The sequence below is a fragment of the Sulfurimonas autotrophica DSM 16294 genome, from assembly GCF_000147355.1.
In the GTDB taxonomy this organism is placed as follows: Bacteria; Campylobacterota; Campylobacteria; order Campylobacterales; family Sulfurimonadaceae; genus Sulfurimonas; species Sulfurimonas autotrophica.
Genome location: NC_014506.1, coordinates 2,073,096 through 2,130,766, shown reverse-complemented (window position 1 = coordinate 2,130,766; position 57,671 = coordinate 2,073,096). Strand labels below are relative to the sequence as shown.

60 protein-coding genes, 1 tRNA gene and 3 rRNA genes (2 of these 64 cut by a window edge) are annotated in these 57,671 nt (G+C 37.0%); 36 read left to right on the top strand and 28 right to left on the bottom strand.

Annotated elements, in window-relative coordinates; all coding sequences use genetic code 11:
• On the bottom strand, positions 1-587 hold the beginning of the coding sequence (locus SAUT_RS10855; protein ID WP_013327937.1) for a CTP synthase. It extends 1,033 nt beyond the left edge of the window; the window shows 587 of its 1,620 coding nt (coding positions 1-587); it begins with the start codon at positions 585-587; its stop codon lies off the left edge, out of view.
• Positions 588-663: 76 nt separating this feature from the next.
• Between SAUT_RS10855 and SAUT_RS10850 the strand changes: the two genes are divergently transcribed.
• A complete protein-coding gene (locus tag SAUT_RS10850) occupies positions 664-2,286 on the top strand; it encodes a cation:proton antiporter (protein ID WP_041675572.1) in 1,623 nt (540 codons plus the stop codon).
• Positions 2,287-2,296: 10 nt separating this feature from the next.
• Here SAUT_RS10850 and pyrE read toward each other — a convergent pair whose 3' ends face one another.
• From pyrE to secG, 3 genes are read right to left on the bottom strand one after another with little or no spacing between them, the layout of a single operon-like run.
• Entirely contained in the window at positions 2,297-2,905 is a 609-nt protein-coding gene (gene pyrE / locus SAUT_RS10845) for an orotate phosphoribosyltransferase (RefSeq protein ID WP_013327935.1), read from the bottom strand.
• Between the two features lie 4 nt (positions 2,906-2,909).
• The gene (gene frr, locus SAUT_RS10840; RefSeq protein ID WP_013327934.1) at positions 2,910-3,467 is read right to left on the bottom strand and encodes a ribosome recycling factor; all 558 of its coding nucleotides are present in this window, start codon (positions 3,465-3,467) and stop codon (positions 2,910-2,912) included.
• Between the two features lie 21 nt (positions 3,468-3,488).
• A complete protein-coding gene (gene secG / locus SAUT_RS10835; protein ID WP_013327933.1) occupies positions 3,489-3,818 on the bottom strand; it encodes a preprotein translocase subunit SecG in 330 nt (109 codons plus the stop codon).
• Positions 3,819-3,931: 113 nt separating this feature from the next.
• Between secG and SAUT_RS10830 the strand changes: the two genes are divergently transcribed.
• The 4 genes from SAUT_RS10830 to SAUT_RS10815 are packed head-to-tail and all read left to right on the top strand — an operon-like array spanning position 3,932 to position 7,125.
• Positions 3,932-4,867 carry a metal ABC transporter substrate-binding protein gene (locus SAUT_RS10830; protein WP_013327932.1) on the top strand — a complete coding sequence of 312 codons (936 nt, stop codon included), beginning with the start codon at positions 3,932-3,934 and terminating at the stop codon, positions 4,865-4,867.
• Entirely contained in the window at positions 4,864-5,634 is a 771-nt protein-coding gene (locus SAUT_RS10825; protein ID WP_013327931.1) for a metal ABC transporter ATP-binding protein, read from the top strand. Before SAUT_RS10830 ends, SAUT_RS10825 begins: the two co-directional genes overlap by 4 nt.
• Positions 5,635-5,636: 2 nt before the next feature.
• Positions 5,637-6,434, top strand: a complete 798-nt coding sequence (locus SAUT_RS10820) for a metal ABC transporter permease (RefSeq protein WP_013327930.1) — start codon at positions 5,637-5,639, stop codon at positions 6,432-6,434.
• A gap of 10 nt (positions 6,435-6,444) precedes the next feature.
• A complete protein-coding gene (locus tag SAUT_RS10815) occupies positions 6,445-7,125 on the top strand; it encodes a methyltransferase domain-containing protein (protein WP_013327929.1) in 681 nt (226 codons plus the stop codon).
• Here the strand turns inward: SAUT_RS10815 and SAUT_RS10810 are convergent.
• A complete protein-coding gene (locus SAUT_RS10810; protein WP_013327928.1) occupies positions 7,115-7,522 on the bottom strand; it encodes a hypothetical protein in 408 nt (135 codons plus the stop codon). The genes SAUT_RS10815 and SAUT_RS10810 overlap by 11 nt on opposite strands.
• On the bottom strand, positions 7,512-8,210 hold the full coding sequence (locus tag SAUT_RS10805) for a Bax inhibitor-1/YccA family protein (RefSeq protein WP_013327927.1): 699 nt from the start codon (positions 8,208-8,210) through the stop codon (positions 7,512-7,514). The genes SAUT_RS10810 and SAUT_RS10805 overlap by 11 nt, the downstream gene beginning before the upstream one ends.
• Before the next feature lie 559 nt (positions 8,211-8,769).
• On the opposite strand from SAUT_RS10805, the gene SAUT_RS10800 reads away from it, so the two are divergent.
• From SAUT_RS10800 to SAUT_RS10770, 7 genes are all read left to right on the top strand, one after another.
• Positions 8,770-10,288 (top strand): 16S ribosomal RNA (locus SAUT_RS10800).
• 287 nt (positions 10,289-10,575) lie between these two features.
• Positions 10,576-10,652 (top strand) — tRNA-Ile (locus SAUT_RS10795).
• Positions 10,653-10,938: 286 nt separating this feature from the next.
• Positions 10,939-13,827, top strand: a 23S ribosomal RNA gene (locus SAUT_RS10790).
• Positions 13,828-14,060: 233 nt separating this feature from the next.
• A 5S ribosomal RNA gene (gene rrf / locus SAUT_RS10785) occupies positions 14,061-14,176 on the top strand.
• The 16S, 23S and 5S rRNA genes sit together here with 1 tRNA gene alongside, the layout of an rRNA operon.
• Positions 14,177-14,596: 420 nt before the next feature.
• Positions 14,597-15,817, top strand: a complete 1,221-nt coding sequence (locus SAUT_RS10780) for an OmpP1/FadL family transporter (protein ID WP_013327926.1) — start codon at positions 14,597-14,599, stop codon at positions 15,815-15,817.
• Between the two features lie 191 nt (positions 15,818-16,008).
• Complete coding sequence (locus tag SAUT_RS10775; protein WP_013327925.1) at positions 16,009-17,001, top strand: hypothetical protein; 993 nt, start codon at positions 16,009-16,011, stop codon at positions 16,999-17,001.
• Positions 16,998-17,852, top strand: a complete 855-nt coding sequence (locus SAUT_RS10770; RefSeq protein ID WP_013327924.1) for a hypothetical protein — start codon at positions 16,998-17,000, stop codon at positions 17,850-17,852. The genes SAUT_RS10775 and SAUT_RS10770 overlap by 4 nt, the downstream gene beginning before the upstream one ends.
• Positions 17,853-17,945: 93 nt before the next feature.
• On the opposite strand, the gene purM is transcribed toward SAUT_RS10770, so the two are convergent.
• Positions 17,946-18,941: a phosphoribosylformylglycinamidine cyclo-ligase gene (purM, locus tag SAUT_RS10765; protein WP_013327923.1), complete on the bottom strand. Its 996-nt coding sequence runs from the start codon at positions 18,939-18,941 to the stop codon at positions 17,946-17,948.
• The gene (locus tag SAUT_RS10760) at positions 18,941-19,141 is read right to left on the bottom strand and encodes a YgaP family membrane protein (RefSeq protein WP_013327922.1); all 201 of its coding nucleotides are present in this window, start codon (positions 19,139-19,141) and stop codon (positions 18,941-18,943) included. The genes purM and SAUT_RS10760 overlap by 1 nt, the downstream gene beginning before the upstream one ends.
• A 106-nt stretch (positions 19,142-19,247) precedes the next feature.
• Between SAUT_RS10760 and SAUT_RS10755 the strand changes: the two genes are divergently transcribed.
• From SAUT_RS10755 to dapF, 3 genes are read left to right on the top strand one after another with little or no spacing between them, the layout of a single operon-like run.
• A complete protein-coding gene (locus tag SAUT_RS10755) occupies positions 19,248-19,799 on the top strand; it encodes a spermine/spermidine synthase domain-containing protein (RefSeq protein ID WP_013327921.1) in 552 nt (183 codons plus the stop codon).
• Positions 19,799-20,395 (top strand): dephospho-CoA kinase, encoded by a 597-nt coding sequence (gene coaE, locus SAUT_RS10750; RefSeq protein WP_013327920.1) that lies wholly within the window; start codon positions 19,799-19,801, stop codon positions 20,393-20,395. The genes SAUT_RS10755 and coaE overlap by 1 nt, the downstream gene beginning before the upstream one ends.
• Positions 20,392-21,150, top strand: coding sequence for a diaminopimelate epimerase (dapF, locus tag SAUT_RS10745; protein WP_013327919.1), 759 nt, complete (start codon positions 20,392-20,394; stop codon positions 21,148-21,150). The genes coaE and dapF overlap by 4 nt, the downstream gene beginning before the upstream one ends.
• Positions 21,151-21,293: 143 nt before the next feature.
• Here the strand turns inward: dapF and prfA are convergent, their stop codons facing one another.
• Together prfA and rpsT are read right to left on the bottom strand one after the other, a co-directional pair.
• A complete protein-coding gene (gene prfA / locus SAUT_RS10740) occupies positions 21,294-22,361 on the bottom strand; it encodes a peptide chain release factor 1 (RefSeq protein ID WP_013327918.1) in 1,068 nt (355 codons plus the stop codon).
• Between the two features lie 12 nt (positions 22,362-22,373).
• Complete coding sequence (gene rpsT / locus SAUT_RS10735; RefSeq protein WP_013327917.1) at positions 22,374-22,634, bottom strand: 30S ribosomal protein S20; 261 nt, start codon at positions 22,632-22,634, stop codon at positions 22,374-22,376.
• Between the two features lie 221 nt (positions 22,635-22,855).
• On the opposite strand from rpsT, the gene glmM reads away from it, so the two are divergent.
• From glmM to SAUT_RS10690, 10 genes are all read left to right on the top strand, one after another.
• On the top strand, positions 22,856-24,196 hold the full coding sequence (gene glmM, locus SAUT_RS10730) for a phosphoglucosamine mutase (RefSeq protein ID WP_013327916.1): 1,341 nt from the start codon (positions 22,856-22,858) through the stop codon (positions 24,194-24,196).
• A 7-nt stretch (positions 24,197-24,203) separates the two neighbouring features.
• Positions 24,204-24,647: a signal peptidase II gene (gene lspA, locus SAUT_RS10725; protein ID WP_041675570.1), complete on the top strand. Its 444-nt coding sequence runs from the start codon at positions 24,204-24,206 to the stop codon at positions 24,645-24,647.
• 83 nt (positions 24,648-24,730) lie between these two features.
• Positions 24,731-26,029 carry a trigger factor gene (gene tig / locus SAUT_RS10720; RefSeq protein ID WP_013327914.1) on the top strand — a complete coding sequence of 433 codons (1,299 nt, stop codon included), beginning with the start codon at positions 24,731-24,733 and terminating at the stop codon, positions 26,027-26,029.
• A gap of 3 nt (positions 26,030-26,032) precedes the next feature.
• Positions 26,033-26,623, top strand: a complete 591-nt coding sequence (clpP, locus tag SAUT_RS10715) for an ATP-dependent Clp endopeptidase proteolytic subunit ClpP (RefSeq protein WP_013327913.1) — start codon at positions 26,033-26,035, stop codon at positions 26,621-26,623.
• Positions 26,624-26,632: 9 nt separating this feature from the next.
• Entirely contained in the window at positions 26,633-27,679 is a 1,047-nt protein-coding gene (locus tag SAUT_RS10710) for a GGDEF domain-containing protein (protein WP_013327912.1), read from the top strand.
• 22 nt (positions 27,680-27,701) lie between these two features.
• Entirely contained in the window at positions 27,702-28,226 is a 525-nt protein-coding gene (def, locus tag SAUT_RS10705) for a peptide deformylase (protein WP_013327911.1), read from the top strand.
• 77 nt (positions 28,227-28,303) lie between these two features.
• Positions 28,304-29,812, top strand: coding sequence for a YifB family Mg chelatase-like AAA ATPase (locus tag SAUT_RS10700; protein WP_013327910.1), 1,509 nt, complete (start codon positions 28,304-28,306; stop codon positions 29,810-29,812).
• A gap of 123 nt (positions 29,813-29,935) precedes the next feature.
• A complete protein-coding gene (locus tag SAUT_RS11410; protein ID WP_013327909.1) occupies positions 29,936-30,085 on the top strand; it encodes a hypothetical protein in 150 nt (49 codons plus the stop codon).
• Positions 30,086-30,120: 35 nt separating this feature from the next.
• Positions 30,121-30,777 carry a glucosaminidase domain-containing protein gene (locus tag SAUT_RS10695; RefSeq protein WP_013327908.1) on the top strand — a complete coding sequence of 219 codons (657 nt, stop codon included), beginning with the start codon at positions 30,121-30,123 and terminating at the stop codon, positions 30,775-30,777.
• 56 nt (positions 30,778-30,833) lie between these two features.
• Positions 30,834-31,520: a superoxide dismutase gene (locus SAUT_RS10690; protein WP_013327907.1), complete on the top strand. Its 687-nt coding sequence runs from the start codon at positions 30,834-30,836 to the stop codon at positions 31,518-31,520.
• A gap of 21 nt (positions 31,521-31,541) precedes the next feature.
• Here the strand turns inward: SAUT_RS10690 and metH are convergent, their stop codons facing one another.
• Positions 31,542-35,030 (bottom strand): methionine synthase, encoded by a 3,489-nt coding sequence (gene metH / locus SAUT_RS10685; protein ID WP_013327906.1) that lies wholly within the window; start codon positions 35,028-35,030, stop codon positions 31,542-31,544.
• Positions 35,031-35,232: 202 nt separating this feature from the next.
• Here metH and SAUT_RS10680 point away from each other — a divergent pair, with 202 nt between their 5' ends.
• The 9 genes from SAUT_RS10680 to SAUT_RS10640 all read left to right on the top strand — a co-directional run bounded on the left by SAUT_RS10680 (position 35,233) and on the right by SAUT_RS10640 (position 43,138).
• The gene (locus SAUT_RS10680; RefSeq protein ID WP_013327905.1) at positions 35,233-35,868 is read left to right on the top strand and encodes a recombinase family protein; all 636 of its coding nucleotides are present in this window, start codon (positions 35,233-35,235) and stop codon (positions 35,866-35,868) included.
• Between the two features lie 18 nt (positions 35,869-35,886).
• Positions 35,887-37,344 (top strand): cytochrome c oxidase accessory protein CcoG, encoded by a 1,458-nt coding sequence (ccoG, locus tag SAUT_RS10675; protein ID WP_013327904.1) that lies wholly within the window; start codon positions 35,887-35,889, stop codon positions 37,342-37,344.
• Between the two features lie 137 nt (positions 37,345-37,481).
• Positions 37,482-38,546, top strand: a complete 1,065-nt coding sequence (locus SAUT_RS10670; protein WP_013327903.1) for a YeiH family protein — start codon at positions 37,482-37,484, stop codon at positions 38,544-38,546.
• Positions 38,547-38,638: 92 nt separating this feature from the next.
• Positions 38,639-39,106: a hypothetical protein gene (locus SAUT_RS10665; RefSeq protein WP_013327902.1), complete on the top strand. Its 468-nt coding sequence runs from the start codon at positions 38,639-38,641 to the stop codon at positions 39,104-39,106.
• On the top strand, positions 39,106-40,152 hold the full coding sequence (locus SAUT_RS10660) for a tetratricopeptide repeat protein (RefSeq protein WP_013327901.1): 1,047 nt from the start codon (positions 39,106-39,108) through the stop codon (positions 40,150-40,152). Before SAUT_RS10665 ends, SAUT_RS10660 begins: the two co-directional genes overlap by 1 nt.
• On the top strand, positions 40,127-40,567 hold the full coding sequence (rnhA, locus tag SAUT_RS10655) for a ribonuclease HI (RefSeq protein ID WP_013327900.1): 441 nt from the start codon (positions 40,127-40,129) through the stop codon (positions 40,565-40,567). Before SAUT_RS10660 ends, rnhA begins: the two co-directional genes overlap by 26 nt.
• A gap of 7 nt (positions 40,568-40,574) precedes the next feature.
• Complete coding sequence (gene rnc / locus SAUT_RS10650; RefSeq protein WP_013327899.1) at positions 40,575-41,258, top strand: ribonuclease III; 684 nt, start codon at positions 40,575-40,577, stop codon at positions 41,256-41,258.
• The gene (gene aroC, locus SAUT_RS10645) at positions 41,255-42,328 is read left to right on the top strand and encodes a chorismate synthase (RefSeq protein WP_013327898.1); all 1,074 of its coding nucleotides are present in this window, start codon (positions 41,255-41,257) and stop codon (positions 42,326-42,328) included. The genes rnc and aroC overlap by 4 nt, the downstream gene beginning before the upstream one ends.
• A gap of 69 nt (positions 42,329-42,397) precedes the next feature.
• Complete coding sequence (locus tag SAUT_RS10640; protein WP_013327897.1) at positions 42,398-43,138, top strand: DUF4395 domain-containing protein; 741 nt, start codon at positions 42,398-42,400, stop codon at positions 43,136-43,138.
• Between the two features lie 30 nt (positions 43,139-43,168).
• Here SAUT_RS10640 and SAUT_RS10635 read toward each other — a convergent pair whose 3' ends face one another.
• The 15 genes from SAUT_RS10635 to SAUT_RS10570 all read right to left on the bottom strand — a co-directional run bounded on the left by SAUT_RS10635 (position 43,169) and on the right by SAUT_RS10570 (position 53,808).
• A complete protein-coding gene (locus tag SAUT_RS10635) occupies positions 43,169-44,134 on the bottom strand; it encodes a DUF302 domain-containing protein (protein ID WP_013327896.1) in 966 nt (321 codons plus the stop codon).
• 72 nt (positions 44,135-44,206) lie between these two features.
• The gene (locus SAUT_RS10630; RefSeq protein ID WP_013327895.1) at positions 44,207-44,650 is read right to left on the bottom strand and encodes an MOSC domain-containing protein; all 444 of its coding nucleotides are present in this window, start codon (positions 44,648-44,650) and stop codon (positions 44,207-44,209) included.
• A 105-nt stretch (positions 44,651-44,755) separates the two neighbouring features.
• Positions 44,756-45,070 carry a thiosulfate oxidation carrier complex protein SoxZ gene (gene soxZ, locus SAUT_RS10625; protein ID WP_013327894.1) on the bottom strand — a complete coding sequence of 105 codons (315 nt, stop codon included), beginning with the start codon at positions 45,068-45,070 and terminating at the stop codon, positions 44,756-44,758.
• 48 nt (positions 45,071-45,118) lie between these two features.
• Positions 45,119-45,571: a thiosulfate oxidation carrier protein SoxY gene (locus SAUT_RS10620; RefSeq protein ID WP_013327893.1), complete on the bottom strand. Its 453-nt coding sequence runs from the start codon at positions 45,569-45,571 to the stop codon at positions 45,119-45,121.
• 17 nt (positions 45,572-45,588) lie between these two features.
• Entirely contained in the window at positions 45,589-46,746 is a 1,158-nt protein-coding gene (locus SAUT_RS10615) for a c-type cytochrome (protein WP_013327892.1), read from the bottom strand.
• 2 nt (positions 46,747-46,748) lie between these two features.
• Positions 46,749-48,125, bottom strand: a complete 1,377-nt coding sequence (gene soxC / locus SAUT_RS10610) for a sulfite dehydrogenase (RefSeq protein ID WP_013327891.1) — start codon at positions 48,123-48,125, stop codon at positions 46,749-46,751.
• A 272-nt stretch (positions 48,126-48,397) separates the two neighbouring features.
• Complete coding sequence (locus SAUT_RS10605) at positions 48,398-48,667, bottom strand: hypothetical protein (protein ID WP_013327890.1); 270 nt, start codon at positions 48,665-48,667, stop codon at positions 48,398-48,400.
• Complete coding sequence (locus SAUT_RS11405; RefSeq protein ID WP_013327889.1) at positions 48,667-48,804, bottom strand: hypothetical protein; 138 nt, start codon at positions 48,802-48,804, stop codon at positions 48,667-48,669. Before SAUT_RS11405 ends, SAUT_RS10605 begins: the two co-directional genes overlap by 1 nt.
• 7 nt (positions 48,805-48,811) lie before the next feature.
• Positions 48,812-49,408: a DUF2231 domain-containing protein gene (locus SAUT_RS10600; protein ID WP_013327888.1), complete on the bottom strand. Its 597-nt coding sequence runs from the start codon at positions 49,406-49,408 to the stop codon at positions 48,812-48,814.
• Between the two features lie 99 nt (positions 49,409-49,507).
• On the bottom strand, positions 49,508-50,554 hold the full coding sequence (locus SAUT_RS10595) for a DUF6781 family protein (protein WP_013327887.1): 1,047 nt from the start codon (positions 50,552-50,554) through the stop codon (positions 49,508-49,510).
• Positions 50,555-50,563: 9 nt separating this feature from the next.
• Entirely contained in the window at positions 50,564-50,839 is a 276-nt protein-coding gene (locus SAUT_RS10590; protein WP_013327886.1) for an HP0495 family protein, read from the bottom strand.
• Entirely contained in the window at positions 50,820-51,290 is a 471-nt protein-coding gene (gene moaC, locus SAUT_RS10585) for a cyclic pyranopterin monophosphate synthase MoaC (protein ID WP_013327885.1), read from the bottom strand. Before moaC ends, SAUT_RS10590 begins: the two co-directional genes overlap by 20 nt.
• 53 nt (positions 51,291-51,343) lie before the next feature.
• Positions 51,344-51,925 carry a molybdenum cofactor guanylyltransferase MobA gene (gene mobA, locus SAUT_RS10580; protein WP_013327884.1) on the bottom strand — a complete coding sequence of 194 codons (582 nt, stop codon included), beginning with the start codon at positions 51,923-51,925 and terminating at the stop codon, positions 51,344-51,346.
• Entirely contained in the window at positions 51,925-53,184 is a 1,260-nt protein-coding gene (gene leuC, locus SAUT_RS10575) for a 3-isopropylmalate dehydratase large subunit (RefSeq protein WP_013327883.1), read from the bottom strand. Before leuC ends, mobA begins: the two co-directional genes overlap by 1 nt.
• Positions 53,185-53,301: 117 nt before the next feature.
• Entirely contained in the window at positions 53,302-53,808 is a 507-nt protein-coding gene (locus SAUT_RS10570; protein ID WP_013327882.1) for a hypothetical protein, read from the bottom strand.
• Between the two features lie 180 nt (positions 53,809-53,988).
• On the opposite strand from SAUT_RS10570, the gene SAUT_RS10565 reads away from it, so the two are divergent.
• Together SAUT_RS10565 and SAUT_RS10560 are read left to right on the top strand one after the other, a co-directional pair.
• Positions 53,989-55,212, top strand: coding sequence for a NifS family cysteine desulfurase (locus SAUT_RS10565; RefSeq protein ID WP_013327881.1), 1,224 nt, complete (start codon positions 53,989-53,991; stop codon positions 55,210-55,212).
• 273 nt (positions 55,213-55,485) lie between these two features.
• Complete coding sequence (locus SAUT_RS10560; RefSeq protein ID WP_013327880.1) at positions 55,486-56,466, top strand: iron-sulfur cluster assembly scaffold protein NifU; 981 nt, start codon at positions 55,486-55,488, stop codon at positions 56,464-56,466.
• A 46-nt stretch (positions 56,467-56,512) separates the two neighbouring features.
• Here the strand turns inward: SAUT_RS10560 and SAUT_RS10555 are convergent, their stop codons facing one another.
• Both SAUT_RS10555 and SAUT_RS10550 read right to left on the bottom strand, forming a co-directional pair.
• Positions 56,513-57,655 carry a sensor histidine kinase gene (locus tag SAUT_RS10555; protein ID WP_013327879.1) on the bottom strand — a complete coding sequence of 381 codons (1,143 nt, stop codon included), beginning with the start codon at positions 57,653-57,655 and terminating at the stop codon, positions 56,513-56,515.
• Positions 57,648-57,671 carry the final stretch of a response regulator transcription factor gene (locus SAUT_RS10550; protein ID WP_013327878.1) on the bottom strand. The gene runs 630 nt beyond the window's last position, so only the last 24 of its 654 coding nucleotides appear in the window; its start codon lies beyond the right edge, outside the window — the gene reads right to left on this strand; the stop codon is at positions 57,648-57,650. Before SAUT_RS10550 ends, SAUT_RS10555 begins: the two co-directional genes overlap by 8 nt.

Below are 57,671 nucleotides of genomic sequence, written 5' to 3'. Positions count from 1 at the left end.
TCCTGAACAGAATGCTGTGTTGGCTTTGATTTCATCTCACCGGCTGCTTTGATGTAAGGAATAAGCGTTACATGTACAAAGAATGTACCGGCAACTTCTTCGTCATGTTTCATTTGACGAATGGCTTCCATAAAAGGCAGGCCTTCGATATCACCAACTGTACCGCCAAGTTCCACAACCAGAATGTCATGTCCTTCACCAGCCTCTTTTATGCGCTTGACAATTTCACCGACAATATGAGGGACAACCTGTATAGTCTGCCCAAGGTATCCACCGGCACGTTCACGTTCAATAACACTTGAATAAACCTGACCTGTTGTAAAGTTGGATGTCTTTAAGAATGATTTGTCTAAAAAGCGTTCATAGTTTCCTATGTCAAGGTCGGTTTCTGCTCCGTCTTTTGTAACAAAAACTTCACCATGCTCTAAGGGGCTCATAGTACCCGGGTCAACATTGATATATGGATCGATTTTCAGCATGCCTACATTTTTACCGGCATGTTTAAGTAAAGTACCAACACTGGCAGCTGTGATCCCTTTTCCAAGAGAGCTTAATACTCCACCGGTAACAAAAATGTATTTAGTCATCAAAAAATCTCCATATATATTAATTATAAGCGCGATTATAGTATATAATGTCTTATTAAATTATGAAAGTATGCTTATGCAAAATATTTTAGTATATATAATTATCGCACTTGGCCTCTCAATAGTCATAAATATCTTTTTGAAAAAAATAGGTATTTCACAAATTATAGGTTATATCCTAACAGGTACGATTATTGCCTACGGTTTTGATTTGCATGAAGCAAGCCACTCGCATGAATTGGAAATGGCGGGAGAGTTTGGTATCGTCTTTTTGATGTTTACCATCGGTCTGGAAATATCTTTGGCAAAAATGGGTTCTATGAAAAAAGAGATATTTGCCAACGGTTTTCTGCAGGTTGGTATTACGACAATTGTCACCTACTTGCTTACACATTATATTTTTGCATTAGAAGCAAAATCATCCATCATTATAGCGCTTGCTTTTTCACTCTCATCAACGGCAATTGTGCTGACATATTTAAAAAGTTCCAAAGAAATTTATACACCATATGGGCAGAATGCAACCGGTATATTGATATTTCAGGATATTGCAGTTATTCCTATTTTAATTCTTATTAGTTTTTTAACAAACGAAGGTGACCAGGATATTATGGTTATTTTATGGCATACACTTTTTAGTGTTGTTATTGTTATAGGTGTTTTGTTTACAGTAGGAAAAAAAGTGGTTGCCTGGTTGTTGCATTTTTCAGCCTCATCAGAAGTGGATGAGTTGTTTATGGGTTCTGTATTGTTTATAGTGATGGCATCATCACTATTTGCGTATTATATGGGTTTTACATACTCTTTAGGGGCATTTGTAGCCGGAATGATAATAGCTGAGACTAAATATCACCACAAAGTAGAATCAGATATAGCACCTTTTAAAGATATTCTTTTAGGAACGTTTTTTGTTGTAGTAGGAATGAAAATAGACGTATCATTGTTTATTCATAATATCGGATTGATTATCAGTCTCTTTTTACTGATTTTTATGATAAAGTCTCTAATTATGTTTGCACTTTTACGCTTGACTGCAACAAGTGCCACCTCTTTGAAAACTGCACTTTTTCTTTCCCAAGTCGGTGAATTTTCATTTGTAATTTTTGCACTTGCGGCATCAGGACATATTATTGATGACAAGTTAGCTTCTTTGTTGGTGCTCATTGTTATATTTTCTATGGTAGTGACACCATTTTTTGTCCCTTATATTAATGCTATAACAGCAAAATTAATAAAAGAAAAAGACATTGTTACAGATATGTCCGCTTTAAAGGGACGAGAAAACCATGTGGTTGTTTGTGGATATAGTGTTGTCGGTAAGTTTGTAACACAATACCTTGAAGAACTTGATGTACCTTATGTTGTTATAGATAACTCCAATAAACATGTAAAAGAAGCACTTAACGAAGGTAAAGAAGCTTATTTGGGGGATGTTTCAAAAACATCTATCCTGGAAGCACTCAATATTGACAAGGCAGCTGCAGTGATAGTGACACTTGATAATCTTGCAAAGAAACGTTTGATATGTGAAGCAGTACTCAACCATGCTAAGAATGTCAATGTTATCGTCAAAGTTGTCTCTTTAGAAGAAAAAGAGAAACTTGCGGATTTAGATATAACGACTATCGTAGACGGAAAAGTTGAAGTAGCTAGAGTTTTGGTGGAGAGGATGTTAACCTGCCAGCTGAAATACAGCTAGAGGTTGAAACTTAATTTCCGCGTGAACCTGGTTTAATGGCTTCACTGCCGTCTTTACAGAGCGGGCATGCATCTGGTGCATGCATTTCAAAAGTAAAATCTGCAAGCGCAAAAAATGGAATGTCCTGAGGAAGTTTACAGTTTGGCTTTGTTACAACGTCACTGCCTTGTCTGTGGCAGAATCCACGGTTTGCAAGTGCTGCAACACCGACGATTTCGCCGCCAAGTTCTTTGACAACTTCAGCTGCTTCCATCGCACTTCCACCAGTTGTAATGATGTCTTCGCACATTAGAACTTTCTCACCCGGTTTTATTTCAAAACCGCGGCGAATAGACATTTTACTATCAACTCTTTCAGCAAAAATACTTCTTACATCAAGTGCAGTTGCAAGAGCAAAACCTGCAATCAAACCACCAAGAGCCGGAGCACAAACAGTGTCAATTTCAAGACCGCTGGCTTTTATCTGCTTTGCAAGTTCATCTGCTAAAAATTTTGCAGTTTTAGGATCTTCCAAAACTTTTGCAGACTGAAGATAAAATTGTGAATGATTCCCCGAACTAAGTTTAAAATGCCCTTCTAAAAGAGCATCTGCATCCATATATATTTTTTTTACGTCCATAATATTAAACTTTCAGTATTTCAGCTTCTTTATCTTTTAAGATGCTGTCAACTTTAGTGATATATTTGTCTGTAATTTTTTGTACATTGTCTTGAGCAGATTTTGATTCATCTTGTGTAATCTCTTTATCTTTTTCAAGTTTTTTGATTTTGTCATTTGCATCACGTCTGTCATTTCTTATGGAAACTTTTGCATTTTCACCCATAGTTTTCATCTTTTTGACAGACTCTTGACGCTGTTCAACTGTCATTGGAGGAAAAAAGAGCTTAATTAAATCACCGTCATTATTTGGATTTACACCAATATTTGCGGCATTTATAGCAGATTCAATATCAGGCAAAAGATTTTTTTCCCAAGGGTTAATAACAATAGTTGTTGCATCGGCTGCTAAAACAGAACCGACCTGGTCAAGCGGTGTAGGCGTTCCATAGTAGTCAATTTTTACATTGTCCAATACAGAGGTCGTAACCTTTCCTGTTCTAAGCGTTTTGAAATCTCTTTGCATATGCTCAATGCTTCCTTGCATTTTTGTTTCACATTCATTAAATATTTCGTTCAACATTCTGTTTTCTCCCTTGAAAGATTATTTTTGTGTAGCTGCTGGTTTTGCAGTCGGCGCAGTTGGTACTACAGGAGCAGCTACGTCTGTTGTTGGAGCCATTTCATCTACCACAGAAGACTGCGCAGACTGAGAGTACATGTAACCTAATGTTATTGTGTTTACAACAAACAAAAAGCCGATAGTAAATGTAGTTTTTGCCAAGAAACTGCTTGGTCCTTTTGCACCGAAAACTGATTCATTTGAACCACTGTAAGCACCAAGGCCTATGCTTGAGCTTTTTTGTAACAGCACAGCTATAACCAAGATGATAACTAAGACGATTTGGATTATAAGTAAAAGACTGGTTGTCATATATTTTCCTAAATTAAAGTGGCGAATTATATCTAAAAAATCTTATATTATCAAACTCTTAAAAAGAGGGTATAATTGCATACAGTAAATAAAAACTATTTTGAAGGCCAAAAATGAAAAATTTAAAGATTGTCTTATTAATTCTGGTTCTGTTATCAGCTGTATTGTTTATTGTAATGCAAAATGAAAAAAAACCGCCGTCCGTTGAAAAACCAATAGTGGGTGTGACGACATTTGCTTTGTATGATATTACAAAACATATAGCAGGCAACACTTTTACTGTTATCAACATTCTGCCTTTCGGTGTTGATCCGCATAGTTTTGAGCCGACTCCAAGACTTATGACTGGTATAGAAAAAAGTTCATTGGTTTTTTACAGTGGAGCAGGACTTGAGCCTTGGATACACGGATTTAAATTCAAACATAAAGCAGTAAATATAAGCAAATATGTCAAATTACGAAAATTAACAGAGGCTGAGATTGCACAAGATCACGAACATGAACATGAAGCGCATCATCAGGGAATAGATCCTCATTATTGGCTTGATTTTGACAATATGAAAATAGCAGCAGAGGTCATTACAAAAGAGTTGATTGTCCTGCAGCCTCAAAATAAAGAGATTTATATAAAAAATAGAGACAAATATATAAAAATGTTGAATGAACTTGATGAAGGGTATACAAAAACACTCTCAAACTGTAAACAAAAGAATGTTGTTGTCAGTCATAATGCTCTTGGCTATGTAGCAAATAAATACGGCTTTCATGTAGAATCACTTACCGGATTATCTCCCGAAGCCCAGCCGAGCGCCAAAGCAATCAGACGTATTTTCCAAGATATTCACGCAAAAGGCATACAAACAATTTTTTATGAAAATTTTGTCAATGACAAGGTGACAAAAACAATAGCAAAAGATGCAAATATCACTGTGGATGTATTTCAGCCTCTTGGGAATATTACGGCAGATGAAGCAAGGGCAGGGATGACATACGAAGATATAATGAAGCAAAACCTTAAAAAACTCTCCAAGGCTCTTATGTGCAAATGAAATTCAAAGTACCCATCTTTGATGTAAAGAATCTTAACTTTATTGTTCGTGGACAAACAATTCTCTCAGATATATTATTTGAAATTTTTGAAGGGGAGTATATTGCCATCATCGGACCAAACGGTGGTGGAAAAACAACGCTTATTCGTATGCTTTTAGGACTTGAGCAGCCTACATCAGGAGAAATTAAAATTTTTGGTAAAAAATTAAAATTTTTTAAAGAGTGGTACAAAATAGGCTATGTTCCACAGCGTGCAACCCTTGTAGATGAAAATTTTCCTGCCACTGTTGAAGATATCGTAAAAATGGGTCGTATTGCAAAAAGAGGCATATTCGCCGGTATGAGCAGTGAAGACAAAGAAGTGGTGGAAGATGCCATGATAAAAATGGATATTCTTAATTTAAAAGACCGAATGGTTGGTACCCTCTCAGGAGGTCAGCGCCAGCGGGTTATGATAGCCAGGGCGCTAGCATCTTCACCAAAAATTCTGATTTTGGATGAACCAAATACCGGTGTTGACATGGTTTCGCAGCAAAGATTTTATACGCTGCTTTCAAAACTCAATAAAGAAGAGAATATTACAATTTTGTTTATCACACATGATATCGGTGTCATAGCTGATGATATCGGTCGTTTGTTTACTATCAACCAAAAGGCAACCATTTGTAATGACCCTAAAAAGATGCTGAGTTGTGAAGAGGTGAGTGAGCTTTACGGCATAGATGCTCATGCCCTTCATCATCACAAGCACGAGCATGAAGGATAAGTATGTTGGAGATGTTTGATTATGATTTTATGCAAAGAGCATTTGTAGCAGGACTTTTTATTGCTATATTAGCTTCAATAAGCGGCAACTTCGTTGTACTCCGCCGTTACTCTCTTATGAGTGAAACATTGGCACACTCAGCACTTGTCGGGGTGGCTGTAGGGCTGGTAGCAGGGTACAATCCTTTATGGGTTGCCGTTGGGGTTGCTATTGGCGCTGCCTGGCTTATTGAGTACCTTAGAAGTGCTTTTTCTCTTTACAGCGATGCTATTTTGGCGATTATACTTTCAGGTTCGCTAGCAGTTGCCGTTATTATCGTCTCCTTGGGCGGTGCTTTTAACAATTCACTCTTTTCTTATCTGTTTGGCTCAATTTTATCTGTTACTAATGAAGATGTTATAACAATAGTAATTGTGGGTAGTATCTCTTTACTCTTTTTGCTTCTTTTTTCCAAAGAGCTCTATTTTATTGCTTATGATGAAGAAGTGGCAAAAACAAGCGGCATAAAAGTAAAATTTTTAAATTTTCTACTTGTTAGTGTAGTTGCTGTTATTATTGCCTTATCTATTCGTGTGGTTGGAAGTCTACTTATCGGTGCATTGATGGTTATTCCGACGGTGGCTGCCCTGCAGTATAGAGTAGGCTTTAGAAATACAATGCTCATTTCACTCTTTTTTGCCCTTTTTAGTGTTATCTTTGGCATGAGCCTCTCTTATTATTATTCTTTGCCTTCAGGGGCTACAATAGTACTCTCTATCATAGTTATTTTCATTATTTCGCTTATTATAAATAAGAAATGATATACAGTCAATGAAAGTAAGCTCTGAATTTTCCAAGTATGCAATGCATTACGGCTCCTATAATGTTATTCAGCAAAAAGTAGCCGATAAACTACTCTCTTTTGTAGCTTCAAAACCCAAAAATATTTTAGATTTAGGATGCGGTAATGGTGCAATGGCTAAAAAAATCAGCTGGAAATATAATAAACTGATGGCAGTCGATTTTGCTCCTGGAATGCTGGAACTGCATCCAAAATCAGAAAATATTGAATGTATTTACGGAAATTTTAATGATGCAAATCTTTTTGAATTGCTCAAAGAATATAATTTTGATTATATTCTTTCTGCTTCAGCGTTGCAATGGGCAGATGATATGGAAAAAATATTTGAGCAGTTGCAAACTTTACATATTCCTGTCGCACTTGCAGTTTTTACGGCAAACACATTTGAAACACTTTACAAAACAGCAGGTTTAGAACCTTTGCTAATCAATACTGATAAACTTAATGCATTGCAAAAAAAGTATTTTAATGCCAATTTTGAAGTTGTTCACTATAAGTTAGAATTTGATAATGTAAGAGATATGTTTCGCTATATAAAAAAGAGCGGAGTAAGCGCTTCTCGTAATGTTTTAAGTTATAAAGAGATGAAAAAACTGATGCAGGAGTATCCACTGAACTATTTAGAATTTGAAGTAGCTTTTATCTATTAATTATTACTTCTTTTTCTAAATTGTATAGCTCATACCGTACAGTTTTGAAGTTCTCGCTGTATTGTATATTTTCTAATTTATACAACTCTTCTAATACCCTGGCAGATTCCTCGGCACGCTTAAAATTAGCGGTAAGTATATCTTCAAGATTGGAGCGGTTTTGTTCGCTTTTTGTCGAAGGGCGAAGTACGTCATTGACGCTGTCTCTATGTTGGAGCAGTTGTTGTGTCTCTTTTATCTGTGCTCTATGTCTGAGTGATTTTAATTTTGAGGAAAGTTCTTTGTTGTTGTCTTTATAGCGAAGTATATCTTCAACAACGCGTATACCTTCTTTGAGGCGGTTGATGTTGGCGTCAATCACCCGAAATAAGTCGGGTGAAAGAGAATTACTCTTCATTTCCAAAAATGCCGAATAGTTGTAGAAGTGCTATGAAAATATTTAGAAAATCTAAATAAAGTGCTATAGCACCGTCAATTGGAGTTTGGTATGCTCCGTTCATAATGTTTTGCGTATCATATATTACCAAGATACTAAAAAGTATTACCACTGCTCCGGCAATAATAATTTGAAACATCGGATTTCCCAAGAATATATTTAATATTGAAAAACCAATGATTACAACAAGTGCAATCATTAAAGGCTTCCCGTATCCTGTGAAATCTTTTGTACTTTTTATAGCGAAAAAGCTCATCGCTCCAAATACAACAGCAGTCATTGCAAATGCATTACCAACTACCGCTCCACCGCCGTTCATTCCGAGTGTATATGCAAGTAAAGGTGCTGTTGTAAGCCCTGTAACAAATACAAAGGCAAACATTACCAAAAGGTTTATGCCCGGTTTGTTCTTAACAAATTGTAAACCGATTAAAAGTCCAATTTCTAAAAAGAACAGCGGCCAGATTAAACCTGAAATACTTGCAGCTAAAGGCACACCTACGTAAGCACCTACAGCTCCCGCCATCATTGATGCAGCAAAAAGCTTATAAGTCTCTTTTACGAAAGAGACTATTTGAGCTTCGCTACGACTGTTTGTTTGAGAAGCATAAGAGTTTCCTCTTGCGTAATCACGATCATAAAGTCCCATGTTTTTTTCCTTTTACAATATCTTCTTTAAGATATTTTTTATTTAGTGAATTCTATAGATAAAAAGTTAATGGAAGGCAACATGAATGCAAATAATATGCTTACATTATTATATATAAGCAAAAATAGAAAAATAAAATAAGTAAAACTAATTCTAAAAGAAACAACTCAAAAAGAAATTTGAAATTCTTTTAAAATACTCTTGACATTAAAGTTGAAATCCCCTATAATTCCCATCCACAAACAGAGAGACCTTGTTTAAAAGGCCTAGAGAGACTTCGAGTTGAAGCCGATTGAAATTGTTTGAGATCATTGAAAACTAAGCAAGTAAGAGAGTTTTTACCGTAAGGTAAAGATATAAATTACTTAGAAATAACTAATATAACAACAACCGTCTATTCTATTTTGAAATCTAACTATTTATAGTTAGATTCCCTATAGTAATAGATAACTATATTCATTAAGAGCTTAAGCACTCTTGATGTCTTAATAAAGCCAATGATTTTTAAATCTTGGGCAAAGATCAGTAATGCACAGTAATGTGTTCTTTACATAATTCAATTATGGAGAGTTTGATCCTGGCTCAGAATGAACGCTGGCGGCGTGCTTAACACATGCAAGTCGAACGGTAACAGAGAGAAGCTTGCTTCTTTGCTGACGAGTGGCGCACGGGTGAGTAATATATAGATAATGTGCCTCTTAGTCTGGGATAGCCATTGGAAACGATGATTAATACTGGATACTCCTTCTTACCAAAAGGTAAGTCGGGAAAGTTTTTCGCTAAGAGATCGGTCTATATCCCATCAGCTTGTTGGTAGTGTAAGAGACTACCAAGGCAATGACGGGTAGCGGGTTTGAGAGGATGATCCGCCACACTGGTACTGAGACACGGACCAGACTCCTACGGGAGGCAGCAGTGAGGAATATTGCACAATGGGGGAAACCCTGATGCAGCAACGCCGCGTGGAGGATGACGCATTTCGGTGTGTAAACTCCTTTTATATGTCAAGAAAATGACGGTAGCATATGAATAAGCACCGGCTAACTCCGTGCCAGCAGCCGCGGTAATACGGAGGGTGCAAGCGTTATTCGGAATCACTGGGCGTAAAGGACGCGTAGGCGGGTTGGAAAGTCAGATGTGAAATCCTACAGCTTAACTGTAGAACTGCATTTGAAACTTCCAATCTAGAGTATGGGAGGGGGAGATGGAATTAGTGGTGTAGGGGTAAAATCCGTAGATATCACTAGGAATACCGAAAGCGAAGGCGATCTCCTGGAACATAACTGACGCTAAGGCGTGAAAGCGTGGGGAGCAAACAGGATTAGATACCCTGGTAGTCCACGCCCTAAACGATGAACACTAGTCGTCGGGATGCTAGTCATCTCGGTGATGCACTTAACAGATTAAGTGTTCCGCCTGGGGAGTACGGTCGCAAGATTAAAACTCAAAGGAATAGACGGGGACCCGCACAAGTGGTGGAGCATGTGGTTTAATTCGAAGATACGCGAAGAACCTTACCTAGCCTTGACATTGATTGAACACTTTAGAGATAGAGTGGTGCCCTTCGGGGAACATGAAAACAGGTGCTGCACGGCTGTCGTCAGCTCGTGTCGTGAGATGTTGGGTTAAGTCCCGCAACGAGCGCAACCCTCGTCCTTAGTTGCTAGCAGTTCGGCTGAGCACTCTAAGGAGACTGCCTTCGTAAGGAGGAGGAAGGTGAGGACGACGTCAAGTCATCATGGCCCTTATGGCTAGGGCTACACACGTGCTACAATGGGGCGTACAGAGTGTTGCGATACCGCGAGGTGGAGCTAATCACTTAAAGCGTCTCTCAGTTCGGATTGGAGTCTGCAACTCGACTCCATGAAGCTGGAATCACTAGTAATCGTAGATCAGCAATGCTACGGTGAATACGTTCCCGGGTCTTGTACTCACCGCCCGTCACACCATGGGAGTTGATTTCACCCGAAATCGGGAAGCGAACCTTCGGGGCGCTACCGCTTACGGTGGAATTAGCGACTGGGGTGAAGTCGTAACAAGGTAACCGTAGGAGAACCTGCGGTTGGATCACCTCCTTTCTAGAGTAAAGTCAATCATTCATTTGAATTGACATACAAAAAGAAAATCTCACAAGAGATCGTTTATTTAGTTACTTTCTAATCTTACTTGCTTAGTTTTCAGTGATCTATGTTCTATAACATTGATTATGTCAGAGGGAGTAACTTCTAAAACATTCACAAGATGTTTTGGAAGGGATTTTTGTTTTTATCAAGGAAAGTTCTTTGTGGAGTGCGGAGCGTACTAAATGTACGTGACAAACGGAACAAAGGTTCTGACGCCGAGAAAAGCAAAAAGCACCCCAAAAGGGCCTATAGCTCAGCTGGTTAGAGTGCACCCCTGATAAGGGTGAGGTCCCAGGTTCAAGTCCTGGTAGGCCCACCATTTTTGAGCGATTTGCACTAAAAAATGAGACTCACTTGCTATAGCAAGCTTCGCCTCTTTTTTTAGCACAACTCATCTCAAAACGAGTTTTCAGAAATTAAATTTAAGCTTTTTATTTTAAAAGTTTAAATTTGGTTTTTAAGACCAAACGATCATTAAATTACAATTGTTAAAGTCAACAACTATAATAAAGAAATTTATTATAAACTAAATAACTACAATAACAGATCATTCATCTTATTTTCTGTAGAGATACATTAAATAAGGTAGTGAACGCAACATAGAATAAAAAGATATTAAGGGCCATAGGTGGATGCCTTGGCTAGTAGAGGCGATGAAAGACGTACTAGGCTGCGAAAAGTCTCGGGGAGCTGCCAAGAAGCTTTGATCCGGGAATTTCTGAATGGGGCGACCCAGCATGGAGCGATTCATGTTACCCTACGGGGGGCGAACTCAGGGAAGTGAAACATCTCAGTACCTGAAGGAAGAGAAATCAAACGAGATTCCGAGAGTAGCGGCGAGCGAAATTGGAGTAGGGCGGTTAGCGATAGCATATTTGTTAGCAGAACACTTTGGAAAGAGTGAGCATAGAGGGTGATACTCCCGTAAGCGAAAACATTTATGTGGTACTAGGTTAACGAACGAGTAGGTCGGGACACGTGTTATCTTGACTGAATATGGGGGGACCACCCTCCAACCCTAAATACTACTACTAGACCGATAGCGAACAAGTACCGTGAGGGAAAGGTGAAAAGGACCGCGGTGAGCGGAGTGAAATAGAACCTGAAACCTATGGCTTACAATCATTCGGAGCACTATTAAATAAGTGTGACGGACTGCCTTTTGCATAATGAGCCTGCGAGTTGTGGTATCTGGCAAGGTTAATCGAACGAGAAGCCGTAGCGAAAGCGAGTCTTAATAGGGCGACATAGTCAGATGCTGCAGACCCGAAACTGAGTGATCTATCCATGAGCAGGTTGAAGCTGGTGTAAGAGCCAGTGGAGGACCGAACCGGTAGAAGTTGAAAATTCTTCGGATGACTTGTGGATAGGGGTGAAAGGCCAATCAAACTCAGTGATAGCTGGTTCTCTCCGAAATATATTTAGGTATAGCCTCGAGCATTAGCGTATAGGGGTAGAGCACTGACAGGGCTAGGGCTGCTTACCGCGGTACCAAACCCTATCAAACTCCGAATACTATACGTGTAACCTCGGGAGTCAGGCGTAGGGTGATAAAATCCTATGTCGAGAGGGGAACAACCCAGACTAACAGCTAAGGTCCCAAAGTTTTATCTAAGTGGAAAAGGATGTGGAGTTGCTGTGACAACCAGGAGGTTGGCTTAGAAGCAGCCATCCTTTAAAGAAAGCGTAACAGCTCACTGGTCTAGCGATTCTGCGCCGAAAATATAACGGGGCTAAGATAAACACCGAAGCTTTAGATTTACAGTTTACTGTAAGTGGTAGGAGAGCGTTCCATTCAGCGCTGAAGGTATACCGGTAAGGAGTACTGGAGCGGATGGAAGTGAGCATGCAGGCATGAGTAGCGAGAAAAGGAATGAGAATTTCCTTCGCCGTAAACCCAAGGTTTCCTACGCGATGCTCGTCATCGTAGGGTTAGTCGGGACCTAAGTCGAGTCCGAAAGGGGTAGACGATGGCAAATCGGTTAATATTCCGATACCGACATTACATCATTTGAGTGATGGGGGGACGCATAGAGTTAGACGAGGTCACTGATGGAATAGTGGCTCGAAGGAAGTAGGTTGAAGAGTAGGCAAATCCGCTCTTCATGCAACCGAGATCTTACAGGCAGTTCAATCTCTTCGGAGAGCGAACTGAATCGTCGATACTGTCGTGCCGAGAAAAGCCTCTAAACGAGATGTAATGTTGCCCGTACCGTAAACCGACACAGGTGGGTGAGATGAGTATTCTAAGGCGCGTGGATGAACCCTTGTTAAGGAACTCTGCAAACTAGCACCGTATCTTCGGTATAAGGTGTGCCCTATTTGTTAACAGATTTACTCTGTGAAGCAATGACGGGTCGCAGCAAAGAGTCCCTCCCGACTGTTTACCAAAAACACAGCACTCTGCTAACACGTAAGTGGATGTATAGGGTGTGACGCCTGCCCGGTGCTCGAAGGTTAAAAGGATTGCTTAGCATTAGCGAAGGCATGAATTGAAGCCCGAGTAAACGGCGGCCGTAACTATAACGGTCCTAAGGTAGCGAAATTCCTTGTCGGTTAAATACCGACCTGCATGAATGGCGTAACGAGATGGGAGCTGTCTCAACAAGGGATCCAGTGAAATTGTAGTGGAGGTGAAAATTCCTCCTACCCGCGGAAAGACGGAAAGACCCCGTGCACCTTTACTATAGCTTGACACTGCTATTGGGATATTCATGTGCAGGATAGGTGGGAGCCTTTGATTCATAGTCGCCAGATTATGATGAGGCATCCTTGAGATACCACCCTTGAATATTCTGATAGCTAACTCCGTACGATTATCTCGTGCGAGGACAATGTCTGGTGGGTAGTTTGACTGGGGCGGTCGCCTCCTAAAAAGTAACGGAGGCTTACAAAGTTCGGCTCAGGTGGGTTGGAAATCCACCGTAGAGTATAATGGCATAAGCCGGACTGACTGTGAGACATACAAGTCGAGCAGAGTCGAAAGACGGTCATAGTGATCCGGTGGTTCTGTGTGGAAGGGCCATCGCTCAAAGGATAAAAGGTACGCCGGGGATAACAGGCTGATCTCCCCCAAGAGCTCACATCGACGGGGAGGTTTGGCACCTCGATGTCGGCTCATCGCATCCTGGGGCTGGAGCAGGTCCCAAGGGTATGGCTGTTCGCCATTTAAAGCGGTACGCGAGCTGGGTTCAGAACGTCGTGAGACAGTTCGGTCCCTATCTTCCGTGGGCGTAGGAACGTTGAGGAGAGCTGACCCTAGTACGAGAGGACCGGGTTGGACGTGCCACTGGTGCACCAGTTGTCCTGCCAAGGGCATAGCTGGGTAGCTACGCACGGATGAGATAACCGCTGAAAGCATCTAAGCGGGAAGCCAACTCCAAGATGAACGTTCCCTGAAGTACGCTTGAAGACTACAAGCTTGATAGGCTGGATGTGTACGCAGAGCAATCTGTTTAGCTGACCAGTACTAATAGTACGTTTGTCTTTTTTTTACGTTCATTTATTTGAACACAATTGCTTCACTACCTTATTTAGTGTATATCGCTAATAAGAGATATGTTAAGTTATTTAGTTAGGCTTTATTGCCTTTGTTGACTTTAACAATTTTAACTCACTCAACTAATCTTTATGAGATTAGATATAAGTATATCTGGCACTAAATGCCGATACTCCCGTCGCTAAAGCGTAAGTGGAGTATAAACGTTATCCTTATATCTGATCTTGTCTAGGTGGCTATAGAGAGAGGGAAACGCCTGGTCCCATTCCGAACCCAGAAGCTAAGCCTCTCATCGCTGATAATACTGCACCTTTCAGGTGTGGAAATGTAGGTCGCTGCCTAGTTGATCAGATTCTTTTATTTTTACTCTCTAATTACTTTATCTTATCCGTTTACTTTATTTTTACATTCTTATTGTATTATTTTCGCCATATAAATCTGTGATGATTATGTGAGAAAAATGTTACAAATATGCACATTGTTATATTTTTATCACATATTTAATATTCTTCTTTATTTTCTCTTTTTTAATGATTTCTATCAATTTTATTGATATTTGCCTATTTTATTCTTTTTTTATAAGTATATATAATATTATTATCTAATTAGTATTATATTACTCATTATTTTATTTATTTTATATAAGTTTTTATAATATAAGCCACCATTACATTAAGTTTCGCTTTATTTTTTATCACATATAATACTCTCAGTCGAAATAGCTTGTCTATCTCAAAACTTTGACATACTCTTAAGGAGAGAAAATGAAAAAAACAATTAAATTAGCAGTAGTAGCTGCTTTAGCTTTAGGTGCAACTTCTGCATTCGCAACAAATGGTGCAGCTTTAATAGGAATGGGTGCTAAAGCACGTGGTATGGCTGGAACAGGAATCGGTATGAGTCATGGTGCTGAATCTGCATTAGTGAATCCTGCTTTAATTACTTCTGTTGAAAACACTGAAATTTCTTTTGGCGGCACGATTTTTATGCCGGATGTTAAAAATACTAATGATTTATCAACAATAGGTGATGCTAGTGCTAGCGCAGATAGTGATGCTGACTTAAACGTTATTCCGGAAGTTTCTTTGGCAACAAAAATTAATGATAATTTTTACGTTGGTATAGGTATGTGGGGAACAGGCGGTATGGGTGTTGATTACAGAAAAGCACCTACAAATGCACAAATGTATATGGTAACTAATCTTCAACTAATGCAGTTTGGTGTGCCTTTAGCATATACAACAGATGGATTTACTGTAGCTGTTACACCAATTTTACAATATGGTTCATTAGACATTAACTATGTAGGACCAACGGCATATGGTAATCCAGCAAAAGGTGCTGGTGTAGCACAAGATTTAAAATTGGGCTATAACATCGGTTTATCATATGAAATATCAGGTTTAACGGTCGGTGCAATATATAAATCTAAAATTGATATGGAATATGATGGCGTATTATCAAAAACTGTTGATTTATTTTCATCTACTGGAAAATATAATAATGATAAACTTTCTACTCCTGCTGAAATAGGTATTGGTGCAAGTTATGCAATAGGTGAACATACTGTAGCTATTGATTATAAACAAATCAAATGGTCTGATGCAAAAGGTTATGAAGATTTTGAATGGGATGATCAAAATGTTGTTGCTTTAGGTTATGAATATAACACTAAAGGTTGGGCTGTTCGTTTAGGATATAACTATGCATCTAGTCCAATAAGTGAGCAAAAGTATACTGGCGGTAATTCTGCAAATTTAAGTGCAAATGTTGTAAATACATTTAATTTACTTGGTTTCCCTGGTATAGTTGAATCTCATTATGCAATCGGTGGTTCATATGATGTAAGTGACAAAGCATCTGTTGATGTTGCCTATACATATGCGGCTGAGAATACTGAAACTTATACAAACTTTGCTGGAGCAAAAATCACTACAAAACACTCTCAACAAGGTGTTAGTTTACAACTTAACTATAACTTCTAGTATTAGCTAGAAATTCTCCTTTCTTTCAATGCCGCCTTCTCTTGGCGGCATTTTATTTTTACATGGCTATCAGATATATTTGATTTAGTACATTAAAAATTAAATAAATCATCAAAATTATGCTAAAATTAACGGGTTCAGTTGTGACTATTTTTTGATAATAGTGATGATAATATATATAAGGAAATATAATGATAAAAAGATTAATTAAGACTACTTTAGTTCTTAGTATTGCTGCAACCGCTATGTTTGGCGCACCTGCTGCATATTTTAATGTAGTCAACGGTGATCAGGAAGACAAATATGAAAAAGAGTTCCTTCCGCCTTTAGAAGATGCTACAGGATTTTCTCTTTCAGATCCACATGAAAAGATTAATGATGCTTATGAAAAGCGTTATGGTAATCCCCAAGACCCGGATTATGATAAGGCATGGATAACTAATCTTGATAATTTAGGTTTTTTCTCTATCAGTAACGACAAAGCACTACATGATATACTGTTAAAATCTCCTCAGGCTGCAGGTTTTCAACCATTTAACCTGTTAATTTACAAAAAGAAATCTGAAGATAAAACATATATAGGTCATATTGCTCCTGAGACTATGCTCGACATTACAGGTGTAAAAGATGCAGATTCTAGAAAAGCATATATAGATATGTTCAAACCTTTAGATGCTTACGTTACAAAAGAGTTTGGCGGTAAAATTTTAGATACAACTTTCAGCGGAAAACTTCCTGCAAAACCTATGATGACTTTTGAGTTTGAAGTTGACAGAAGTGGTGATGTTGTAGAGTGGGCTGAAGCTTTTCAAGAAGAATTTGAAGGTGCTTTTGAAGCAAAACACTACATCATAGCAGGTTTTAAAAACTTCAAAGAGACATATGAAGAAGATTTGGAGATGCCATTTGAAAAATATGACCAGTTTTTCGTATATGGTCTATGTCACTTTACATTTTCATACAATGTCTTTAACAAGGGTCGTCCTGATGCAGGAATATTTGCTCCATGTGCAATGTATTTTTACATAGAAAAAGGTTCAAACAAAATGATGGTCGGAATGCCTCGCTTATCTGTTTGGAGTGCTGTTATGGAATTTAAAGATCCTGCAAAAATTAAATGGACTAAAACAATTGATGATGAGATTATCTCTATAATGAAAAAACTAGGTGGTAAAGAATTATGAGAAAACTGTTTACAATTATTGCATCGGTAGCAATACTTGCATTTACAGGATGTGCTGGAGCTTCTTCAAAGCCTACAGCAGCAAACAATCCTTATGTTGGAAAAGAAGTTAGCACTTATTTAGTAGGTGCTCATATGGACGCTAAAAGCGTTCAAGAGAAACTAACAGCTGCCGGTTTTAGTGTTGTTGCTACATATAAACCTATTAAAAAAGGGACAACAATTGTATTTACAAATGATGCACTCAAAGCACAAGGTGCTAAACCTGGTCGTGCTTATGCAGCAGTTTTACGTGTGTTTGTAGATGACAAAGCAAAAATGATTAGCTTTACCAACCCTATTTATTTTGGAAAAGCATTTATGCAGGATGATTTTGATTATGATGTATTTGCAGCACAGCTTGATGCTATAAACAAAGTATTTCCAGGACTAAAAGGTTCAAAAGATAAATTGAAATTTGAAAAACTTGCAGGATTTCACTTTATGATTGGTATGCCTTATTATAATGAGCCGGATGTTTTAGGTGAAGCTGCAAATAAAGAATTATTGGCTAAAGCGAAAAAATACAAAAAAGGGAAATACCTTGTTTTTGACTTGAAACTTTCAGACAATAGCACTTTACTTGGTTATGATCTTGGTAAACGTACGAAAAAATTTGTAAAAAAAGTTGGACGTGCAAATGCAGCGATTCTTCCATGGACAATTGCTATTGAAAATGGCAAAGCTAAGGCTTTAAATGCTAAATATTATATAGCTATCAGCTATCCTCTTTTAACTATGAATGATTTTATGGGAATTGCAACAGTACCTGGTGCTATTACGAAAGAGTTGAGCAAACCGCTTAAGAAGTAGATGTAATATTTCGGACTTTTAGCCCAGACTACAGAAAAAAATTTAGTTTTTTTCTAAGTTACGCTTTAGCGTTAAAAGTCTGGGTTGTGAATATTAGATTAGTTTGGCTTCGCGTTTGCCTTCTTTTATTTCTCCGATGAGATAACCATCAGTCTCTGCAAGTACTTTTTCAACATCTGATTCTTCAACTACAAGTATCATTCCTACACCCATATTGAATGCTCTAAACATTTCATCACGTTCTACATGCTCACTCATAAGCTCAAATATAGGAAGCACTCTAATAGCATCACGTTTTACTTCTGCCATTAAGTTTTCAGGCAGTACACGAGGAAGATTTTCTACTATTCCACCGCCTGTGATATGCGCCATTGCTACTATTTCATTTTTAAGTGCTTTAAATGTTTTTACGTAAATATTTGTCGGTTCAAGCAGTGCTTGTATTAGAGGTTGACCATTGAAGTCATCATCAAATTTCATACCCATTTTTTCAAAAAGAACTTTTCTGGCAAGTGAAAAACCATTTGAATGCAGACCCGAACTCGGTAGAGCTATAAGTTTATGCCCGGGACGAACCAAACTTACTCTGTCCATCTGTGATTTTTCAGCTACACCTACGGCAAAACCTGCTAAATCATAATCGTCTTCGCTGTACATACCCGGCATTTCAGCAGTTTCTCCGCCGATAAGAGCACATTCACTGCGTTTACATCCCTCGGCTATTCCTGCAACAACATTTGTCGCTACATTTACATCGAGTTTTCCCGTTGCATAATAATCAAGAAAGAAACTCGGTGTTCCAAAATTACAGATTAAATCATTTACGCACATTGCAACCAAATCAATACCTACGGTGTTATGAATACCGCTGTCAATTGCGAGTTTTAGCTTTGTGCCGACGCCGTCAGTTGCTGCAAGCATTACAGGCTCATTGAAACCTTTTGGAAGTTCAAATGCACCGGCAAAAGAACCGATACCGCCAAGTACACCGGGTATTTTTGTACTCTTTACAAGTGGTTTGATGTTTTCAACAAAACTATTTCCCGCGTCTATATCTACGCCTGCATCTTTGTAAGAAATTTGACTCATTATTTTGACTCCGAATCTTGTGGTAAATCACATTTTTTTGTAATGATACAAAGTGGACAGAAGTTAGCTAAACCCGCAATTAATGGGAGTATTCCAAGATAGAACCAATAGTTCTTCGTAATAAAACCTATAGCGATAAGAACAAGTCCTAGTACTATACGAATAGGTCTGCATACTTTCCTGATTTTGTTATAATCCATTTTATACCTTTAAGTTTTTATAAATATTATGTAATTATAGCAATATTAAGTAAAATTAATCCAAATATGCTAAAATCGCTATTAATTAATAATAGGAATTTTAAATATGAAAGATTTTATATATAATGAGATGATGGTGCATGTACCATTGTGTACACACAAAGAGCCAAGCAATGTTTTAATCATTAGTTTAAACTCAGCGGGATTTGTGGCAGAGATACAAAAATATAAAAATGATGATATCAGTTGTGATGTACTATCTGCCGACATTAATTTGCTTCGCGAGGCTGCAGATGACAAGTATGATGTAATCATTTCAGAACTTGAAACTGATGCTGCCGTTTTGGCACATTTTAACCGCGTTCTTAAAGATGACGGACTTTTGGTAACGACGCATCCTTCTTTGGATGATGTCTCGGAGAATAAAAGAATTATGCAGATTTTAGGCAAATATGCAAAAATAATTATGCCGTATAACCTAGGCAACGGCGAAACAGCACTTTTGGCATCAAAAGCATATCATCCAACAGCTGATATAATACTACAAAGAACAGATCTGCTTGACGGGCTGGAATATTATAACTGTGATGTGCATCCTGCTGCTTTTGCTACAGGAAATAATGTACGAAAAGAGTATTTGGGCGTTATTAAAAACTAATGGCTTATGAGTATGCTATTGCGTTGAGTGGGGGTATTGCTACTGGAAAAAGTACGGTAGCTTCACTTTTGGCGCTCAACGGAATGCGGGTGATTGATGCAGACACGATTTCGCATGAAATTCTTGATGCATCTGTTGACTGGGTTGAGAAAACATTCGGGCAAGAGTACATTAATGGTACAAAAGTTGACCGTGCAAAACTCGGCAGTTATATTTTTTCACATCCCGAGGCAAAAAAAACATTAGAAAGCTTTTTGCATCCAAAAATAAAAGCTGAGATTCAAATGCGCAGTGAAAAGCAGGACAGTTTTAAATTTCCTTATCTTATAGATATTCCGCTTTTTTTTGAAAACTCAAATTACGATATAAAAGAGAGTGTTGTAGTATATACGCCGCCAGATATTCAGCTTGAACGTTTTATGAAGCGTAACGGATATACAAAAGAGGAATCTCTCAAGCGGATTGCTTCTCAAATGCCGATTGACGAGAAAAAAGAAAAAGCAACTTGGGTGATAGATAACTCAAAGAACTTGAAGCATCTTCAAAATGAAGTAGAGCAGTTCGTACAAAAAATAAAGGAGATATACAAAAAATGAAAATAGCAAAATACAGCGCAAATGGAAATGACTTTGTAATATTTCACGATGATAAAAAAGAAGAACGCTACGAACTCGCCAAAACATTGTGTCATCGCCAGGATGGTATAGGTGCAGACGGCCTTATAGTAATTGTACCCAATGATGAGTATGACTTTGAATGGGAATTTTATAATTCTGACGGCTCTCATGCAGATATGTGCGGTAATGGCAGCCGTGCTTGTGCGCATTATGCCTACAACAATGGTTTAGCACCGGCAACGATGCACTTTATGACAGGAGCCGGTGTTATTGGTGCACAGGTAGAAGAAAATACTCCAAAAAGCGGCATGGTGGAGAGTGAATTGACACCTCCTGAAATTATTGAAACCGAAATAGAATTTGACGGGCATAACTGGTGGCTGATAAATACAGGCGTACCACATTTGGTACGATATACCGACAATATAAAAGAGTTTGATACAGAGGAGGCACGTGAGCTTCGTTATGTTTATAACGCAAATGTAAATATTATGTATATAGAAGACGGTAATTTAAGAGTTCGTACTTATGAGCGCGGAGTAGAGGACGAGACATTAGCCTGCGGCACGGGAATGGCTGCTTGTTTTTACAGAGCTTATAAAGAGGGAAATGTGCAAAATAATATAGAAGTTTATCCGACAAGCGGTGATACGCTTTATTTGGGCTATAATGGAAAAACCATTACTTTTAAAGGGCGTGTGAAGAAGACTTTTGAGACGGAGTGGGACGTTTAGGTTGTTTGGTTACATGTAAGCTTATGAAGTTATCGGAACCCAGACTTTAGTCTGGGCTGTGCAACTTTTAAGCCTCAAAGGTAAGGTTAAAACCTTGCTTCCGAAGAGCAAAAAAGCGTTAAAGCTTTACATGTAAAGACGTTTTACAGTCCTGCTGCTTCTACAATTTTGGCTTGATGATCAGCGATGAGCGGTTCAATGATTTCATCGAGCAGACCGCCGCTCATAATTTCATTTAAGCGGTAAAGCGTTAAGTTGATTCTATGATCACTGATACGGTTTTGTGGATAATTATACGTTCTAATTCTTCCACTTCTGTCACCGGTACCTACTTGTGCGGCACGCTGTGCAGCATCTTCGGCCTGGGCTTCTTGCATTTGAAGGTCATACAATCTTGCTTTTAAAACCTTCATTGCTTTTTCTCTGTTTTTATGCTGTGATTTTTGATCTTGATTGGTTACAACGAGCCCTGATGGCAGGTGAGTAATACGAACAGCCGAATCGGTAGTGTTGACAGACTGCCCGCCGCATCCTGATGAACGCATAACATCAATCTTTAAATCATTTTCATTAATTTCAATTTCGACATCATCTACTTCAGGCATAACGGCTACGGTAATAGCCGAGGTATGTACGCGTCCTTGACTTTCTGTTTGTGGTACACGCTGAACACGGTGTGTTCCGCCTTCGTATTTCAACCGTGAATAAACCTGTTCACCCTTTATAAGTGCTACAACCTCTTTATATCCGCCTGCATCAGATGGTGAACTGCTCATGAGTTCTATTTTCCACCCTTTTAAATCAGCATAACGCGTATAAGCATCAAACAAGTCTCCAACAAAGATGGCTGCTTCATCGCCACCGGCACCTGCTCGAAGTTCTACGATGATATTTCTATCATCGTTAGGGTCTTTTGGCAGGAGAAGCATTTTTATCTCTTCTTCTATGAGGGGTACCTGTGGTTCTAGTTCTTTAAGCTCTTCTTTTGCCATATCGCCCATTTCCGGGTCTGAAAGCATCTCTTTTGAATCACTGATTTCTTCTATGAGTGCTTTGTATTCTTTTGTTTTTTCAACGATAGGTAAAAGTGAAGATTGTTCTTTTGAGAGTTCTGTCATTCGTTTGATGTCAGAGGTTATGTCAGGTGAACTTAGCATTTCGCTAAGTTCGTTATAGCGGTTGATAAACGGTGTAAGTTTATCTGCTAGCATTTGTAGCTTACCTTATATTGCGTTTACAGTTTTGTGTAGACGACTTACTTTTCTAGCAGCAGTTTCTTTTTTTAAGATACCTTTGCTTACAAATTTATGAATTTGTTGGTTTGCAACTTTAAATGCTGCCTGTGCTTCTTCTTTGTTTCCAGCTTCAACTGCTGAACTAACTGTTTTTACGATATTTTTAAGACGAGTTCTATAGAAACGATTACGTTCAGTACGAACGAGTGTCTGGCGAATTCTCTTAATTGATGACTTGTGATTTGCCATTTAATGAGTCCTTTTTGGAATTTAAGTGCGAAATATTACCTTAAAAATAATTAAAATTAAGTTAAAGGGTGGTAAAATGGCTCAAATTAAGACAACCGTTTACAAAAAGGCTGAAAAAAAGAGAGCGAATCCTCCCTTTGGTCTGAGTCTCTTTTTTTAATCCTTTGTGTAAACTACTATAATAAAATGAAGATATTTTATAAAATATGGGTGGAGTGAATATGAAACTATTTGGTACTGATGGTGTGAGAGGTGAGGCGGGTTCTTTTTTAAGTGCTTCGGTTGCTATGAAGGTGGCTATGGCTGCGGGGATTTATCTAAAATCTTCTGCTGTGACGAATAGAATATTGGTTGGAAAAGATACACGGCGCAGCGGTTATATGATAGAAAATGCCATTGTGAGTGGTTTGACGGCTGTCGGGTATGATGTTATTGAAGTTGGTCCTATGCCTACGCCTGCTATTGCTTACATAACGGAAAATATGCGTTGTGATGCGGGAATTATGATTTCGGCTTCGCATAACTCTTATGAAGATAACGGTATAAAGTTCTTTAATGGACGAGGAGATAAATTTTCTTCTGGAATTGAGCAAGAGATCGAAAATATATATTTTGATGATGCACTGCTCAATAAATCCCAGGTTACAGGCAAGGCAATAGGGAAAGCAAAACGCATTGATGATGTTATAGGGCGCTATATAGTACAGCTGAAAAACTCTTTCCCCGTACATATGACACTACAAGGAATACGTATAGTGCTTGATACGGCAAACGGTGCAGCTTATAAGGTTGGTCCGACGGTTTTAGAAGAGCTGGGTGCTGAGGTGATTGTGCTGCATGACAAACCAAACGGTTTTAATATTAATGAAGACTGCGGGGCCTTGCATACAAAAGATTTATGTAATTGTGTTGTAAAGTATAGAGCTGATTTGGGCATAGGACTTGACGGTGATGCCGACAGACTTGTTGTTGTGGATGAAAAAGGTGAAGTTGTAGACGGCGACCAGCTTTTGGGTGCACTTGGCGTGCATCTGCACGAACAGAACAAACTTAAAGGCGAGGGTATTGTTGCAACTGTTATGAGCAATCAGGGGCTTGAAGACTATATGCAAGAGCATGAATTGAAACTCTATCGTTCAGATGTCGGTGATAAACATGTTTTGGAGATTATGAAAAAGCAGGATATTAACTTTGGCGGCGAGCAGAGCGGGCATATTATTATAAATGATTATGCAAAAACGGGTGACGGGCTTGTGGCTGCACTTCAAGTGCTTGCGCTGCTTATTGATAAGAAAAAAGCGGCATCAGAGCTTTTACGTCCATTCCCTTTGTATCCGCAGAAGCTGGTGAACTTACATGTAAAGACAAAAAAGCCTTTGAGTGAAATCGCTTCACTGGATGAAAAGCTTCATGCTTTAGAGGATGAGGGCATACGTCATTTGATTCGCTACTCAGGTACAGAGAACAAATTGAGAGTTCTTTTAGAGTGTAAAGAGCGAGAGATTATGAATGAAAAAATGGATGAAATAGTAGACTTTTTTACGACAGCTTTAAATGAATAATAATAAAATGTTGCGCTTGTCTGCCATTTTACTTTTTAGTTTGGCAGGCGTGTTTATAATCGATCAAAATATTAAGGCTTTATTTGTTGAAGGTTTCCGTTATTATACGGATTGTATTGATTTGATACTTGTCTACAACAAAGGTGTAGCCTTTTCAATGTTTGCTTTTTTAGACGAGTATTTAAAATATATTCAACTTCTGCTTGTGAGTGGTGTTTTTGCCTATATATTGTATCTCAAAAAAATATGTTATGCCCTGCCCGGTGGGATACTTCTTGGGGGTGCTTTTTCAAATATTTATGACAGATTTATTCATGACGGTGTTGTAGATATGGTTTATTGGCACTGCGGATTTGACTTTGCTGTTTTTAATTTTGCCGATGTGATGATAGATTTTGCTGTTTTATGGATACTTATTTTAAATTTCAAACCAAATTTATGCAAAAATTAATCGCAAAAAAAGCACATTTTTGGTATGATTATATAAAATAATAGTATGAATATTATACTAATAATACAAATAAAAGGAAATTGATGGAAATCAAATCAAACAAAATTAATGGTGCAAATGCTCAAATTGAAGCTACAATCTCTATAGATGAGGTAAATGCAAATATAGAAAAAATTGCGAAACAACTTTCTAAAACTGCTAATGTTCAAGGTTTCCGTAAAGGAAAAGTTCCTGTTGCTATCATCAAAAAGCAATATGGTGAAAAACTTGTTGAAGATGCTGAAGCTGAAGCACTTCGTGAGGTTCTTGCAAAAGGTTTAGAAGAATTGAGTATTGACAATGCATCTTTGATTGGTGAGCCGACTATTTCTAAATTTGACAAGAGTGATGATAAAATCGAAGTGGCTATTAAAGTTGCTATGCGTCCTCAAATTGATTTGGCTGATGTTAAATCTTTAGTTCCTGATTTTAAAAAGCCTGAAGTAACGGACAAAGAAGTTGAAGAAAGAATTAAAGAGATAGCTGAAAATCAGGCACCTTTAGTTGACATCAAACGCAACCGCAAAATGAAAGAGGGTGATACTGCTGTTATTGATTTTGAAGGTTTTATAGGTGGAGAAGCTTTTGAAGGCGGTGCTGCTGAGAATTTTGAACTTAAACTTGGTTCAGGTCAATTTATTCCGGGATTTGAAGATCAGCTCATCGGTGTAAAAAGAGACGAAGAAGTGACTATTAATGTAACTTTCCCAGAGAATTATGGTTCAGATACATTGGCCGGAAAAGATGCAGAGTTTAAAGTAAAAGTCAACGGCGTTAAAGTGAAAGACGATGTTGTTATAGACGATGAACTTGCAAAAAAACTGCTTCCTGGTGAAGAAGATGCAACACTTGATAAGCTAAAAGAAGAAGTTAAAAAAGCGCTTGAGCAGGAAAAACTTACAAAGCTTTACAATGAAGAGTTAAAGCCGAAACTTTTAGAGATATTAGTTGAAAAAATTGATTTTGATTTACCGGAATTTGTTGTAGATCAAGAGATTGATATGGCGGTCAATAAAAAAGCATCTCAAATGAGTGAAGATGAAATTAAAGAACTTCGTGAAAATCCTGAAAAATTAGAAGAGCTTCGTGAAAGTTTCCGTGATGATGCAATGAAAAGTGTAAAAGCTACATTTATCATAGATGCATTAGCACAAGAACTTGGTGTAAAAGTTGAAGAACAAGAAGTTATGCAGACTATCTACTTTGAAGCAATGCAAACAGGTCAAGATCCTCAAAAAGCATATGAGCATTATAAAGATGCCGGATACCTTCCTGCTATCCAAATGTCAATGGTAGAAGACAAAGTTTTAACAACACTTTTAAATGAAAAAGTAGAAGCGTAAGCCATGAGTTACATTCCTTATGTAGTTGAAAAAACAGGACGCGGTGAGCGTTCTTACGATATCTATTCTCGTCTTTTAAAAGACAGAATCGTTATGCTCAGCGGAGAAGTAAATGACGCTGTTGCTTCAACTATTGTTGCGCAGTTTTTATTCCTTGAAGCAGAAGACCCTGAAAAAGATATCTATTTTTATATCAACTCTCCAGGTGGAGTTGTAACTGCAGGACTGGCTATTTTTGATACGATGAACTATATTCGTCCACATGTGGCTACTATTTGTATAGGACAAGCCGCATCAATGGGAGCTTTTTTACTCTCTTGTGGTGAAAAAGGAAAGCGCTATGCTCTTCCTCATGCAAGAATTATGATTCACCAACCTTTGGGTGGTGCTCAGGGTCAGGCAACGGATATTGCAATTCAGGCAGAAGAAATTCTCCGTATGAAAAAAGAACTCAATGGAATATTGGCTAAAAATACCGGACAAAACATTAAAACAATCGAAGCAGATACAGACCGTGATAACTTTATGAGTGCCGCAGAGGCAAAAGATTATGGTATGATTGATGAAGTTTTAGTAAAAAACGACAAAGAGTAAGGAGTTAGTATGGCAGGTGTTATGAAAACGAGAGCAAAAAAAAGTCTTGAGGGATCTAATGGAAAATCACCGGCTATAAAAAGTTTGGATATTGACAGTTCTTCTAGCGATATTGAAATTTATGCAAAAGAGGTTTTAAATGCACTCATTGCAGATAATTTACCGCCTACTCCAAACAACTTTTCACTCTATTTTGACAGATTACTAGAAGATAAGAGTGAAAATCTTCGTAAACAGATCCATTCAATTTTAGAACTTGAAGAGAATAATGATGATGAAAGCACTATTCTTTTAGAACAAAACCTTAAACAGGGTTTCACTTCAATAAAAAGTATACTCACCGTTACTGCTAACCTTTATAAAAACATGTCTTTGATGACAAAAATTTTAGAAAAAAGAAAAAAAGAGCTTGAGAGTACACCAGAAGTCAAAGCAACATTGAATGTTATTGATATTTTAGAAGGGGATGTTTCCAAGCTTAATTCAATTCTGAAAACACAAAGTTCTCAAATGAAAACTATCTATGACGACACTGCCAAGATTGTTAAAAGTGTTGAGAATGAGACTATATTTGACAATAAATTCGGTGTTTACAATAAACGCTATCTGCTCACCAAAATTGAGCAGGAAATTGGGCTTATTAAAGAGTTTAATCATAAGAGTTCGCTTATTATGATAGAACTTTCCCGTGAGCTTAAAAAAAGTGTAAATAATGATAAAGCGATTTTGCTGATGACAAGAACAATCGCCAGACTTCTTTTAAAAACGTCAAGACGAAGCGATATAGTTGCTCATTATGGAAACGGTGTTTTTGCAATGCTGCTAAAGCATACAGATATAGAGAGTGCTAAAAAAGCAAGTGAAAGATTATGTGATTTGGTCTCAAACTCTAACTTCTTTTTGGCAGACAGAGAGATTCAGTTGAAAATTTCTATCGGTGTGACAAATATAGATTCTGAACATTCCGTTGAAGAGATAGTGGTAAGCGCAATGGACGGCATACAAAAAGCTTATGAGCAAAAAAGTATGAATTATGCCGTTTCATTAAGATCATAAGAACAGGAAATATTTTTAGAATATGAAGTTAAATATAGTTGAATACCCGGATAAAACATTAAGAAAAAAATCTTGTGAAGTCAAAGAATTTGATGCCTCTTTACATAAACTTTTAGATGCGATGAATCCATTAATGATAAATACAAACGGTATAGGACTCGCCGCAATTCAGGTTGCGTATCCAATTCGGGCACTTATTTTAAATGTCCCGGATGAAGACGGTGAGCAGCCTCCTGAAAACTTGCTTGAAATAATCAATCCGGTAATGACACATAAAAGCGGTGAGACAACTTACCAAGAGGGATGTTTGAGTGTTCCTCAATTTTATGAAGATATCAAACGTTATGATAATGTTGTTATAAACTATCAAGACAGATATGGCAATACGAAAACACTAGATGCAGATGGGCTTTTAGCTATAGCAATCCAGCATGAAATGGATCATTTAGAGGGGATACTTTTTATAGATAAACTCTCCTATGCTCGTCGTAAGAAGTTTGAAAAAGAGTATAAAAGAATGCAAAAAGAGAAGAAGCACGCTAAATAATATGACAAATTGTCATTTTATTCCTTACATCTAAAGTAATTAGCTACTATTGAACCAACTAAAAGAAGGTTGGTTCTATGAAAAAAGTTCGTTGTGCGACATATGAAGGAGTTGATGCCAAAGTTGTTGACGTAGAATCAACATTGACAAAAGGCTTACCATCATTTTCTATAGTAGGAATGGCCTCTACTGCTATTACAGAATCAAAAGAACGGGTAAAATCTGCACTTTTGAGCAATGAATTTTCATTTCCTCCTAAACGAATCACATTTCTACTCGCTCCATCTGAACTTGCAAAATCAGGTTCGCAGTTTGATTTAAGTATGGCAGTGCTTATACTTTTAAATGAGAGCGATGTTGATTTGAGCCGCTGGTTTGTATTTGGAGAATTAGGGCTTGACGGCAGTGTAAAAGAAAATATACAGCTCTACCCTTTGATACTTTCTCTTGCTAATCAAGGTCTGATATCTCAAGCAATAGTGCCTTTTGAATCACTTCAAAAGCTTTCCAAAATACCAAATGTTTCGTTTTATGGTGTAAAAAGTTTAAAAGAAGCAGTAGAAATACTCAAAAATCAAGAAACTGCATTGCCGAATATCAAACAAAGCGAGATTAATTACCCCCATTATGAAATTGATGCACAAAAATATTATTATGTTAAAGAGTATTCAGAAGACTTTATAGATGTAAAAGGGCAGGATGTTGCAAAAAGAGCAGCTTTAATAGCAGCGGCAGGATTTCATAATATAATTTTAGAAGGAAGTCCGGGATGCGGTAAAAGTATGATTGCAAACAGACTGCGTTATATTCTTCCTCCGATGACTGCGAGTGAAATTTTGGATGTGGCCAAGCTTGAAGTTTTAGAAGGGTATGAACCGGAATTTAAACCCCATAGAGCACTTAAAAACCCACATCACAGTTCGACTCCGGCAAGTATTTTCGGAGGTGGAAGCCACAAGGCTAAAATTGGTGAAGTAGGGCTTGCAAACAATGGAATATTGTTTTTTGATGAACTGCCGCATTTTTCAAAAGCTGTTCTCGAATCACTCAGAGAACCAATGCAGGATGCAAAAATAAGAATTTCCAGAGTAAATTCCAAAGTGGAATATCCAGCTAAGTTTTTGTTTGTAGGCGCTATGAATCCTTGTCCTTGCGGAAATTTACTAGATTTACATAAAGAGTGCAGATGCAGTGACTTAGAAATTCAAAAATACAAAAATCGCCTCTCAGAACCATTTTTAGACAGAATAGATTTAAATGTAGTAATGCAAAATGTAAATGCCAATGATTGTGCGAGTTTCTCATCCAAAGAGATGCATAAGATGGTAGTTGAAGCACATATTTTTTGCAAAAAACGCGGACAAAGAGAATTTAATGCGCACTTGCAGGACAAAGATTTAGATACTTTTTGTAGGATGGATAATGAATCTTATGAAACACTGCAGACGGCAATAGGCAGATTTTCACTTTCATTCAGAAGTATAAAGAAGATACAAAAAGTTGCTCGTACAATCGCAGATTTACATAAGTCGGAGCTTATTCAAAAAGAACACTTGCTTGAGGCACTCTCTTATAGAAGAAGATAAGTTAAGATATTTATATATCTTTTATTTTCATTCAGTTACAATAGTTACAATTAAGTGTCATTTATTATGGTCTGGCACTTACTTATATGTAAAAGAAATAAATTTTATTGAGGAGGAGGCAAGATGTATGACAGAAGAAGAAAATCAAAAATTTTACCAATACTATTTTTATTTTTACAAATTATTGCATTCTTAGTTGTAAGCTATCTTCTTTATCTTTTACTAATTGAAATGGGAGTATCTACGACTTTAGTGTTTGTAGATATTTTTTAAAAGGATAAGTAATCAAATTAATCTTATTGTCATGTATGAGCTTGTCTCTTTTTGGATTGAACGAAAACAATAATACTGCAAAGCGAGAAGCAGTAAAAGCGCCTGTACATCAGATGTCAGTTAAAGAGAGAAAAAAAAGATTTATAAAATTACTGGTGCCGACCGTGCGCAAGGTGCATGATGAACTGATGCAGAGGTATGAAAGAATTGCAAAATATATTCAAAATAAAACAAATACTCAAGAGATTGAATTATTGAAAAAAAAGTATAAGGCTAAAAGCGATGAAGATCTATTGGCACGATTAAAACCACATCCTGTCAGTATCACATTAGCTCAAGCAGCGATGGAAAGCTCATGGGCAACCTCAAGGTTTTTTAGGGAGGCAAATAATGTTTTTGGGATCTGGAGTTCAAATACAAATGAACCACGCATTGCTGCAGGTGAAAAAAGAGGTGGTAAACAAACTGTATGGTTAAGAAAATTTGATACGATTGAAGACTCAATACGTGCCTATTGTGAAATGATGGCTAAAGGAAAGGCATACAGTAAGTTCCGTCAACTACGTTTACTTTGCAATGACCCTTATAAAATAACTTCAGGTTTGGATAAGTACTCTGAAATGGGACCAGACTATATAAAAGTTCTTAATCAGATGATTAAATATAATAATTTTACTAAATATGATCATTAAAGAATCATTTTTAAATTTTGCTGTATAATAATTTAATATAACAAAAGGAGTTTATTATGCAACATACATTAGCGGCTTTACCTTATGACATGGATTCATTAGAACCTTTTTTAACCCAACAAACACTTTTTTATCATCATGAAAAACATCATGCAGGTTATATAAACAAACTTAATGCACTGATTACAGGTACTGAGTATGAAGAAATGAGTTTGGAATATATCATCACCCAGTCAGACGGTGCCATATTTAATAATGCTGCACAAACCTTTAATCATAACTTTTATTGGAACTGTCTCTCTCCTGTTGCAACCACGCCCTCAGATGCACTGCTTAGAAAAATTACAGAAGTTTTCGGCAGTATGGAAAAATTCAAAGAGGCATTTTTAAATGCCGCACTGACGAATTTCGGTTCAGGGTGGACATGGCTTGTACTTGATCAGCATGAACATTTAAAAATACTCAACACTTCCAATGCCCAAACACCAATAGCACACAATGAAATACCACTGCTTACATGTGATGTCTGGGAACATGCTTATTATCTTGATTATAAAAATGAAAGAGCAAAATATCTTGATGGTTTTTGGGAGCACATTAACTGGGAGAATGCTTCAAAAGTATTTGCAGATAAAGAGCATCTTAATACTATCGGCTTATATGCAATAGTGAACAACGATCCGGATGATTCAATGTCAGATTATTTGGATGAGCTGCAAAGAGCAGAAGAAATTAGTTCTTAACTTGCGAAAGTATTTTTTTGGCTACACATTATAATATGTAGCCTCAGGATGATAAACGACAAGAGCTGAAGTCGACTGCTCGGGATGAATCTGAAATGTTTCACTCAGTTCAATACCAAACTCTTCAGGTTTTAAAAGATCAAACAGCGGGCGGTTGAGTTCCAAATCAGGGCAAGCGGCATACCCAAATGAGTAACGGCTTCCCTGATACCTGTTCATACGTACATCACCAAGCGTGTTGCCTTCATCTTTTGCAATGTTTAAATCGAGTCTAATCTGCTTGTGTGCAATTTCTGCAAGAGCTTCAGCGAGTTCAACCCCGAGTCCATGAAATTGGTAATACTCTGTATAATCGCCTCTCTCATATATTTCACGTTCAGCATCGCTTATTTTATTTCCGGCACTTACACAGGTAAGTGCAACTACATCATGCCTGTCATTATGAAAGAAATCGCTCAGTGCACGGTGCGGCTTCTTCCTCTGGCGAGGGAAGGTAAAGACCTCTTCAGCACGTCCTATTATATGTTCAAGCGGCTCACGGTTAACATCTTCTTCTGTAAACCAGCCCTCATTTTCAGGGAAAACAAGCAAAGATGTGTTGTCACTTCTACACGGCCAGTAGCCGTAAAGAATTGTCGGCTCAAAAAGTTTTTCTTCAATAAAACGTTTTTTGAGTTTTTCATAGGCAGGCCAGACGACTTCATCGAGTTGTTTTTGGTAAGCCTCTTTGCTCATGCCTTTTGAAGAGTATCCCCATCGAGATTTGAAAAGCAGTTTATGATTTATCCACTTAAAGGCCATTTCAATTTGCTGTTGTGTCAGTTTAATTTCACGTCTTCCCCAAAATGGAGGTGTTGGTACAGGTACATCACGTGAAGGCATTTTTATTTCAGACAAAGGAGGAATAGTATACTCTTTGACTTCTTTGCGTTGTATTTCAGGTGCATCAGGATGCAGGTTTGTGTCAAAGTTACCGGCTTCTATACGGCTCATAGCGGTTACTCCGTCAAAAGCATCTTTACAGTAAAAAATAGGACCATCATACGCAGGACGACAAAAATCATCTATAAAAGCTTTAGTCAGGGCAGCTCCACCTAAAAGAACGGGAATTTTAATTCCTTTTTCCTGCAGGATATTTAAGTTTTCAAGCATAACCTGTGTTGATTTGACTAAAAGACCGCTCATTCCAAGTGCCTGCGCATTGGACTTTTCAAGTGTCTCCAAGAAGCTGTCAAGTTCTACTTTTATCCCAAGATTGATAACTTTATATCCGTTGTTAGAAAGAATAATATCGACAAGGTTTTTCCCGACATCATGTACATCTCCTTTAACGGTTCCCAGCACAAGTGTCGTGTCTGTCTCTTTTTCAACTTTTGGCAGATAGGGGTTGAGATGGTCTACCGCTTTTTTCATAGTTTCGGCAGACTGCAAAACAAAAGGGAGCTGCATTTGTCCTGAACCGAAAAGCTCACCGACAACTTTCATAGCATCAATTAAAATTTCATTAACTATTTTCTGGGGAGCTATTTTATGACGCGCTTCTTCCACAAGAGGAATCATTCTGTCTTTGTCTCCATCCATCAAAAGTTTTGCAATTTTCTCTTCATTGCTCATTTTGAGGTATTCTTCATCTACGGCATTATTGTCCACAGCTTCTTTGGATGAAAAGTGCTCAATAAAGGTAAAAAGTGCTTCCCCGTTTGGTTTGCGGTTAAAAATCAAATCATCACAAATTTTCTGATCTTTTTTAGGAATCTTATTTAATGGAATGATGTGCTTTACATTAATGATAACTGAAGTAAGTCCCGCCTCAACACAATGATGTAAAAACATAGAATTAAGATAAGGTCTTGCATCTTTATCAAGTCCAAACGAGATGTTAGAGAGTCCTAAAATAGCGCCTACTTCAGGGTGCTTTTGACGAAGCTGGCGAATTGCCTCAATGGTATTGATACCTGCATTAAAATATTCTTCATCTCCAGAACCGAGTGTAAAGGTTAAAACATCAAAAACTAAATCTTCTTTTTTGATACCATGGCGGTTGGTCGCAAGATCGATAATACGTTCTGCTACTTTGATTTTGTCTTCAACGGTTTTTGCCATACCTTTTTCATCAATGGTCAGACAAACAAGACTTGCACCGTATTTTTTGGCTAATTGACAAACAGCATCAAATTTCGGCTCGCCGTCTTCAAGATTTACAGAGTTTAAAATCGGTTTGCCTCCGATATGTTTAAGTGCAGTTTCAAGCCCTTTTGTCTGGGTAGAATCAGGCATAAGCGGCAGGGCAATTTTTTGGGCATACATTGCCATTACTTCTGTCATGTCTTTTGTTTCATCACGCCCCGCAAAACCGACATTTACATCAAGTACATGTGCTCCTGCACGAACTTGCTGCTGAGCAACAGAGAGCGTGCCTTCATAATTTTCTGCAAGGAGAAGTTCTCTAAACGCTTTTGAACCGGTTGCATTTGAACGCTCACCGACAAGCAGAGGTGCAGGTTGCTGCATAAGCGGTACCGTATTAAAAAGTGAAGCAATAGAGTTTTGTTGTGAGCCCGAAGGTATTTTTGGTGCAATAGCTGTGACTTTGTCAACAAGCGCTCGAATATGCTGCGGGGTTGTTCCGCAGCAGCCGCCTAAAAAGCTCACACCGTCATATGCTAAAAATTTTTCTTGCTGTACGACAAACTCATCAGGTCCCATCGGATAGTAAGTATAGCCTCCACGGTTTTGCGGTAGACCCGCGTTTGCATGAACGCTAATCGGCTTGCCCCAAAGTTCACTTAGGGTTTTTACGTGTTTGAGTACCTGTTCGGGTCCTGTTCCGCAGTTAAATCCAAGGGAGAGGATGTCAAAGGGTTCCATAATGGTTGCAATTGTTTCAGCATCCGTTCCGATAAGCATTGTTCCGCTGAGTTCAATTGTAACGGAAACCATGATAGGAATCTCTACCTCTTTTTGTCTGCAGGCTTCCTGTATGGCATGCAGAGCAGCCTTTATTTGAAGCGGATCCTGGGCAGTTTCAATGAGAAAAACATCAACACCACCGTCAATAAGAGCAAGACAAAATTCAGTATATCCTGCATACATCTCATCATAAGTGATATGTCCAAGTGATGGAAGTTTGGTTCCCGGTCCTATGGAACCAAGACAAAAACGGGGATGCTCAGGTGTTGAAAAAGCTTCACACTGTTTTTTTACAAGCTCAGCTCCGGCACGTGTCAGCTCATAGGCACGGTCGGCAATGTTGTATTCATCTAAAACCCAAGAGAATGAACCAAAGGTGTTTGTGGTGATGAAATCGGCTCCGGCATTAAGGTAGGCATGAAATATTTCATTCATTATCTCAGGAGCTGTCACATTGAGCAATTCGTTACAACCTTCATTCCCTTCCCATGCTTCTTTTGGAATTTTATCATCACGTTGTTGTAACTGCGTACCCATGGCACCATCTATAATCAGTGGACGTTTTTTAATAGTTTCTAAGATGTATTGTTTTGTTGTCATAAGATTAAATCTTTTTTATTTAAATGTTTTATTATTTTAGCATTATTGGATATAAAATTTGCTGTATTGGAGGTGTCAATTTCACTTTTTAAGTTAAATATTTAATAAATTGACGAAATAATAGTAATATATATTGACTTTAATCGTCAAATAAGTGTATAATGACGATTAAAATCAATAATAAGAGAGGTTTAACCGTTAAATGACAGTCGTCTATATACGCCCAGATAAGAATTTTTTATCTGCTCATGAACAATTACAGTATATAAATTCTTATGCAGTAGCAAAAAATCTTGTTATAGATGATGAATTTGTAGATTATACATCACAAAATAAGCGTTTAGACGAGCGTACGAATGTGACGTCTTATTTTCAATCAAAAGAAGAAGCAACGCTATTAATATATGATGTTTGGGTTTTAACAACAAACATGGAAGATTTGATTCAGATGATGAGTTGTTTGTTGAAAAATAAATATACAGTACATATTATAAAACACTCTGTTATAATTTCACAAGAGAGTAGTGCAATGTTGATTTTAGGGCTTATGGATCAGTTGCGTCAAAAATTAAAAAATGATGCAAAACGGATGATAGGCAGGCCAAAAGGCAGTAGGTCAAATTCTAAATTTGATGTTTATTTAAATGAAATAATAGAGTATATTAGAGAGAAAAAAAGTGTGAGTGAAATGGCACGTCTTTTAAATGTAAGCAGAAGTTCTCTCAAAGATTATATTGAATCCAGAGAATTAAAACAGGTGGCTTTTGGTTCATTGATTACACATACACAAAAAGATGCAGAAGAACAGGTTATCAACACAATAATCTGTCCAAATTAATTTATAGGAGAAAAATAGATGAGCAAAGAAAAAAAAGGTATAGAAATACCTACACCGTGGAGAATAAAAAGATATTATGTGTATGCACTAGCGACAATTGTTGCTTTAGGGCTTCCATGGATACATATTAATGGGCATCAGTTTTTTATGCTTAGTTTTGATAAGATGAAACTAGATCTTGCTTTTGTACAGTTTGATATGCAAGAGTTGTATTTGATGCCGTTTTTGTTGATGCTGCTTTTTATAACTATTTTTGGTATGACTGTTATGGGTGGTCGTGTATTTTGTGGATGGGTTTGTCCGCAGACTGTGTTTCGCGTCATTTATCGTGACTTGATTGAAACAAAACTTTTGCATTTACGTAAACGTATCGGGAACAAACAGCAAGAACCGGACATGTCTAAACCTGAGAATAAGGTGAAAAAATTTATTGCTATTTTAATTTGGACAGTATTAGCGCTTATTGCGGGAGCTGACTTTATGTGGTATTTCATTCCGCCAGATACTTTCTTCCAATATTTAAGTAATCCTGGCGAGCATATGACAATGATAGGCTTTGTTCTTGGTATTGCAGCTTTCCTGATTTATGATATTGTGTTTTTAAAGGAGAACTTCTGTATTTATGTTTGTCCTTACTCTCGTGTCCAATCGGTACTCTATGATGAACATACTGTTATGGCTCTTTATGATGAACATCGTGGTGGAAAAATCTATACAGATGATGAACATGGCGGACATAAAAAACTTGTTACAAAACAAAAAGAGTTACAGGCGATAGACCCAAATGCGGAATGTACGACTTGTGAGAAATGTGTAACAGTTTGCCCAACACATATTGATATTAGACAAGGCCTTCAGCTTGAGTGTATTAACTGTTTGGAATGTGTTGATGCCTGTACAACTGTTATGGGTAAACTTGGGAAACCTTCTCTTGTTACATGGTCCAGTGATTATGAAATAGTTGAGAGAAAAGGAAAAACAAAATATTTCCGTCCAAAAATCATAGCTTATATGATTTTACTTGTAGGTCTCATGTTCGCACTTGGATATATGAGTACAACAAAAGAGCATATGCTTTTAAATATTAATAAAGAGACGAGACTCTACTCTGTAAAACATCCTTCAGAAAATAAATTTGTAGTTGAGAACTCTTATGTTTTCTTATTACAAAATACTGAGAGTAAACCGATGAAATTTTTCTTTGAAGTTATTCCTCCAAAAGGTATGGAAGGTAAAATTCAAATTGTAAAACCGTCAAAACCATTTAGAGTCGTACCTAATGTGAAGAAGAAAAAAATTGTAACATTGAGAACGACAGAAATGTTGGCTGATGACAAAAGAAAAGATACGATTATTCCTATTAATATTCATGCTTATGCATTGGATAAAGACGGGAAACCAAGTAAAATAATCTCTGTGTTAAGACATACAATTTTTGTCTTCCCTAAAGAAAGTATTCTACTTAACGCCAAATAGGTTCAATAAAAAATCACACAATAAGAGTGTGGTTTTTTATCATATTCCTCACAAATAAACAAATAATTTTCCCCTCAGCATAAAAATTTGCTATAATTCGCCTCTATTTACAAATTTAAAATCAAAGGTAATAATTTATGGCATTTTCTAAAGAAAATAGACAAGGTACTATTTACGGTATCATCTTTGTTGCGATTTTTGCAGCTGCTGCAACTTCAATAGCACAAATATCATTCGTCAAATCACTTGGCATCTCTCCTCTTGTAATTGGTATAGTATTGGGTATTTTTTATGCAAATACACTGCATAATCATATCCCCAGTGCATGGGGTACAGGTATCACATTTTCCGGTAAAAAGATACTTCGTTTTGCAATTGTTTTTTACGGATTCCGTATAACATTTCAGCAGATTATGGATGTTGGACTCAGTGGTTTTACCGTCTCACTAATTATGCTCTCAACAACTTTTTTACTCGGTACATATCTGGGAGTAAAAGCGTTTAAAATGGACAGGGATACATCAATGCTTACTGCAGCAGGTGCTTCTGTTTGTGGCGCGGCGGCAGTTTTGGCGACAGAACCTGTTTTAAAAGCTGAAGGTTATAAGACTGCGGTAGCGGTTTCAATGGTTGTTCTTTTTGGTACTATTTCAATGTTTTTGTATCCTGTTCTTTATGCATCAATCATTGAGCCTGCAACTGGGTTTTTACATATGACGCCAGAGCAGTTTGGTATTTATACAGGTGGTACAATCCATGAGGTTGCACAGGTTGTAGCTGTTCCTGCTTCAGTTCCTGGTGCTCCTGAAGTAATGGCAAACTCTGCTGTGATTGTTAAAATGACACGTGTTATTATGATTGCACCAATGCTGATTATTTTAGGTATTTATCTTTCTATGCAGGCTAAAAAAACTGGAAAAGCAGGCGATAAATTACAACTTGTGATTCCTTGGTTCGCTGTATATTTCATAGGAATGGCTGGATTTAACTCTCTTGATCTGGTACCCCATGCAATTGTAGGAACAATCAACCAAATTGATACTTTCCTTTTAACAATGGCAATGACAGCACTTGGAATGGGAACAATATTTTCTAAGTTTAAAGGGCTTGGTCTTGCACCGCTTTATACTGCCGGTGTGATGTTTGCTTGGTTAGTTGTGGGTGGTTTTGTTGTGACTAAATTTGTAACTGGTGCTCTGTAGCAGCCTTTACAGATTTGCCAATTAAACTTCTTAATAAAACTATTTAAAAAGATATTATATAATATTTATACTAGTTTGTAAGGAGTTTAATTTTGTCACATCTTCCAAATACATTAAACTCTTTTTGGCTTTGGAAAGAAGTTTATGCAAAACTTGGGATTTCAAATCCTGCCTATAAATATTGGAAAAATACTCCAACTCTAAAACTTAATAATAAATATGTTTTTATTCAAAAACAGACACTTCCAGAAAAACATGAGTATGTTGAAGAAATTTTAACAGATCTTTCAGGCTATTTGCCGATAAAATATGCGTCAGACCGGTTACATGTAAATGAACATCTGTTCGTCAGTGAAAAAATGAAACTGCATACAGAGTTTGAATATAAGTTTGTCGAAGATGTCAAGTTTGTCAATATAAAAAAGTTTTTTCGAGAATATGGTATTAAAGTAAATAAAAATTCTATTGTGCAGTTGGGCAGGATGAAAGATTTGGAAATATCTGCAGATGCAACTTTTTATAATTTGAAAAATGATTACGGATTGGTGGTATACAACTAATGAATACATTTTTTATAGAGTTTCGAGACCCTCTATTCTCAATTATAATCTTTTTTACGATTATATTTATTATTACTTTTTTTTCTTATTGGTGGGGAAGATATAAGAGAAAAGAAGACTCTAAGCATATAAGTAAATTTTTGCAACAATTTCGTACATTACCCTCTCATGATGAACTGAAAGTTTTGATATCTAGCGGAGGATTGTCAGAAAAATCGTGGCTGTTGCTGGCTAATTCATATTATAAAAATGGTGATTATGAAAAAAGTATAGAAATATACAATGAAATTCTCAACGTCGGCAATAAAAAAAATGCCAGAGAAACTATGTTTTTACTTGGGAAAACATACTTTAAAGCAGGGTTTTTAGAGCGTTCCAAACATGTTTTTTTAGAAATTTTGAAAAAAAATCCTCGTACACCAGAGGCATTACATTATCTGCTTCTTGTTTATGAATATATAAAAGATTATAAGTCTGCGCTTGATGTACTTGAACCATTGGACGAACTTAACGAAGAAATTATGCTTGAAAGTGCTTATCTGCATGCTTTGAATTGTCTTGAATCGCAAAGTTTAACAAAAGAGGAAAAAGCACAAAAACTTTTGGAAATTTATAAAAACTCCAATCACCTTGTATATTTAGTGTTTGATTATCTCTTTAAAGTGGATACTAAACTTGCATGGGAAAATATTGATAGTTCAAAAAGTGATCTTTTGACGGAACTCTTCTGGAGATGTGATTCAAAAGATTTGAATTTAGATATAATTACAAATAATGGCTATTTGCGAGAACTTTATACCGCAAGAGGTGATGTCAAACTTGTGAATGACAGTAGAATATTTGAGCTTGATGTACTTATAAAGCTTGAAGGCAAGTCAAATGCAACGCTTAGTTTTGAATATGTGTGTGACAACTGCAAAGGGACATATCCGTTTGCTTTTAATCGCTGCAGTTCATGTCATGCAATAGACTCAGCTAGAGTAGAATATAGTTTAAGTAAGGACTATGGTAAGGAATTTAGTGAAGAAAATAACTCTTTTCAGTGACGGCAGCGCTTTGGGAAATCCCGGTCCTGGCGGATATGGTGTAATATTACGTTATGGTGACAGTGAAAAAGAACTTTCAGGTTCAGAGTTGCATACAACGAATAACAGGATGGAACTCAAAGGTGCTATAGAAGGGCTTCGCGCTTTAAAAGAACCTTGTGAAGTCGATATAATTTCTGACTCTTCTTATGTTGTTAAAGGGATTAATGAGTGGCTGAAGAACTGGATTAAAAGAGATTTTAAAAAAGTAAAAAATCCTGATTTGTGGAAAGAGTACATAGAAGTGGCAAAACCACATAAAATTCATGCTATCTGGGTTAGAGGGCATGATGGACATGAAGAAAATGAAAGATGTGATATTTTAGCCAAAGAGGCAGCTCAAAAAGCTAAAGTAGCATTAACAGAGGGAGGATGAGGTACTTATGCATAAAAATATAAAGACGCTAGAAGAAAAATTGGGATATGAGTTTAAAGATAAAAAGCTCATTATCGAAGCGCTGACACATAAAAGTTATAAACAGCCCTACGATAATGAGCGATTGGAATTCTTGGGAGATGCCGTACTGGATCTTGTTGTAGGGGAATATCTTTTTAGAAAATTTCGTACATCGGATGAAGGAAAGCTTTCAAAAATCAGAGCGTCACTGGTAAATGAAACAGGCTTCGATAAATTGGCACGTGCTTTGCATTTGGGTGATTATATATTGCTTTCCAATGCTGAAGACAATAATGGCGGACGTGAAAAATCCTCACTCTTATCAAATGCTTTTGAAGCAATAATGGGTGCGGTATATTTAGAAGCAGGTTTAGGAGAAGTACAAAGAATAGCTATTGATTTGATAGAGAAAAATCATGAAGAGATTTCCCTTGATTCTTTGTTCCGTGACTTTAAAACAACGCTTCAGGAACTCACACAGGCACGTTTTGGAATTACACCGGAATATAAAGTTTTAGCTTCGAGAGGCCCTGATCATCAAAAAGAATTTGAAGTGGGTGTATTTATTGAAGATAAAGAATATGCCAGAGCAAATGGTAAAAGTAAAAAAATAGCACAGCAAGAGGCAGCCAGAGTCGCAGTTGAGTTGCTCAATAAGGAAAAACAATGAACAGTTTTGGCATGAAATTACGATTTTCGACATTTGGAGAATCTCATGGGAAGGCATTGGGTTGTCTTTTAGACGGTGTTCCTGCCGGATTGAGCATTGATGAGGAATATATTCAAAGTGAGCTTGACAGAAGAAAACCCGGTAAGAGTGAATTTGAAACAGCCAGAAAAGAAGCTGATAAAGTTGAAATTTTAAGCGGTGTGTTTGAGGGAAAGAGTACCGGTACACCGATTGCCATGGTTATATATAATACAAACCAAAAATCACGAGACTATACAAACATTAAAGATGTTTTTCGTCCCGGACATGCAGATTTTACATACTTTCATAAATACGGTATACGTGATTATAGAGGTGGAGGACGAAGTTCTGCACGAGAAACAGCGGCAAGAGTAGCAGCAGGAGCTATTGCAAAGTTAATGCTTCAAGAGCTTGGTGTAACGGTGTTGAGTGGTATAAGTGAAGTTGCAGGCATACACTCAGAGAATTTTGATTATGAGCATGCTAAAAACAGTATTATATATGCACTTGATAAAGATAAAGAAGAAGCACAAAAAGAAGCAATACTCAAAGCTAAAAATGAGCATGATTCTGTTGGTGGTGTTTCTCGCGTTGTAATAAAAGGTGCGCCGATAGGTTTAGGACAACCGCTCTATTATAAATTAGATGGAGTGTTAGCAGATGCTATGATGGGAATTAATGCTGTAAAAGCTGTAGAGATTGGAGACGGTGTACTGAGTTCAAAGGTGCATGGTTCTCAAAACAATGATCAAATTAGAGCAAAAGGGTTCGAATCAAATCATTCAGGTGGAATACTTGGTGGCATTAGCAATGGAGAAGATATTGTTTTGAATGTCTATTTTAAACCTACACCTTCTATATTTAAAGAGCAGCATACTGTAACGACAGAGAATGAAGAAGTTGATTTTTCACTCAAAGGCAGACATGATCCTTGTGTTGCAGTTCGTGGAACAGTGGTATGTGAGTCTATGGCAGCATTAGTTATTGCAGATATGCTGCTGTTAAATATGGGTTCTACAATGGATGGAGTTTTAAAATATTATAATTAAGGCACTCCATTTCCCTAATTATTACTTCTTTTGTATATAATGTTATTAGATTTTATTATAGGAGTTTTTTTGAATCTTAAACGTTTTTTATTAGAATATGGAGAAAAAGTTCCCGGTTTTGATGTCACAGTCATTAATGAACGAGAAGCAAGAGCAGCTGCAGGTATACTTTTTGCATTAGGCATGATGGTTATCTTTGTGGGCATCGGATACAATCATATTATCGTTGCACGTGTGTATTTGGCTTTTATGTTCATAGATTTTACGGCGCGTATGATAAGCCCTCATTATTCACCTTCTTTACTTCTGGGAAAGTTTGTTGTTCGTAATCAAAAACCGGAATATGTCGGCGGCTTACAAAAGCGATTTGCATGGACACTCGGCTGGCTTGTTTCATTGCCGATGATGTGGTGGTTTGTTCTACATTGGGAAATTACTTTTTATAAAGTTATGGTTTGTGTACTGTGTCTCAGTTTGATGTTTTTAGAAGCAGCATTTGCCATCTGTGTAGGCTGTATGATTTATAAAATGATTCTTAGAGAAGCTCCTGAGCATTGTCCCGGTGGAGCCTGCGAAATACGCCAGCGTGAACGGATTCAGACCTTTAACCTTATTCAAAGTTTTATAGGCATCATCACTATTGTTGCACTTGCAAGCGGGGTCTATCTCTTTTTAGCTAAAACAGAATCAAAAACATTTTTTGGTCAATTTTTACATGAAGCAGTATTAACAAAAGCTGCACTGAAGCAAGAAGAAGAGGAAAAATATAAAAGAGAAACAGAAAAAGAATTTGATAATGATGACTTTTAGATTCTTTGAAATGAAAAAGTAGGCTTTTGCCTACTCTGTCATCTCTTTAAGAATGTCAACAATTATTCCCTCAGCCTCTTTTAACGGCTTAATAGATTCTTGATCTGTAATATCAAGCGTGGTAATCCAGTTATCAACACCCAAAAATCCCATATGCATTAGTTTCTCATCTTTTTTCTTGTAAAGATAGAATGAGCACGGAGCCCAGGCACCGGCTTCAGGGTGAAGTTTAGATACAGGGTAGATTACATCAAATTTACAGATAGAGTATGTGTGAAAAAAATCATATGCATGGTAATCATGATCATCAAAAATTTCTTCTTGAACATTTGTGTAGTTTGGAAGTAAGAAACCTAACGGCTCCAATTCACCCTCAAATTCTGCTTCAAAATCTTCTATGAAATCTTCCATAGGAACATCACTGTCTACTTCTGCAGTCATATCAATTGCAAATGATTTCTTTGGAAATTTTACAGTATGATGTAAATCTTTAAAGTGGCCATTTGGCATTGCTTTTTTAAGTGCTGTTGTAATAAGTGCTGCATAAGCAATTAAATCCGGATTATTCTTGGGAACACCTGTAGCTCTTGACATACCGTTAATTGTCAAGGTTGATACATTCATGCTGCCGTCGTTATCTTCCCAGATAGACATTGTCAAAGGAGTCAATGCGCCAAATTTAGGATATTTTTTTATAATTTTATATGTAATGTTATTATTTACATACATTGCAAGATTATAAACTTTATAGTGAACTTTACCAAATCTTGTTTTGAACGGCTTGTTCATGTCATTATTTCCAGGAACACTTAGTCCTGTCGCATCAAACGCAGCCTCTATTGTTTTTGTAGTGACTTTACCGTCTTTGTTAGAAGTTGTAAATACCTGAATATCTTGAGGTTTTTTAGGCTTAGCAGGTGCTGAATATGCACCGTTACAGCCAACTATTGACAGAGCTACCAGCGCAGCCATTACTAATGTGTATATTTTTTTCACATCGTCTCCTTGAATTTAGAACTTATATTGTGTAACTTTATCATTATTTTTATATAAATAATATTAATAATTTCATATACTTACTGCATCTCCAACTTTAATAATTGAAGGACCACTTATAATTTTTGCAAATATACCTCTGTCATTTTTTAGCAGTTTTGGCAGTTTAGCGTTGATTGCAGAAAGACCCTTGCAGAGTGTGCAGTTTTGAGTTATTTCTAAAGTAGTATCTCCTATAATTAGTCTATCTCCGGTGTTTAAGTGATAAGGATTAATGTCTATTAAAATATTTTCACCCAATGCACCATCTGGTAAATTTATATTTTTATCAGATGCCATATTATAGCTTTGCAAAGAGGTAATTAAAATAGCTCTTTGATCATTTTTATTATAAAATTTGTCATTTAGAATTCCATTTTCATCGGCATTTATATGAGGGGTATTCATTCTTGTTTTATCTTTATCACTTTTTGTGGTGAATAATTTTAGAACTTTACCTTGCACGTTTTTTTTCATCTATTTTTGCTCATTATTTGTATTTGTTGTAGTTGTTATGCTGTTATAAAAAATTGAGAGTGTAGGGGCCAATGCGTTGATTGACCCCTAAAAAAGAGGGTAAAATTATTTGATTTTACCTTTACCTTTATAAGTTTTACCTTTAAGGTCAGTTGCTACCATTTCAACTTTATCACCTTTTTGACCAATTCCTTTAAATTGAAATTTGAAAATAGGATTTTTAGATAAGAATTGTGAAGTTGACATATCAAGTACAGTTTCACCATTTAGTGTAGCACTTAAATGAGTAATGAAGTTTGCATTATCTCTGCTACCAGTTTTTTTCTCTGCCATATTGTAAGTCATCATTTCATGTTTAACCATTGCTTTAACTTTAACAACACCGCCTTTTAATTTTGCTTTTACTTTAATACCAGCCATTTTATTTCCTTAATATTTTATTTGTTAATTATTGAAAATGGGAAGGAATTAACCTTCACATCCACCAAGAGCAACATCTAGAGTTTTCTTAGCTCCGTAAAGCTTACCGTCATTGCCTTGTGCAACGATTGTGATAGTACCAGACTTAGCCATTTTAATTTTAATAGAATATTTATTTACACTATATTTAGTCGGCTCAACTACAAGTACAGCAGCTTCAGGATTTGCATCTTGAAATACTGCTATAGTCTTAACATCTAAATCAGTTGAAAAATCAACAGGAATAGCACCACCATTACTTGCAACATCAGGAGCAGTTAATTTAACCCCTTCCATAACTAAAGTATCTGAACCATACATGGCTTTTATTGCATCATCTACAGTCTTTGCACTCCATACAGCAGGCTTGCTTTTTCTAAAGTCTTCTGCTCTTACGCTTGCAGGTACAACAGCTAAAGCAAGTGCACCTAAAGTCATACTTAAAAATTTTCTTCTTTCCATTTTGTTATCCTTTTAAATTATTTACTTTGGTTGACAATATAATCAACAACTGATTTAAATTCATTATCACTTAATGATGAACCGCCTTTAGCCGGCATACCCGCTTCAGTACCTTTGATACCTGCAGCATATACTTTATCCATGCCTTTAGCTGTTAAAGCAGCCCAACCGGCTTTATCTCCAGGAGCTGGAGCTGCACCGGTATCGTGACACATTGCACAATTATCAGCATAAGCTTTCTCAGCATCAAAATTAGCACTGTCTTTTTTCTCTTTTGGTAAATCTCTTACTTCAGACAACGGCGGATGGAAGTCACTGATTCCAGCACCTTTAATGAATGACACTTTAGCAGTTGGTTCTTGACAATCTTTCATACATCTTGATGCAGGATTTTTTACATCATATGTTTGTCCACCAAAATTTTTAGCATTTGAATAATATTTACGAATATTTTCAGGAGCATTTGGACCGGCAATATTCGGTTCAAATCCATTTTCATTCGGCATTTTGATTTTTAAGAATTTTTTACGATTAAGCACATACTCATCATCAACTTCAACACCGTCAATTTCCATCTCATTAGCATTTAAAATATAAGCTACCAAAGCATATACTTCATCATCAGTTAAACTATCTGTTTGCGGATGCGGCATGGCATCTTTAATATACCACCATAAAGTACTGGCTTTTGGCCAATATGTACCAAAAACACGTACCGGACCATCAGTGTCAGGCTTGATTCTTTGGTTTGTTAATGTTTTATGCAGTTCATAAGCATTTCCTTTTGATAGTGATGGGTATCCGCCACCGCCAGAACCGAAGTCCCCATGGCACATTACACATTTTGCTTCATAAACTTCTTCGCCATCTTCAACAGAACCTTCACCTTCAGGTAAGCCTTCCCCGCTTGCCATAACATCAGAGTTCCATTCGTCATACTCCGCTTTAGTAGGAGTACGACCAAAGTTAATTATCCCGTTATGTGCTTTTTCATTTACATAGTAAGTACCAAATTTCCCATTAGCAACGCTATATGTCACACCACCATCAATAGAAGCTTTTAATGGAGTGTTTGAAGCTTTTGGAGAAGCACTTTCCATACATGCCGAGAGTCCTAAAGATAATGCAGCAGCTGCAGAGATTGATATTAATAATTTTTTATTTATTTTAAACATTATTATGCCTTCCCTTCGATTATTAACTCACCGTTTACTTTGCGTCCTAATTGAGAACGAACTTCAACATGAGTTACTTTTCCGTCTTTTTCAACTTTCCATGTTTCAACTGCATTTCTATGATACACAGCTTCTACACCAACAACAAGAGTTTCTTGATCAATGGTCGGCTGAATATAACCTGCATCATCCATAGCACGAGAAGTAAGAAGAAGTTCCTGACCTTTTTTATAGGTATGTACATAGCTCCAGCGAGTCCAACATTTCGGAAGAACTAAACCTTTGAGTTTGGCTTCTACGTAGTTTTTACCGCCGTCAAATGATAAATCAACTCCTGTAATAGTTCCCATCCCGGACCAGGCAAGACCTTCTATCTCGACAGTCTCACCATCTTTTAAATCAGTCCAGTCAATTTCCGGAGAAGGTGAAACAACAGTTGAGTTCACTTCATTCGCATAGAAGTGTTGGATAGCTTTTCCTGTAGGCTTAAGAACTGTATATTTAGAAGTCTCTTCTTTACAGTACCAAGGTTCACTGGCAAAGTCTAAACGGCGCAGCCATTTAACACATAAGTTTCCTTCCCATCCCGGAACTAAAAGACGTATAGGATAACCTTGTTCCGGACGCAGTGCTTCACCATTCTGTCCCCAAACTATCATAGCATCATCTAAAACTTTTTCCATAGGAATACTCCTTCCCATTTTAGATGAATCACCGCCCTCTGCCAACATCCATATAGCTTCAGGTTTAATCCCTAAGTTTTTTATAATGTCTTTAATATAAACACCTGTCCACTCTGCACAAGACATAAAACCTTTTGCAAACTGTAAGGAGTTATATTGTGGACCTCTCCACTCTTGTCCACCATTTGCAGGACACTCAATAAAGTGAGTACGAGTTACAGTAGGGTAACGCATAAGCTCTTTCATTGTTAGTACAAGCGGCTTTTCAAGCAAACCGCTAAGCATGAGTCTGTGTTCATTTGGATCAATGTGTGCTACACCGCCATGACAACGGCTGAAGAAGAGACCATTTGGTGTTATGATACCTTTTGACTCTTGAATAGGTGTTACAGCAATAGAAGCTCTAAAGTTACCCGAAGCCAGAAGCTTTGTATATCGTCTTGTTACGTTATGTTCATATTTTGACGGTATGCCGTATAAATTTTTGGTAACCGGGTCACCCCATGTTGTTCCCCATGGTGTAGGCTTTAATATGGCTGTTTGACCCGCTTCCTCTGATGCCAGCAGAGATGTTCCAGCAAGTGCAGTTACAGATAATGCAGCTGTTTTTCTGAAAAAGTCTCTTCTGCCAATACTTGTGTTTTCTGCATCATTCGCTGCAGAATCCAAGTCTTGTTGAGATTTTTTTATATCCACAATGTTCTCCTTTGTAAATTGTCGTTTCTTTAGTTTTAATATTTTACCAGTCTTTGCTAATACAAGTTATTATTAAATTGTATTATGCCATTTTATGCTTAATTACAAATATATAGCAAAGGTTATTATACAAAAAAATGAGATAAAAATGTGATATTGTCTCCTAAAATAAGCGAATTGGTTACTTATTGAAACACTATTTATTTATAACTATAAGTAATATTTCTTTAAGTAATTTTTTAAATAATCTAGGCTTATTTTATTTGAAAAAATTATTTTTCTACAATTCCTAGAATAAGATAAACATTATTTTCTTTGTCAAAAAGGAAAGGGATTTTAAAACCTTGATGATCCACATCTCTAATATTTTCATCATCAAAATAGATAGATTTTTTATATTTTTGTGCTTTTGTCGGTATATTTATAATAACAGTGTCTAAATACATCTTAAAATTCTTTGTAGCGGAAAAATCTTCCTGTGCAAACTTTTTTAAAATTTGCTTTAGCTGATTTTCGAACACATCGGTACATAACATTTGCATTATTTTGCCTGTGCCTCTAGCCATTTTGCAAGCTCTTGTGTGCATGGATAGAACTCTTTAACAGAGTTCTTCTCCTTTTTGTACTGCTCTAAAGCCTTCTGTATTGCTTTTTTTGCATCTTCATTAATGTTTTGCATTGTTTATTTACTCGTCATCATCTTCTTGAGTTTTTGGCGTATTTCCGTAAATAGTGTCTACATCTTCTGAGAGTGAAGTAATATCATCAATGGCATCTTCATATGCTTCTACTTTTTCATCACAATCATCAGTTGCTTCTGCATTAGCTGTTGCTTCATGTAAAGAGTCTTCTATCATATATGATTTAAAAGGCATACCGTAGTTATAGACTATTTCTCCACCATGTTTTCCTTGCAGGAATGTTGTGGCAGTTGCTCCAAGTAATAGAAGTATGGCAATCACTTCAAGAGAGAATTTTTTTAGTTTACATCCAGCCATCTGAATAAGGGCTATAATACCCATAGCAATTGCAAGATACAAGCCGAGTTCTTTATGCTCTTTGAGTTCATGCTGACCGGCTTCGCTGAGATAATCAAATATTTGCGGACCGGCTTGACTCCCCGTGTACCAAACAGCAATCATTGCTAACGCTGCAACCAATGTTGCTCTTGCAGAAATTTTTGACATTATTTGTGTTCGTGAATATAAATATGCAAGTCCAAAGACAGAGGCAACGAGAGGTAAGACCATAGCAAAGTGTACGGTAGCTGGGTGTAGCATCATAATAAATCCTTTTATGTGTTTAAGTTTATGAAAATTATATAAAAATTTTCAAAATTATATTTTAGTTAAATATAATAATATATTATCCTAAGATATAATTTATTTATCTTTTTTTTCCATAGCATCTTTTGCAGACTTAATTGCATTTCCAAGTGCTACTCTGGCAACTTCCCAAGCCTGGATACCCATTTTTTTTGCTTCTTGGGCTTTTGGAGAATGAAGCGCAAAATCTGCTTTTTTTACGGCAATTTTTGCAAAATTTGAGAACTTTTCTTTAATGACATCTGCCGTTTCTTTAGATATCAACACCAGTTCTTCAAGATCATAACGCATTTCCTGATTGAGCTCTAGAAGAATTTTTCGTATAAGCTGAGAGCTTTGAGAAGCCTGCGTAATAATAATTTGAGAGAAGAGTGTATCTGTTTGATTTAAATCTTCTATTATAGTGTCGTAATCTTCTATAAGTATATGTTTTGCTTCAACCGGCATAAAAGCAAGTCTCTGTTTAAATCTGTCAATAGATTTAATCAGACCGCTGCGCATACCTTTAAGTGTAGCTGAGAGAATCTCCTCGGCTCTTGTTGGTGTTGCCTCTGCAATTTCGATTGTAGTGGCGAGGATTGTTGAGAGGATTTTTCTGACTCTGATGGTATTGAGTGAACCTTCTTTTATAGATTCGAATGTGATATCTTTTATAACTTCTTTAATTGAATCATTGACATCACCGTCACTGTCTTTTTCCAAGGCAGTAATAATTGCAGATTCTACCATTTCACTGAGCATATCATATAAATCAATTGATTGCAGTTTGATTTGGTGGAGTGTGTGAACGGCTTTTTCATCTTTTATCTGTTCTTCTATGGCATTGAAGACTTCATATTTTGCAACCTGAAGTTCATCAGATTTTTTATGTAAAGCTCTTTCTATAGCTTCTTTTTGCTCTAAAAGTTTTTCTACATCCTCTTTTAAAGTATGTGTTTCTTCTTCAATAAAAGTATTTGCCAATGCTTTCATCTCATCTAGCGACAAGTTTTCGAGTTTTACTCTTGCATCTGATAATGCATGTTCAACTCGTTTTTCTATACTTTTAAATCTACGGCTGTATGCTTTTTTGAGTTTTATTTGTAAAGTCTGACTGTTATTCATATTGTGCTCCTAAAGTACCATTTTAATATCTTGATGTTTTTTTAATGCATCATATATAAACTTCCTGTCATCTTCATTATGAACCAAAAGGTCCAAATTCATACTTACATATTTACCTGTTTTGGAACTATTAGAGTCTGTAAGCTTGTGCAGTCTCTCATTAATTACATCTTTCACGGCATTTTGCAGTGCCTCTTTCTCACTTGCTATAACTTTGTAACACCAGTTGCAAGGGTATTCAAGTTCTAGTTGCTTTCCTTCAAGTCTATCGTTTAAAGTCTCCACTTTTGCCTCCTGATTTAGATTCAAGTTGAACATTACTTATAATCATACCTTTGTCAATCGCTTTTACCATATCATAAATCGTTAAAAGACCAACGCTTGTCCCTGTTAATGCTTCCATCTCAACTCCTGTTTGTCCGGTAAGTTTTGCTGTAACTGTTAACTTAAATCCTGGAAGTTCCGGTAGTTCTTCTACATCACAGTTTATACCGCTAAGATTTAAAGGATGGCACATAGGAATTAAATCACTTGTTCTTTTTGTTCCCATAATCGCTGCAATAACGGCAGTTTGTAATACAGGTCCTTTTTTGGTTTTTTCACTTACTATAGCGTCATATGCATCTCGGTGCATTTGGATTATGCCGCTTGCTACGGCTACCCTTGTTGTATTGTTCTTATCACTCACGTCAACCATTTTAGGTCTTTGATTCTCATCAAGGTGCGTTAAATTCATTGGTAATTTTCTCTTCATATTAAATTTTCTTGCTATATTATAGCAAAGTGCTGTTAATAATGAGTTAGAATTTGGAGCGCATCTTTATAATCTTGAGGATGGTTCATATTTAAAAAAGGTTTAGTATCGGGGAAGTAGACATAAGTTGTTTTGGACTTTTTTAAAAGATGGCCAAGCCTATGACTGTTTTCATTGAGCATTTGTAAAAATTTTGGTTTTAAGTTTTTGGTATATATACCGCATAATGGCTGGATTCCTTCATCTGTTTTGGCAATAACCGCATCATAAAGAGAATTGTCTGCGAGTACAATATTTTGTATCTCTTTTTGTGCTATAAAAGGAGTGTCAACACTGATGGCAAATATTTTTTTTGCATCAAGAGCATTAAAAATAGTGATGAACCCAAGGGTAGGAGCAAAAACAGAGGAGCTCTTATCATCTTCTATAAAATTTGCGTCAAAAGAAAAAATTGATTTGTCTTTGCAAGAGATATAAACGCTTGAGAAGATTTTTGAAAGTCTTGTGTATTGGTACTCTGTCAGTGTGTTAAAGCCGGCAAAAGGGAGAAGTGCTTTGTCTTCTCCCATTCTACTGCTCTTACCGCCTGCAAAGATTACACAAGGAATATCTAACATTATCTAGGGTCTGTAATATAACCTGTAATTGCTGATGCGGCAGCAACTGCAGAATTTGCCAAATAAACTTTAGATGAACGGCTTCCCATACGACCGACAAAGTTTCTGTTTGTCGTACTTATTGCTACTTCGTTATCACCTAAGATTCCCATATACCCACCAAGACAGGCACCACATGTAGGATTTGAAACAACACCGCCGGCATCTACAATGATGTCGATATAGCCTAAGTGATTTGCATCGCGAAGAATCTTTTGTGTTCCCGGTGTTACGATTAAACGAACATCAGGATGTACTTTTTGTCCCTTGAGTATCTCAGCAGCGACTTTCAAGTCTGCCAAACGGCCGTTTGTACAACTTCCGATGAAAGCCTGGTCTACTTTAATTTCATCTTTGACAGCCTGATTTACCGAGTGTCCATTTGACGGTAAGAACGGGTATGCAATAACCGGGTCAAGATTTGCGACATCAATTTCTAAAACCTGAACATATTGGGCATCTTCATCAGAGTAGTGAATGCGAGGTTCGCGTGCGAGATCTTTATCTGCCAAAAATTCTGCTGTAATGTCATCATACGCAACGATGCCGTTTTTTGCACCGGCTTCGATGGCCATATTACACATAGAAAATCTGTCATCCATTGTTAAATGCTCAACTGTGCTTCCTGTAAACTCTAAAGTTTTATACAGTGCACCGTCAACACCAATCATGCGAATGATTTCCAAGATGATATCTTTACCTGTTGTATATTTTCCAGGTTTTCCTGAAAGTACGACTTTGATAGATTCTGGCACTTTAAACCAGTTGCCACCGCTAATCATGGCAAATGCAAGGTCAGTTGAACCCATTCCTGTAGAAAATGCACCTAAAGCACCATGCGTACATGTATGTGAATCTGCTCCGATGATTACATCACCCGGAACAACAAGCCCTTTTTCAGGTAAAAGAGCATGCTCGATTCCCATATCTTTTTCATCAAAATAGTTTTTAAGTTGATGTTTTTTTGCAAAGTCACGAGAAATTCTTGCCTGATTTGCAGAAGCAATGTCTTTTGCAGGAATGAAATGATCTAAAACAATAGAAAATCCATCAGGATTTGCCAGCGTTTGTGCACCGCTCTCCTCAAAAGCTTTAATAGAGATTGGAGTAGTGATATCATTGCCGATAACCATGTCGATGTCACAGCGGATAATTTCACCCGCTTTGACGTCACGACCGACATGTTGTGAGAATATTTTTTCAGTTATTGTTTGACCCATAATGGTTAGCCTTTCATGAATAATTAATTGTGCGATTATAGCATAATTATAGTGAGTAATTTATTTGAAAGCCTAAAAGGCGAAGCTGAAGCATCGCTTCCGAAAATAAAATGAGTTTTATATTGATTGGTACTTTATGGCTTTTTTAGCAAATTCACTTGAGCAGAAAAACAGTGCAATAAATATAGGGTTAAACCTGATAATATCATCTTCAAGCGTATCAAACACCTTGAAACTAAAGCCTTCTCCGTCATTTGGATTTTGCGGTGTGATGATAAACTCCAGCGGTGCGAGTGCTTTGGCCATATTAATGATATTTTTCTTTGTTTTCATGTTTGCTTCATTTAAGATATTGAAATCTTTTTCCTGTGCTTCTCTGTGAGCGACAAGAATTTTTTGAATTAAATCTATTTTATCTTTGAAAACTACTTTATTCCACTTTATAATAGTATTGTTCGAAGCTATCTGGCAGTTTTTTTGCATAAGAGGATGTGGTTTTTTGGCACGCATGGCTTCAATGAGTGCTAGCAAATAGTTGACTCCGCCTACACTTTGGGCTGCTTTTGTTAAAAAGAGATGTAAAAATTTTTTTGTTTGTTCGTTTTGGTTGTTAAAATTACACATTGATTTTTTCCTTATTAGTTGCATATTATAGCATTATTAGTTGCTGTTTGAATTCTTAAAGCAAATATAAACTCAGTTTGACTTAAGCAAATCATAATGTCAAAACTATTATGATGTCATAAGTGAAAGAAGACAAAAATAGTCTTATTTAAAATTTAACCCAATTAAGAGGTAAAAAATATGCAAGTTTATTTAGACAATAACGCTACTACAATGACGGATCCGCAGGTAGTAGAAGTGATGCAGCCATTTTTTAGTGAGCTATATGGTAACCCGAGCTCGCTTCATAAGTTCGGTACATCAACACACCCGTATTTGAGAAAGGCCATTGACCAGGTTTATACGGCATTAAATGCAAGCGATGATGATGACATCGTATTTACATCATGTGCAACGGAGTCAAACAACTGGGTTTTAAAATCAGTTTTTAACGACTACATTGTAAACGGTGAAAAAGATCACATCATTACAACAGAGGTTGAACATCCATCTGTGCTTTCAACGTGCAGATGGTTGGAAGAACAGGGTGTGAAAGTAACCTACCTTCCTGTAAATGAAGAGGGAATCGTTGAACCGCATACTGTAAAAAGTTTCATCACTGAAAAAACTGCACTTGTGAGTGTTATGTGGGCTTCAAATGAGACGGGTATGATTTTTCCTATTAAAGAGATAGGCGAAATTTGTAAAGAAAAAGGTGTACTTTTTCACTCAGACGGTGTTCAGGCTGTTGGAAAAATTTCGGTAGATTTACAAGATGTACATGTAGATTTTGTTTCAATGTCTGCGCATAAATTTCATGGACCAAAAGGGGTAGGCGCTTTATATATTAAAGATTCTCAAGCCCTTTCACCATTGTTACACGGCGGTGAACAAATGGGACACAGACGTTCAGGAACACTCAATGTTCCTTACATAGTCGGTATGGGAAAAGCGATAGAACTTGCGACAAGCAATATAGAAGAAACAATGGCTAAAATCCGTGCAAAACGCGACAGACTCGAAGATGCTCTTTTAGAGCTAAGTGATACTTTTGTAGTCGGTGACCGTGAGAAACGTACGCCAAATACTATTCTTATTTCAATCCGCGGGGTTGAGGGTGAAGGTATGCTTTGGGACTTAAATAACGGTCAAATCGGGGCTTCAACAGGTTCTGCATGTGCTTCTGAAGATTTAGAAGCAAACAGTGTTATGCTTGCAATCGGCGCCGATAATGAACTTGCGCATACAGGTATTCGTTTATCTCTTTCACGTTTTACGACAGATGAAGAGATAGATTATACAATAGACCATTTCAAAAAAGCGGTTGCACGTCTGCGTGCGATTTCAAGTTCATTTGCAAAAGTAGCACCGACACCGGGCGGCGAAGCCGGCGAATGCCACATACCGCACCATATGGCACATTAAATGTTGCCGTTTCTTTCTCTGTGAAATGGAGAGGCTCAGACCGTAGGGAGGATTCGTCCTCGGAATTTCACAGAGAAAGAAACTACAGTAAGTATGAGGAGCAAAGCAGGTCATAAATCGCACCAGTGCGATGGGCTCTGCGTCGAGCAGAACCAAGTGTTAACGTAGCCAAGGGAATCAAGGTGCCCCCTGAGGGTATACTTCCCTTGGCGTGACAAAAGGGAATAAAAAAGGTTCCCTTATTTTTATGAAATAAAAAAAAGGAAAGATAGTATGGCAAAAGCTGATATGTTAGGCGAGTCTCTTTGGGACGCGTATTCAAATAAAGTAACAACATTGATGAACAATCCTCAGCACCAGGGAGAAATTACACCTGAAGAAGCTGAGGCACACGGTAATAAACTTATTGTTGCAGATTTCGGAGCTGAATCTTGTGGAGATGCAGTAAGACTGTACTGGGAAGTAGATCCAAAAACTGACAAAATTGTAAATTCTAAATTTAAGTCTTTTGGTTGTGGTACAGCTATTGCATCATCTGATGTTATGACTGAACTTTGTATTGGTAAAACAGTGCAAGAAGCGGTAAAAATTACAAATATTGATGTTGAGTTTGCTTTGCGTGATGAGCCGGATACTCCTGCTGTTCCACCACAAAAAATGCACTGTTCTGTTATGGCGTATGATGTTATTAAAAAAGCGGCTTCATTATACCTTGGTGTAAATGAAGAAAGTTTTGAAGATGAAATCATTGTATGTGAATGCGCGCGTGTTTCTCTTGGAACTATTCAAGAAGTTATCAAACTTAATGATTTAAAAACAGTTGAAGAGATTACAGATTACACAAAAGCAGGAGGTTTTTGTAAATCTTGTATTAAACCGGGTGGACATGAAGACAGAGAGTACTATCTTGTTGACATTTTAGCTGATACGCGTCGTGAAATGGATGAAGAAAAAATGAAAGCTGCAGCAGATGCACAACTTGAAGGTGCCGGTAATTTTGAAGAGATGACACTTGTGCAGCAGATTAAAGCTGTGGATGCTGTGATTGATGAAAATGTACGTCAGTTTCTTGTTATGGATGGCGGCAATATGGAAATCATCGATATTAAAAAAGATGATGACTATATTGACATTTACATTCGCTACCTTGGTGCTTGTAATGGTTGTGCTTCATCTGCGACAGGAACACTTTATGCAATTGAATCAACTCTTAAAGAGAAACTTTCTAAAAAAATCAGAGTTTTACCAATCTAATGATACTTCGTATTCCCAGCTTGACTGGGAATCTGCTTCTTACTACTTAAGCAAATATAATAGTAATCATAGTACCGATATTTTCTTTTGATTTTATATCAATGTGAAAACCGTACTCGTTTACAATACCCTCCACAATATTAAGCCCTACACCGAATCCGCCGGCATAGGAGTTTGCCCGTACAAAACGTTTGAAAATTTTATTCAGTTTGTCTTTTTTGATACCTATACCCTCATCTTGGATGATGAGAGAATTTTTTGTGGTTGTGATTTTTATGTTTGTGTTTGGATTTGAATATTTAATGGCATTGCCAAGCAGGTTGTTTATAAGCATTTTCGCTTTTGTCGGTGCTATTTTTACAGGACATGGTGCCAATTGTGTTTGCAGCTGTATCTTCTTTTTTTCTAAAAGTTCACTAAAATAAGCAATATCTTCTTTAACAATTTCATCAAACATAAGTTCAACAGCTTCTTCGCTGCTGTTGTCAAAACTTAAAAAACTTAAAGATGCATATATGTCATAGAGCTGCTTTGTACTGATAGAAATATTTTTGATTGTTTTTTCATCATAATCTTTTTTGGCTTTGAGTCTGGAAGCACTCATCATAATGGCGGTTATGGGTGTGTTGAGCTCATGTGTCGTGTCTTTGACGAAATCTTCTATCTCCTGCATTTTATCTTTGAGCGGTTTTAAAAATATATAAGATAAAAATACGGCAATAATTATGATTAAAAATGCTGTAATGATGACGGCATAGGCAATCTTGTTTTTTATGACCTGAATATTTTTTACACATTCATCACTTTGTATGACTATATACTTTACATGTAAGTGTCCCGCCGTTCTTTGTGTGACAAGCGTAAAAATACCATCTTTCATGTAAAAATCTTTTGAGAAATCAACATCCTGCACAACTCTTCCATAAAGCAGATGTTTGTTTGCATCAAAAAGGGCAACTGCTTCTCGCCGGAATTTGTCAAGTTTAAATTTTGTATGATGCATATGGGCTTCAATAACTTTAGCACTGACAAGGTCGGCTGTATGGTTCATTTTGTAAAAGTTAGCATTTTTCTCCATGGCAACCTGCGAATTGTAAAACCAATAGGCCGCGAGCGATAAAAATAGAAAAGAGCTTACAAGGTAGAGTGCCAAAAAGGAATAAAAGGATTTTTTTGTAATTTTATTCATACATGTAACCCTCGCC

Coding starts and splice junctions, on each gene's coding strand:
- SAUT_RS10850 (WP_041675572.1), top strand. CDS start 664: ATGCAAAATATTTTAGTATATATAATTATCGCACTTGGCCTCTCAATA.
- pyrE (WP_013327935.1), bottom strand. CDS start 2,905: ATGGACGTAAAAAAAATATATATGGATGCAGATGCTCTTTTAGAAGGG.
- frr (WP_013327934.1), bottom strand. CDS start 3,467: ATGTTGAACGAAATATTTAATGAATGTGAAACAAAAATGCAAGGAAGC.
- secG (WP_013327933.1), bottom strand. CDS start 3,818: ATGACAACCAGTCTTTTACTTATAATCCAAATCGTCTTAGTTATCATC.
- SAUT_RS10830 (WP_013327932.1), top strand. CDS start 3,932: ATGAAAAATTTAAAGATTGTCTTATTAATTCTGGTTCTGTTATCAGCT.
- SAUT_RS10825 (WP_013327931.1), top strand. CDS start 4,864: ATGAAATTCAAAGTACCCATCTTTGATGTAAAGAATCTTAACTTTATT.
- SAUT_RS10820 (WP_013327930.1), top strand. CDS start 5,637: ATGTTGGAGATGTTTGATTATGATTTTATGCAAAGAGCATTTGTAGCA.
- SAUT_RS10815 (WP_013327929.1), top strand. CDS start 6,445: ATGAAAGTAAGCTCTGAATTTTCCAAGTATGCAATGCATTACGGCTCC.
- SAUT_RS10810 (WP_013327928.1), bottom strand. CDS start 7,522: ATGAAGAGTAATTCTCTTTCACCCGACTTATTTCGGGTGATTGACGCC.
- SAUT_RS10805 (WP_013327927.1), bottom strand. CDS start 8,210: ATGGGACTTTATGATCGTGATTACGCAAGAGGAAACTCTTATGCTTCT.
- SAUT_RS10780 (WP_013327926.1), top strand. CDS start 14,597: ATGAAAAAAACAATTAAATTAGCAGTAGTAGCTGCTTTAGCTTTAGGT.
- SAUT_RS10775 (WP_013327925.1), top strand. CDS start 16,009: ATGATAAAAAGATTAATTAAGACTACTTTAGTTCTTAGTATTGCTGCA.
- SAUT_RS10770 (WP_013327924.1), top strand. CDS start 16,998: ATGAGAAAACTGTTTACAATTATTGCATCGGTAGCAATACTTGCATTT.
- purM (WP_013327923.1), bottom strand. CDS start 18,941: ATGAGTCAAATTTCTTACAAAGATGCAGGCGTAGATATAGACGCGGGA.
- SAUT_RS10760 (WP_013327922.1), bottom strand. CDS start 19,141: ATGGATTATAACAAAATCAGGAAAGTATGCAGACCTATTCGTATAGTA.
- SAUT_RS10755 (WP_013327921.1), top strand. CDS start 19,248: ATGAAAGATTTTATATATAATGAGATGATGGTGCATGTACCATTGTGT.
- coaE (WP_013327920.1), top strand. CDS start 19,799: ATGGCTTATGAGTATGCTATTGCGTTGAGTGGGGGTATTGCTACTGGA.
- dapF (WP_013327919.1), top strand. CDS start 20,392: ATGAAAATAGCAAAATACAGCGCAAATGGAAATGACTTTGTAATATTT.
- prfA (WP_013327918.1), bottom strand. CDS start 22,361: ATGCTAGCAGATAAACTTACACCGTTTATCAACCGCTATAACGAACTT.
- rpsT (WP_013327917.1), bottom strand. CDS start 22,634: ATGGCAAATCACAAGTCATCAATTAAGAGAATTCGCCAGACACTCGTT.
- glmM (WP_013327916.1), top strand. CDS start 22,856: ATGAAACTATTTGGTACTGATGGTGTGAGAGGTGAGGCGGGTTCTTTT.
- lspA (WP_041675570.1), top strand. CDS start 24,204: ATGTTGCGCTTGTCTGCCATTTTACTTTTTAGTTTGGCAGGCGTGTTT.
- tig (WP_013327914.1), top strand. CDS start 24,731: ATGGAAATCAAATCAAACAAAATTAATGGTGCAAATGCTCAAATTGAA.
- clpP (WP_013327913.1), top strand. CDS start 26,033: ATGAGTTACATTCCTTATGTAGTTGAAAAAACAGGACGCGGTGAGCGT.
- SAUT_RS10710 (WP_013327912.1), top strand. CDS start 26,633: ATGGCAGGTGTTATGAAAACGAGAGCAAAAAAAAGTCTTGAGGGATCT.
- def (WP_013327911.1), top strand. CDS start 27,702: ATGAAGTTAAATATAGTTGAATACCCGGATAAAACATTAAGAAAAAAA.
- SAUT_RS10700 (WP_013327910.1), top strand. CDS start 28,304: ATGAAAAAAGTTCGTTGTGCGACATATGAAGGAGTTGATGCCAAAGTT.
- SAUT_RS11410 (WP_013327909.1), top strand. CDS start 29,936: ATGTATGACAGAAGAAGAAAATCAAAAATTTTACCAATACTATTTTTA.
- SAUT_RS10695 (WP_013327908.1), top strand. CDS start 30,121: ATGAGCTTGTCTCTTTTTGGATTGAACGAAAACAATAATACTGCAAAG.
- SAUT_RS10690 (WP_013327907.1), top strand. CDS start 30,834: ATGCAACATACATTAGCGGCTTTACCTTATGACATGGATTCATTAGAA.
- metH (WP_013327906.1), bottom strand. CDS start 35,030: ATGACAACAAAACAATACATCTTAGAAACTATTAAAAAACGTCCACTG.
- SAUT_RS10680 (WP_013327905.1), top strand. CDS start 35,233: ATGACAGTCGTCTATATACGCCCAGATAAGAATTTTTTATCTGCTCAT.
- ccoG (WP_013327904.1), top strand. CDS start 35,887: ATGAGCAAAGAAAAAAAAGGTATAGAAATACCTACACCGTGGAGAATA.
- SAUT_RS10670 (WP_013327903.1), top strand. CDS start 37,482: ATGGCATTTTCTAAAGAAAATAGACAAGGTACTATTTACGGTATCATC.
- SAUT_RS10660 (WP_013327901.1), top strand. CDS start 39,106: ATGAATACATTTTTTATAGAGTTTCGAGACCCTCTATTCTCAATTATA.
- rnc (WP_013327899.1), top strand. CDS start 40,575: ATGCATAAAAATATAAAGACGCTAGAAGAAAAATTGGGATATGAGTTT.
- aroC (WP_013327898.1), top strand. CDS start 41,255: ATGAACAGTTTTGGCATGAAATTACGATTTTCGACATTTGGAGAATCT.
- SAUT_RS10630 (WP_013327895.1), bottom strand. CDS start 44,650: ATGAAAAAAAACGTGCAAGGTAAAGTTCTAAAATTATTCACCACAAAA.
- soxZ (WP_013327894.1), bottom strand. CDS start 45,070: ATGGCTGGTATTAAAGTAAAAGCAAAATTAAAAGGCGGTGTTGTTAAA.
- SAUT_RS10620 (WP_013327893.1), bottom strand. CDS start 45,571: ATGGAAAGAAGAAAATTTTTAAGTATGACTTTAGGTGCACTTGCTTTA.
- SAUT_RS10615 (WP_013327892.1), bottom strand. CDS start 46,746: ATGTTTAAAATAAATAAAAAATTATTAATATCAATCTCTGCAGCTGCT.
- SAUT_RS10605 (WP_013327890.1), bottom strand. CDS start 48,667: ATGCAAATGTTATGTACCGATGTGTTCGAAAATCAGCTAAAGCAAATT.
- SAUT_RS11405 (WP_013327889.1), bottom strand. CDS start 48,804: ATGCAAAACATTAATGAAGATGCAAAAAAAGCAATACAGAAGGCTTTA.
- SAUT_RS10600 (WP_013327888.1), bottom strand. CDS start 49,408: ATGATGCTACACCCAGCTACCGTACACTTTGCTATGGTCTTACCTCTC.
- SAUT_RS10595 (WP_013327887.1), bottom strand. CDS start 50,554: ATGAATAACAGTCAGACTTTACAAATAAAACTCAAAAAAGCATACAGC.
- moaC (WP_013327885.1), bottom strand. CDS start 51,290: ATGAATTTAACGCACCTTGATGAGAATCAAAGACCTAAAATGGTTGAC.
- mobA (WP_013327884.1), bottom strand. CDS start 51,925: ATGTTAGATATTCCTTGTGTAATCTTTGCAGGCGGTAAGAGCAGTAGA.
- leuC (WP_013327883.1), bottom strand. CDS start 53,184: ATGGGTCAAACAATAACTGAAAAAATATTCTCACAACATGTCGGTCGT.
- SAUT_RS10570 (WP_013327882.1), bottom strand. CDS start 53,808: ATGTGTAATTTTAACAACCAAAACGAACAAACAAAAAAATTTTTACAT.
- SAUT_RS10565 (WP_013327881.1), top strand. CDS start 53,989: ATGCAAGTTTATTTAGACAATAACGCTACTACAATGACGGATCCGCAG.
- SAUT_RS10560 (WP_013327880.1), top strand. CDS start 55,486: ATGGCAAAAGCTGATATGTTAGGCGAGTCTCTTTGGGACGCGTATTCA.
- SAUT_RS10555 (WP_013327879.1), bottom strand. CDS start 57,655: ATGAATAAAATTACAAAAAAATCCTTTTATTCCTTTTTGGCACTCTAC.